Genomic DNA, 44,539 nt, shown 5'->3' with positions numbered 1-44,539 from the left:
CGCCGGGGCGCTTCGTCCGTGTCCACCGTTTTCGGGTCGCCCTTCTTCTGGGGTACGGCCACGGGCACGATTTCTTCCTTCAGCCGGCCGGCGTCTATGGCCTCTATGGCCAGCCGGTGGCTGCGCAGGGCCCATTCGTCCTGCTCTTCCCGGGAGATGCCGTATTCCCTGGCCACTTCCCCGCCGTGAATGGCCATGTGCCGGTTGTAGAAGGCGCACCAGAGGCCGTCGTGGACCATCAGGTCCACAAACCGGGTGTCGCCCATGCGCAGGCCCCAGCGGGCGTGCACAAAGTAGGGGGCGTTGCTCATGCTCTCCATGCCGCCGGCCACGATGATGTCGGCGTCGCCGGCCCGGATGATCTGGTCGCCCAGGGTTACCGCCCGCAGGCCGGAGGCGCAGACCTTGTTGATGGTTTCCGAGGGCACTTCCCAGGGCAGGCCCGCCAGCCGGGTGGCCTGGCGCGAGGGGATCTGCCCGCAGCCCCCCTGCAGCACCTGCCCCATGATCACGTTTTCCACCTGTTCCCCGTCAATACCCGCCCGCCGGAGGGCTTCCTTGATTACCACGCCTCCCAGCTGAACGGCGGTGAGGGGGGCCAGAGCCCCGCCCAGTTTACCAAAGGGTGTCCTGGCTGCACTGACAATTACTGTTTCCCGCACTGGATACGTCTCCTTTCCCCGCAGTTTGTGGTAAGCTTCAACGATGATCCCGGCAGTACCGGGGGAAGAGCATTTAACAGGGTTCACCTGGCCCGGAAAAGAATGTGACCCCGGCAGGAGGCAGGCGCAGCCGGCCGGGGCGGCCGGAACTCGCTGGAAGAGGCAGGCACTTACCCGGCACAAAGAGCAAAAGATATGCCAGAAGATTATAAAATTATCGCTAAAGTTAAAAACTTTGTTTTATTTGACTTTTCTATGGATTTTGACCGCGGGCTGCTCAACAAAAGTGTTTACACCGTAAGCAGGTGTCCCTTGACATGCCACTTTTTTCGACTGAGCAAGGCAAGGCCCCGGCGGGAAACCGGGGCCTTGACCAAAGCAAAAAAACCGGGATCTGTTTCCCGGTCTCAGATCGCAGACAAAGTGCTACGGGATATGCCCTGGTTTTAAATTCCTACTTTAGCAGGCGCCTGAGCATTACTTCCGCGGCCGCGTTTTCCAGGCTGTCGTCCAGGGGGGCAAGATCCGCGGGCAGGCCCCGGCGGGCGAGGGCCAGGGAAATTAGGTAATCCACCAGCCGCGGGTTCTTGGGCAGCAGGGGGCCGTGGAGGTAGGAACAGAACACGTTCCTGCAGCGGGCTCCCTCGGTGCCGTCTTCCCCGTTGTTGCCGCAGCCCACCAGCACCCGGCCCAGGGGGGAAACCTGCGGTCCCAGGAAGGTCCGCCCGGCGTGGTTTTCAAAACCCACCACCCGCACCGGCTCCCCCTCTATTTCTAGCTCGATGACCACGTTGCCGATCATCCTCTTCCGGCCGGCCTCCGTATAAAGGTCCAGGAGCCCCAGGCCGGGGATGACCCGGCCCTCCAGGGTCCGGTAGTACCTGCCCAGGAGCTGGTAGCCGCCGCAGATGGCCAGCACCACCAGCCCGTCTTCCACTGCCGCCTGCAGGAGATCCCGGCGTTTTTCCAGATCCCGGGCGATGAGGTTCTGCTCCCGGTCGGAACCCCCGCCCAGGAAGAGGAAATCCACTTCCCGGAAGTCCACCGGGTCGCCGGGGTTGACCGGCAGCACCTCCACCCCCAGGCCGCGCCACCGGCAGCGGCGGGCGAAGGCCATTACATTACCCCGGTCCCCGTAGAGATTCAGCAGCTCAGGATACAGATGGCAGACTTTCAACACGATTTTCCCTTCTGGCATAACCGCTCAAAATCCTTTCCACAGGCCATAAGGCCGTATAGGTGGCCAGGAGGCAGGCCGTTTTCCCCGGGCCGTTCAGGACGCGCTCCACGGCCCGGGACATTTCCTCCACCACAATTTTTTCCAGGGGCACCCCGGCGTATTTCAGCCTGACGGCCATTTCCGCCCCCCTCTGCCCGGTGCAGACCAGCAGGTTCACGTGCCGGTGCTCTTCCTCCAGGACTTCGAAATCCACGTCCCACAGCCAGGAGATGTCCCGGCCGTCGGCATCGTTGTCGTTGATGGCGATGAGCACATCCACCGGACCGGGGAGGGAAAGCAGCGTTCCCAGGCCCTCGTTGAACCCGGTGGGGTTTTTGACCAGGTTCAGGAGCACCGGCTTTTCCCGGTAGCGGAACCTCTCCATGCGCCCGGTGGCCGGCGTATAACCCGCCAGGGCGCGGGTGATCACCCGCGGCTCCACGCCCAGGACCAGGCCCGCCGTAAAGGCCGCCAGGCCGTTGTAGAGGTTGTACAGGCCGGGGACGGGAATAACCAGCTCGTAATCGCCGGCGGGCGAGCGCAGGCGGCAGGTGGTGCGGCGCTCTTCCGGGAGGACTTCCGTGCCCTCCACGCCGGCCGGGGGACGGGAAAAGCCGCAGCCGGGGCAGCGGTAATTACCCAGCTGACTGTATTGATAGTAGGCATAGGCCAGCTCCTGCCCGCAGCGGGGGCAGAAACGCCCCTCCCGGGCCGCGGAGGAAGAGGAGGTGACCCGCCGGTGTTCGCCCAGGCCGTAGTAAAGCACTTCCCCGCCGGCGGCTGCGGCCAGCGAGGCCACCAGGGGGTCGTCGGCGTTCAGCACCAGCCCGGTTCCCGGCAGCTTCTCCAGGGCCTCCCGGATGAGGGATACGGTGGTGTCCAGTTCCCCGTATCGGTCCAGCTGGTCCCGGAAAAAGTTGGTCACCACCACCAGATCCGGCCGCACCTGGCGGGTAACCCGGGGAAAGGTGGCCTCGTCCACCTCCAGCAGGGCGTAATCGCAGTCCACCCGCCCCCAAAGGGATGCCTTTCGTAAAAAGGCGGTGGTTATACCGGTGATCATGTTGGCGCCCTCGGCATTGACCACCACCCGGTAGCCGGCCTCCCCGGCAATGCGGGCCACCATATTGTTGGTGGTGGTCTTACCGTTGGTGCCGGTAACCATAACCACACCCCGGCGGGCCTGGCGGGCCAGGTGGGCCAGGATGCCGGGGCAGATCCTTAAGGCCACCATGCCGGGCAGGGAGGAGCCTCTACCCCGCCCCAGCAGGCGGACCAGCCACATGACTGCTCTGGCCACGAAGATAGCCGTGATTAAACGCAAGCGAAAAACCAAATTTCTCCCGCACCCCTTGTTGGTGTTCTCGCGCGGCTACAGGAAATAATACTCCACGCCGTCCCTTTTTTCCATTTTCACCCGGCCCTCCTCCACCAGCACGTCCAGGTGGGCCTGGACTTCCGACAGCCCCATGAAGATGTTGAAGCCCTTCAGGTGGGGATAGGTAACCCGGGAAAGCTCAAAGGCGGTGCACGGCCCGTGCTCCCGCAGCAGGCCCACCAGGGCGTCGCAGCGGGCCCGGTGGTGCTCCTGCACTTCCGCCACCAGCTTCCGGTAATCATCGATGACTTCCCCGTGTCCCGGCCAGACCAGCTCTATATCCATGGCCAGCAGCCTCTCCAGCCCTTCCAGGTAATGGCGCAGGCTGGGGTTGCGGCGCCGGGGGTGAAGGGGGTCAGGTTCCAGGAAGGGGTTGGGCGTGATGTGGGGCAGCAGAAAATCACCGGCAATCAGGTTTTTGCCCGCCGGGTCGTAAAAGCAGAGGTGGCCCGTGGCGTGGCCCGGAAGGTGCAGTGCCTGCAGGCTGCCCCCTTCAAAGGGTATTTCCGTCCCCTCCACCGTAGGGACGACGCTCCCGGGGGGCACTGAAGGCGGGGGCAGCTTATCCCTGTCCTGCAGAATTTCTTCCAGGATTTCCGCCGGGACACCGGCTTCACGGACAAAAAGCATTCTTTCCTTTATAAAGTCGTGATTGCCGCTTAATTTTTTCAAATCATAGGGGTGGATATGTATTTTCGCCCCCGTCAGGGAGTGGATCCAGCTGGCCAGACCGCAGTGGTCGGTATGGAAGTGGGTCAGCAGGACCCGCTCAATGCGGTCCAGGGGAACCCCCAGGCGGTCCAGCTCTCCCTGCAGAACTTCCCTGGCCTCCCGGGTGTCGGGCCCCGGGTCCACCAGGGTACAGGGTTTTGCGGCAATGAGGTAGGCGTTGACCGGCCCCACCGGGTAAGGGGTGGGCACCGAAATTTTATGCAGCACCAGCAAAGCAACAACTCCCCTTCAGCAGAAAGCAGAAGTGTTCCCATGACTGTTGCCCGGTCTTTTGCACACACTCTACGGTTACCCAACCTCGCCAGGTCCAATTAAAAATTAAAAAACCCTGTTTAAATCCAGCTGCAGGCCGGGAAGTACCGCAGAAACAAAAGGTTTTTCATCGTGCCGGGCGTAAAGCTCCTTTTTTTCTCCTTCCAGGGTGAAGGTGCATATTTCTATAGTCTGGGCCACCGGGTGCACATACCAGACCTCCCGCACCCCGTGGTTCCGGTAAAGCTCTTTTTTAACGGTTTGATCTATGGCCGCGGTGGAAGGCGATAGAACCTCAATCACCAGATCGGGCCCGCCTCTTATATTGGCCTCCCCGATGATGTACCGGCGCTCCTGGCTGATAAAAATAATATCCGGCTGGACCACATCCTCCTCCGTTAAGTAAACGTCAATGGGAGAGCGCAAAATGACTCCCATTTTTTTCTCTCGAACGTGCCGGTTCAGAATATACCCCAGATTCTCCAAAACCATCTGGTGGATTACGCTGGGCGCCGGTACCATATAAAGCCTCCCCCCAATTAGTTCGTAACGCTTATCCTCGGGCAGCTGGAGGTACTCACGGTAAGTCATTTTTAATTCACCCAGGGACATCCCCTTCACCTCCGGAACCTCGGGAAAGAAAACATTTACAGTTTATTATACCACAGCCTGACCGGCCGGCCATAATGAATATAAAAGTGCCCCTCCGGAGGCGCTTCAGGTCTGGCGCCCCGCCAGGATTTTTCTCAGCAGGGCCGCGGCCTGCTCCACCGTATAGGGCACGGCTTCAAGCTGCAGTTCGGGCAGGGAGCGGAAGATCTGCGCCACCAGGGGGAAGCGCAGGTTGGCCCGGCGGATGATGTCCTCCCGGACCAGCAGCGACGGATCGCCCTGGGCCAGGGTGCGGCCATCCTTGATGATCACCACCAGGTCGGCCCAGGAGGCTGCCATGTCCACATCGTGGGTGGCCACCAGGATGGTCGTACCCCGCCGGTGCAGCCGGTCCAGGATCTCCAGCAGCGTATCCTTGCCCTGGGGGTCCAGGTAGGCCATGGGCTCGTCCAGGACGATAATTTCCGGCCCCATGGCCAGCACACCGGCAATGGCCACCCGCTTTTTCTGGCCGTAGCTGAGGTGGTAGGGCGGCCTGTCCCGGTACTCCTCCATCTGCACCGCCGCCAGGGCCTCGTCGACCCGCCGCTTTACCTCCGCGGGTGGCAGGCCCATATTTACCGGGCCGAAGGCCACGTCCTCCTCCACGGTGGAGGAAAAAACCTGGTCGTCGGGGTCCTGGAACACCAGGCCCACCCGGCTTTTAATTTCCCTGGCCGTGCGGGCGTTCACCTCCTGCCCCATAACCCGCACCTTTCCCCGCTGGGGCAGGTAGATCCCGTTCAAATGCATTAAAAGGGTGGACTTCCCGGCCCCGTTGGGCCCCATCAGGGCCACCCGGCAGCCCCGGGGTAGGGAAAACGAAAGGCCCGCAAGGGCCCTGGTACCATCCCGGTAAGTATAGTACAGGTCCTCAACCTCTATGACAGAATCCATAACCCTTATCACTCCCGGGTTTTTAGAATATGTTAAACCTAATTTGCAAACATTTGCAAACCGGGCAGGGTTTACTGCACTAAAAAGACCCCTTACCCGTGCCCCCCTTTTTGGGGACCTGCGGCAGGGGTTTCCGCTCCTTCATTCCCTTTTCTCTACTTCCATGACAATAGCCAGGTTATTGTCCCCGGGTCGAAAAAGTGCAGTCCCAGCGCCACCAGCAGGATGAACGCTCCCCAGGCCAGATCCAGGCCCCCGGGTGGGGGAAGGGCTTTCCTGTGGACCCGGCCGGTGTAACCCCGGGCCAGCATGGCGTGGTATATGCGCTCCCCCCGCTCCCAGGAGCGCACAAAGAGGACACCCACCGTCTGCCCCAGGGTGCGGAAGGTGTGCCGGTGGAAAAGGTGTTTCCCCGGTACAAAGCCCCGGGCCGCCCGGGCCGTGTTCATCCGCCGCAGCTCATCGGCCACCACGAAAATATAGCGGATGGTAAACTCGATCATCTGGATGAAAACCGCCGGTACCCGGAAAAAGGACAGCGCTTCCAGCACCTGCCGCAGGCCGGTGGTAGCCAGCAGAAAGTTCACCGCCAGGAAGGCCGCCACGACCCGCAGGGAGAGCACCAGGGCGTGCTGCCAGCCCTCCCGGGTGGCGGTTATGGCCAGCGCTCCCCATTCCCAGCGCCAGACGGGCTCACCGGGTGTAATAAACGGAAAGAGGAGAATCATGGTACCGGCAAAGGGCAGCAGCCACAGCAGGCGGCCGGCCAGCCAGCGCAGGGGCAGCCGCGCTGCCGCCGTAAGCGCCAGCAGAAAAACCACCGCCAGCACCAGTCCCGCCCGGGATGCAAGCGAGGCCGACAGGGTCACAAAGCCCGTCACCGCCAGCACCTTGACCCGGGGGTCCACCCTGTGCAGGAACGAACCGGGGCACCCGCCGGTCCGGAGAAAATCATCCATCAACCGGGTCATGGGAAACACTTCCTTAAAAAAAGGCCATGGGGTAACAAGCCTGCTTTTCCCGCACAGGCTGCTGCCTCCATGGCCTCTTTCTTTCCTTGATATTTAATTCTTCAAAAATAATAAGCTATCAAACCGGGATCTCCATGATCCGCTTTAAGCAGATTATACCACCGGCAACCTGTTAATTCAAGTGTCCCTTTCCGGACGGCCCCTTCCCGGCGCTGCCCTTCGGCCGGATCACAAGCCGGACCAGGAGATACATGGCCGCAAACACCAGCAGCGTGCCCACCAGGCCGGCCAGGGAAGTGGCCAGGCCGCCGCTGGCCACGCCGGGGAAAACGTAGTCGGGCATCAGGGCGTGAATCAGTTCCTTCCCTTCAGCCAGGTGCAGGAAGCCCTTATCTTCAGCCACCCGCTCCAGCCCGTCCGGGCTGGGAGAGGCGAAGGGAGAAAGAAAGGCAGCCACGGCCAGGGCGACCAGAAGACCCCACAGCAGGTTCTTTTTGTTCATAATCCCTCACCCCCCGCAACGCTTTTCTGTTCGGGCTGCTCCAGCCCCCACAGGCGGGAAACAAAGGAAACCACCACCACGGTAATCAGGCCTTCCCCGATGCCGATCAGGGCATGCCACCCCAGCATGGCCGGCAGAACTATTTTCAGGGGCACTGTGCCCGAGAAGGCAATTTCCAGGCTGGCCGCCAGCGCCGCAGCCATTACCGACATCCAGGAGGCCAGGAAGATGGCCGCCGTGCGGCCGGCACTGCTTCTGAACAGGTTGCTCACCAGGCGGCAGGTGCCGTATGCCACCCATGGGGCAATCACCGCCATATTCAGCACGTTGGCCCCCAGGGCGGTCAGGCCCCCGTCATAGAAGAAAAGCATCTGAATGATCAGCACCGTGGTTAAGATCAGGCCCGCGCTCCAGGGCCCCAGGAGGATCGCCGCCAGGGCGCCCCCCAGCAGGTGCCCGGAGGTACCGCCGGCCACCGGAAAGTTAACCATCTGCGCGGCAAAGATAAAGGCCGCCATCACGCCCAGGGCAGGAACCTGCCGGTCTTCCAGCACCTTTCTGGTTTTCGCAACCGCCGCGGCCACGGCCCCGGCGCTGAGGACGCCGGCCCCCACCCAGATCCTGGTATCAAGAAAGCCATCGGGAATATGCACTTCAAACCGCCTCCCCCAAAGAAATAAAAATGACCACGCGGGTATTCCCCTCCCGGGACCTCCGTGGTCACCATTAAAACTGTATTACATTTTAATTATGTTAATTATGGCCGGCCTTCCGGGTGCCTCCATGGCACCCTTTGCAAATACCACCTTGAAATCACAATATTCTGCAGACGGGATAAAAATCCTGCCCGCCGGGTAAAACTTTTTGTTTTTTTTACCGGTTTAATTCCGACCCTTTTTTCTCCTCCGCGCCGGTCCGGGCGCCAAAATACTTTGCCGGCAGGAAAACGTGCTCCAGCAGGATGCAGAGCAGCATGCCGGTCAAAAACCCGTTGCCCAGGAGGTACCGGGCCAGGGCCGGCATACCGGCCAGCGCCCCGGCCGGCAGCATCATGGCCCCCGTGCCAAAAAGCAGGGTGATGCCGATAATATAGAGGTCGCGGTTATCCAGCTGCAGGCGGAGGTAATCCCGCAGGCCGAACCCGACCATCTGGCAGAAGGAAACCAGCAGGACCGAGTAGCCCACGGGAACGGGGATGGAGGACAGGAAGGCCCCCACGGGGGGAAGCAGCCCCAGAACGACCATGCCCAGGGCAAACAGGATAAAGGGCATCCGGGAGGCCACCCGGGTCATGCCCACCAGGGCAGCCCCGGCGGAGAAGGGCACGAACCCCACCGTGGCCCCCACCCCGGCCATGATGTCGGCCACCCCGGTCAGGGCCACGCCCCGGTTGTAGGCCTGCCGGGGCACCTTCTGCCCGATGGTTCTTTCCATGGCCAGGATGCTGGCCACCAGGTTGCTTAAGACCAGCAAACCGGTCATCACCGAGGTGAGCACAATGCCCGCATCGAAGGTGGGCGTACCCCAGGCAAAAAGCCGGGGCAGGGCGAAAACGCCGGAAACCGACCAGGGCACGCCGGGAGCCAGGCCCATGGGCAGGGCCAGCAACCAGCCCACCGCGATGCCGATGAGCACGGCTATGCTGCGGGTAAAGGGACGCCCTTTGAGGCTGGTCCAGAGGACCACCGCCACCACGATTACGGAGAGCAGGGCCGCCCGGAGGCTGGCCCCGCCTCCCTCCTCGCCCACGCCCAGCATCCCCCGGACAAAGGTGCCGCTGAGCTGCAGGCCCAGGAGCACCAGCACCGAACCCGTTACCGCCGGGGTGAACAGGCTCAGGGCGCTGCCCACCAGCCGGCCGGAACCCACCAGCACCAGCACCACCCCGGCCACCAGCACCCCCAGCTCCAGGTCGGTGCGCAGGACCGCCAGCGGCTTGCCCAGCCCGGGCGCCAGGGCGGCCAGGGTGATAAATACACCCCACCACATGCCCGAAGGCCCTTCCATGATGGGCAGCCCGTGGCCGAAGAGCACCTGCAGCAGGGAAGCCAGGCCGGTAAAGAAGAGGGTGCGCTGGGCCAGTCCGGCAATGCCCGCCTGGTCCAGCCCCAGGGCCTGACCCACCACCAGGGGCACCACCGCCGAGTTGGCCAGGGTGAACACCAGCCACTGCAGGGCGTAAACCACGGCCCGCCTGGCCGGGGGATTTTCATGCAGGTCGTACAATAATTTTTGTTCTGCCCGGTTGGACATTATTTCGAACGCCTCCTGAACCAGAACTCAAGCCATTTCCAGGCGCACCCGGCTGCCCGGGCCGCCGGGGCGGGCCGGCTCGACCAGCAGGCGGCGGGGCAGGCGGCTCTTTAACTGGGGCAGGTGGCTGATGAGCCCGATGGCCACCCGCTCCAGGGGCAGGCGCTCCAGGGTATCCATCACCGCCTCCAGGTACCGCTCGTCCAGGGAACCGAAACCCTCGTCCAGGAAGAAGAATTCCAGGGGAACCCGGCCCCGCCGCTGGATCTGATCCGAAAGGGCCAGGGCCAGGGCCAGGGAGACCAGGAAGGTTTCCCCCCCGGAAAGGGTGGAAACGGGCCGTTTCAGGCCGCCGTTACCCTCGTCCCGGAGGATAAATCCTCCCTGACCGTCCAGTTCCAGGGCGTAGCGGTAGCCGGTAAGCCGGCCCAGCCGCTCGGTGGCCAGTTCCGCCAGGTTTTCCAGCCGCCGGCGGGCCAGGAATTCCACCAGCGCCCTGCCCCGCAGGAGCCCCTCCAGTTCCCGCAGAAGTTCGGCACGCCCGGCCAGCTGCTGCCGCTCTTCTTCCAGGGCGGCCCACCGCTGCCGGTTTTCCTCCAGGCGCTGCAGGTGCTGTCCCGCCGCCCCTTCCTGCTGCTGGGCCAGGCCCAGGGCTTCTTCCGCCGCCTTTAATTCTTCCTGAAGCCGCAGCCAGTCATCTTCCTCCAGATACCTGCCCCCCAGGCGGGCCTCCACTTCCCGCAGTTCCTGCAGCAGCAGCTGCTCCTCCCGGCGGTGCTTGTTCACCCGGGCCGCCAGCTCCTCCCGCTCCTGCGGGTCCAGCAGGGCATCTTTAGCCCCGGCGGGGCTGGCGAAATGGTTTTCCCGGGCCGAGTGTTCCAGGTGCCGGCGCAGGCCCGCCAGCCTTTCCTGCAGGGCCGCACAGGCCCGTTCTTCCCCCTCCAGCTCCAGCCGGCACTGCTGGAAATCCCCGGCCGCTCTGCGGTTGTCCTCTTCGGCCCGGGCCACCGCATCCTGCAAAGAGGAAAGCTGTTCCCGCACCTGCCCCAGGGCCTCTTCCACCCGCAGCCCGCCGGTGAGCTGGTGCAGCTCCGCCCGGAGCTGCCCGATCTGTTCCGCCCTGCCCGATAAGGCGGCTTCCAGGGCACCCTTTTCCACCACCAGGTCCCGCAGGCCGTCCTTTAGCTGCTGCAGCCGCCCGGACAGGTCTTTCAGTTCCGCTTCCAGCCCGGCAATTTGAAGCTGGCCGCGCCGGAGTTCCTGCTGCCTCTGCTTTAAAGCTTCCCAGTGCGCCGGGACCTGGCCCGGTTCCTGCAGGCCCAGTTCCTGCAGGTGGAGGCGCAGCTGTGCCACCAGCTCCCGCCGCCCGGCCTCCTTTTCTTCCCGCCGCCGGTGGAGGTCCCGGATCTGCCGTGCCAGCCCTTCCCGGGCGGATTGCAGGCGGGCCAGGGCCGGCCGCCGCTCATCCAGGCGGCGGCGCACTTCTTCCACCCGGTCCCGGGCTTCCTGCAGGCGCTGCTGCCAGCGGCGCCAGCCCTGCTGCTGCTCCCGGTACTCCCGCTCGGCGTCCTGCAGGAGGGCGGGGAGGTCCTGCAGCGGCACCTGCCGCCAGGGAGCCGGCAGCCCCTCCCGCAGGCGCCCGCCCTCTTCTTTAACCCGCTCCTTTTCCCCGGCCAGCTGCTCCTCCCGGCGCTTCAACGCCGCTATTTCCGCGTCCAGCTGGACGAGCCTTTTTTCCCCCTCCTGCCACTTTTCCCGCCGCCGCGCCTGTTCCTCTTCCGCCGCCCGCACCGCTTCCTCCAGCGGGGCCAGGGCCACCCCCGCCGGGCGGGCGGGCGCGGGGTGGTGCGGGGAACCGCAGACCGGGCAGGGCTGCCCCGCCGCCAGCGTCCGGGCCAGGGCGGCAGCCATGTGCCGGCGCCGGGCTTCCTCGAGCTCTCTCCGGGCCCGCTCCAGAGCCCCTGACGCCTCCACCAGGGCCTCCTGCAGGGCGGCCACCTCCCGCTGCCGGGCTTCCCGCCGTCGTTCAAGTTCTTCCACCTGTTCCCGGACCTGCCGGCATTCCCCCTGCAGCTCAGCGTAGCGCCCGGCCAGGTCCAGCAGAGCCCGGATCCGGAACCTGCAGTCCTGAATGCCGGCCGCCCGTTCCTCCAGGTATCCTTCCGGCACGGGCGGGCTCCCCTGGAGGCGCTCCAGCTCCTGCCGGTCCTGCGCCAGCTCCCCTTCCAGCCCGGCCACCTCCCGGGCCAGTTCCGCCTCCTGCTGCTGCAGGGCGTCCAGCTGGCGGGCCGCCGCGCCCGCCTCACCTTCAAGCTCCTTCGCTTCCCGCTCCAGCTGCGAGAGCCGGCCGTACAGTTCCAGGGCGCACCGGGCCTGCTCCACCTCCTCCGGCGCCACCTGCAGCTCCTCCTGCCGCCGGCAGAGCCCCGCCAGGCGCCGCTCCCCTTCTTGCTGACGGGAAGAAAGCTCTGCCGCCTGCTTTTCCAGGAGCCGGATTTTCCGCTGCTTTTCTTCCAGTTCCTCCCGGTCCTTTTCCTGCCGGGAGAGCCAGCCGTCAAGCTCCTGCTCCTTTTCCCGGGCCTGCTCCAGCAAGGCCTGCCGCTTCATTAAAGCTGATCCTTCCGCCTCCCACCGCTGCCGCTGCCGGGCGGCCTCCTCCTCCGCCGCCCGGGCCGCCTCCTGCAGGCGGGAGAGCTTTTCCCCCAGGGCGCGCAGCCGCCCCCGGCGTTCCTCCAGGTCTTCCTCCAGGCGCCCGTACTCCTCCAGGAGGCCGCGCATGGTTTCGGCCCGGGCCGCCCGCTCCAGGAGTTCTTCCTCCCGGCGCACCTTGTCCTCCGCGGCCCGGAGCTCCTCCAGGCGGCGCTGCAGGTGAAGCCGCCGCTCCTGCGCCTGGCGGATTTCCCGGGCTTCCTCCAGGCGCCCGCGGGCCGCCTGCAGCTTCCGCTCCGCCTCCCGGCGTGCCGCCCGCTTTTCCTCCAGATCCCGGCGGGCGGCCTCCACGGCCCGGGGCGAGCAGTCCCCCAGGCCCCGCTGCTCCGCCTCCACCCGGTCCAGCGCCGCCCGCACCCCGGCCCCGGCATCGCTCACCCTTTTTTTCAGCTGCTCGCCAAACCGGTCCAGTTCAAAAATGCGTTCCAGCATCTGGTTCCGGTCGGCCGGCCGCAGGGCCAGGAATTCGGCGAAGCGGCCCTGGGGCAGGACCACCGCCCGGGTGAAGTCGTCCGCGGTTAGGCCCAGGAGCTTCTGCACCTCCATTTTCACCTGGTCGGCCCCGTCCGCCAGCACCCTCTCCCCATCCGGGTCAAGGCGCACCAGCCGGCACTCCCGGGTGTGGGCGCCGAAATCACCGCTCTTGCGCAGCAGCCGTTCCACCCGGTAGCGGCACCGCCCCTCCCCCCGGCCCACTTCAAAGGTGAAGGCCACCCGGGCCTGCTCGCTGTGCTGGTTGATGATCCCTTCCCGGCCCCGGCTGGCCCGCTTCACTTCCCCGAACAGGGCCAGGGTGATGGCATCCAGGATGGTGGACTTGCCGCTGCCGGTGGGCCCGAAGATGCCGAAAATTCCCCGCTCGCACAGGGTTTTAAAGTCCACCACCTCTTCCTGGCGGTAGCTGTGCAGCCCGGCCAGGCGCAGTTCAACGGGCCTCAACTTCCTCCCCCCTCTCCTGGGCTGCCGGTTCCAGCAGCTCCAGGAAAATACGCACCAGCTCATCGGGCGGGTCGCCGCCGCCCGCCTGCTGGCGGTAAAAAAGCCTGAACAGCTCATCCAGGGGCAGGGCATCCAGGTCCCCTGCCCCGGCTTCCTCCCCGTCCCGCTGCGGGAGGACCGTCCTGATGTCGATGATCCCCGGCCGTATTTCCCGCAGCCGCTCCACCTGCTCCCGGGTGAGGGGAGCTGCCGCGTGAACCTCCAGGTCAATCCAGGCCCGCTCGTCCCGCCCGGCCCGGCACCAGGCCAGCACTTCTTCGTACCCCCCGGTTGCCCGCCAGCGCACCAGGGGCCGGCCGGAACTCAGGGTAATTTCGCGGCAGTGCACCGGCCGGCCCGGCTGTGCTTCCACCAGGACAACGCCCTTGGCCTGGCCGGCCTCGGAGAAGCTGTAGGCCAGGGGTGAGCCGCTGTAGCGGCAGGGCACGGGTGCGCCGGGCACTTCCTGGGGCCGGTGCAGGTGCCCCAGGGCCACGTACTGCAGCTCCGCCGGCAGGGTTCCCGGGTCCACGCTGTAAGCCCCGCCCAGGGAGAGGGTGCGCTCCGAGTCGCTGATCTGCCCGCCGTACATGTACAGGTGGCTGACGGCCAGGTTCACCGCCTCCGGGCGGCAGTGGCCGGCCAGCTGCTTCAAAAAAGCCGCCACGCGCCGGGAATAGGCCGCCTGGTGTTCCGCTTCTTCCAGGGTGGGGGCGAGCAGCTCGCCCAGCCGGGCCTCGGAAGGATAGGGCAGGGCCAGGACTACCGCCGGCCAGGGCCAGCCCGGCCCCTGCAGCACCAGGAGGGAGGGGCCCGATGCCAGCAGCCCCGGCCCCGGCGGCAGCACGTCCCCCGGCCACCCCAGGATGTGCACGCCCTGGCGCACGGCCAGGGGAGCCGGGGCGGCCAGGCGCCCGGGCTGGTCGTGGTTGCCCGCGATGACCACCACCTGCCGCCCTTCCACCGCCAGCCGGGCCAGGGCCTCAAAGTAGAGCTCTTCGGCCCTGGCCGGAGGGTTTTCGGTATCGAAAACGTCCCCGGCCAGCAGAACCAGGTGCACCCCTTCTTCCCGGGCTATAAGGGCGATCTCTTCAATAAACTGCTCCTGCTCGTCCCAGCGCCGGTGGCCGCCCAGGGTCTTCCCCAGGTGCCAGTCAGAAGTATGTAATATGCGCAGGGTCCTGTCCAAATTCCATCCCCCCTTCATACCGCCACCGCCCGGTTCAGGGCGAAAAAGTAGAGGTATTTTTCCCGCACCGGCCGGGAGAGGATTTTTTCCGCCGCCCGGCCGTACAGGTCCAGCTGGATGCGGTAGCGCCGCACGGCCCCTTCCAGGCCCTCTTCCGCCAGCCGGTCAGTCTTATAGTCAATGACCACCAGCCCGCTATCTTCCACCAGCAGGCAGTCAATGACTCCCTGCAGGAGGATGCTTTCCCCCGCCGGCACTGCCGCGGACAATTCCGGGTAGAGCTCCGTTACTTCCAGGCCCAGGGTAAAGGGCACTTCCCGCCAGAGGCGCCCTTCCCTGGCCGCAGCCAGCACCCGCTTCCCCAGGGCGGTCCGCCAGAAGCGGGCAATTTCCGCCGGGCGGACCAGCTGCACCTCCTCGGGCCGCAGGATTTCCCGCTCCACCAGCCGCTCCAGGTGCCGGCGCACCGCCGCCTCGTCCGGGAAATCTTCCAGCTCCAGGCTCTGCATTACCAGGTGGACCACCCGGCCCCGCCCGGCCCCGGTAAACCTGTCCCCGGTGTAGAAGGCGGGCAGGTCGAAGCCGGGCGGCAGCTCCCTTTCCCTTTCCGCGGGCTCTTCCCCCGGCAACTCCAGGCCGGGCATTTCCCCGCCCGCCTGCTCCTCCAGCTCCTCCTGCCGGTGCCGCCACTCGGTAACCGTGATCTTGGAGGGCAGGCGGGCCAGCTCCCGGTGGGGGTTGCTCCAGAACAGGCGCCGGCCCAGCTCGTCGGGGCCCACCAGTTCCTCCCTGCCGCCCGGCCAGCTTTCCTCCTGCTGCCGGACCCAGCCGGCAGGCAGCGGTTCCAGCCGCTCCAGCAGGTGGAGCCAGGGAAAGCCCGCACCCTCCTGTTCCGGGCCGCTGGCCGTCCACAGTTCCCGGAGGGAGGCCGCCGGCCACAGGTGCACCTGCCAGCTCCCCGTCCCGGCCACCGCCGGTTCCTCGCCCGGGGAGAAGCCGGCCAGGGCCGGGTGGCTCCACAGGGCGGGGCCCAGCCAGTCCAGGGCGCACCTGGCCCCCGCCTGCAGGGAAACGCCCAGGGGGCCCTCCGGCGGCACCGCTGCCGCCTGGCTCTGCCACTGCCACACCCGCTTTTCCAGGTCGCGGACGGCGGCAACCACGATCAGGCGCTCCCGGGCCCGGGTCAGGGCCACATACAGAAGGCGCATTTCCTCGGCCAGGGCTTCCAGGTGCAGGCGCTGCCGGATTACCCGGTGCAGGACGGTGGGGTAGCGCATCCCCCGCTCCAGGTCCACCACCTCCGGCCCGCAGCCCAGCCGGCGGTGCAAGAGAAAGCCGCCGCCCAGATCCCGCAGGTTGAACCGGCGGCCCGGGCCGGCCACCACCACCACCGGGAACTCCAGGCCCTTGGCCCTGTGCACGCTCATAATCCGCACCACATCTTCATTTTCCCCCAGGGAACGGGCGGCATCCATATCCCCGCCCTTTTCCCGGATCTGTTCTATAAAGCGCAGGAAGCGGAAGAGGCCCCGGTAGATGGTTCCCTCGAAGAGGCGGGCCCGGTCCACCAGCGCCCGCAGGTTGGCCTGGCGGACCGCTCCCCCGGGCATGGCCCCCACCAGGTCGTAATAGCCGGTCTGGCGGTAAAGCTCCTCCAGCAGCTCGGCGGGCGGCAGCCGCCGGGCCAGCTCCCGCCAGCGCTCGAGTTTTTCCAGGAAACCCCTCAGCTTCCCCGCCAGCTCCGGATCCACCCCCGGCGGCTGCTGCGCGGTTCTTTCCACCGCGGTATGGAAATCGCCTTCCGGGCAGGCCAGGCGGATCTGCGCCAGCTGCGGGGCGGCCAGCCCCACCAGGGGGGAGCGGAGCACCGCCGCCAGGGGGATGTCCCGGCGGGGGTTGTCGATGATCTGCAGGAGGGAAAGCACCGTTTCCACCTCCGGGGAGTCGAAATACCCTCCGGAGCCGTCCGCGGTGGCCGGGATATCCAGGCGGCGGAATTCCTCCAGGAAGACCCCCACCCGGCCCTTCAGGGAGCGCATCAGCACCACCACATCCCGCCAGGTGACCGGCCGGTACTTTCCTTCCTGCCGGTCGAAAACACAGAACCCCTCCCGGTGCACCAGCCGGTGGATCCTTTCTGCCACCCAGCGGGCTTCCAGGCGGGTCAGGTCCAGGTCTTCCACCTCCGGCAGCCCGTTATCGCCGCCTCCCTCCCCCCCTTCCTCCCGGACCGCTTCCGGGGCGCGGAAATCCAGCAGGTGGAACTCCACCGGCCCGCCCGCCACCCCCGGCGCGTTCTCGGGAAAGACAGCGCCGGGGTAGAGGCGGGCCTCGTCGTCGTAATCCAGTTCCCCCACCCGCCGGGTCATCAACCGCTCAAAGATATAGTTCACCGTTTCCAGGATCTCGGGCCGGCTGCGGAAGTTGGTGCGCAGGGCCAGGCGCCAGCCCGGCCCCGGCTCCCGCCCCGGGCCGTAGGGGGTGAAACGGCGGTAGCGGTCCAGGAAGACGGCGGGGTCCGCCAGCCGGAAGCGGTAAATGCTCTGCTTGACGTCGCCCACCAGGAAGCGGTTGTCGCCCCGGGAAACCAGTTCCAGGATGGCCTCCTGGACGCCGTTGATGTCCTGGTACTCGTCCACCAGCACCCCGGCGAAGTGCTCCCGGTACTCGCCGGCCACAGGAGAAGGGAACAGCGGGGCCCGGGGATCCGCCGGTGCTTCTTCGCCCCAGGGGGAGCCCTCGCCGTTTTGCGCCAGGATGGCCAGGGCCCAGTGCTCCAGATCGGCAAAATCGGCCACGGCCCGCTCCAGCTTGGCCCGCCGGTAGGCCTCATCAAAACGCAGGGCCAGGGCCACCAGTTCCCGGACCAGGGGAGCCGCCCGGCCCAGATCAGCAATCATTTCCTCCGGCGGGCGGGAGAAATATTCCTGCAGGAGGGCCCCCACCCGTTTTTTGACCTGCTCCCGCAGTTTTTTCACCCGTTCCTTAATTTCTTGCCTGGCTTCTCCCCTGGCCGTCCTGGGCAGGGCCGGCCAGGCCTGCCCCTCCTCAAAGGCCTGCCGGAGCCCGGAAAAGGGCCCCTGCACCTTTTCCAGCCAGCCCCGCACCCTGGCCAGGTCTTCTTCCAGCACCGCCGCGTACCGCTGCGGCCCGCCGGGGCCGGCGGCCAGACGCCGCGCCTCTTCCAGCTGGTCCAGCCAGTGTTCCATTTCCAGGCGGATCATTTCCCGCCATTCTCCCACCCAGGGCTGCTCTTCAAAGGGGCGCTTTTCCACCCCGGCCAGGGAAGCCGCCACCCAGTTCAGCCAGGCCCGGGGCCGGGGCAGGCTGCGGGCGAAGTCATACAGGCGCAGGACCACTTCCCCCAGCTCCCGGTCGTCGCCGTGGCGTCCCGCCAGGACCCGGGCCAGGTAAAGGAAGGGGGTCCCGGGCGGGGAATCCCGGTGCTCCTCGTAGCATTCCTCCAGGACCTCCTCCAGCACCTCCAGGCGCAGGAGGGAGGCCTCGTTTTCATCCATCACCCTGAAGCCCGGGTCCAGCCCCAGCAGGTAGAAGTGGCGCCGCACCACCTCGCCGCAGAAGGAGTGCAGGGTGCCGATGGAAGCCCGGGGAGCGAGGAAGAGCTGGCGCAAAACCAGGGGGTCCCCCGGGCGCTCCTGCAGGGACCGGTTCAGGGCCGCAATGACCCGCTGGCGCATCTCCCCCGCCGCCGCGTCGGTGAAGGTCACCACCAGCAGGCGGTCCAGGTCCACCGGGTTTTCCCGGTCCAGCAGGTGGCGGATGATCCGCTCCACCAGCACGGCCGTCTTCCCCGAGCCGGCGGCGGCCGAAACCAGCAGGTTTCCTCCCCGGAGGTTGATGGCCGCAAGCTGTTCACCGGTCCAGCGAATAGAGGTCAAGGTCCCCCACCTCCTCTTCCGCAGCCATTTTCCGCAGGCGCTCGCGCAGTTCCCCGCCCTCCACCGCCAGGTTCCGGTAGCGGTTTTCGGGCAGCCAGAGGTCGAAGCGGCAGACGGGCCGGTAGGAACAGGTGCCGCAGGCACTGCTGCCCCCCGCTTTCAGCGGGGCTATATCCACCCGGCCCTGGAGGATGCCGCCGGCAATTTTCCCCAGCAGCCCGCGCAGCACGTCCAGGAGGAGCCGGAATTCCCCGGGGGTGAAGACGGACGCCTCGTGGCGCCTGGTTATACTGCCCCCGCTGCCCAGCCCGGCGGGCACCAGCAGGGAGGTGGTCCCGGGGGTGAGGGCGTGGTCCAGGAGGGGGTACAGCTCCCTGCCCTGATCCACCAGCCAGCCGGACAGCCTGAAGGCCTTCAACCACTCCCGCTCCAGTTCCTCCGCCGACAGGCCCGGCCGGGAGAGGTTCAGGATGGGGCGCTGCACCTGGAAGTAGAAGGCCCCTGCCGGCAGCAGCTCCCGCCCGTACCGGCGGCAGAGGAGCTGAAAGTGCTCCAGGGCCACCCACAGGTAGACCAGGAGCTGGAGCTGCACCCCCGCCAGTACCCCGGGGAGGCTCAGCCTGCTGGAACCGGACTTGTAGTCGATCACCCGCAGGTACAGGGCTTCCGCGCCCCGCCCCAAATCCACCCGGTCAATGCGGCCGCCGAGGGTCAGGACAACCTCCCCGCCCAGTTCCAGCTCCAGGGGGGGCAGGACCAGCCGGGGCCAGAAGGGCAGGCTGCCTGCATCCGCCCCTGCGGGCGGAGGCACCTCCGTTCCCCGGAGGCCGAAATAAACTTCCAGGGCGGCGGGGCGGAAGCCGCTGCCCCGCATCTGCCGGGCCAGCGCCCGGGCGGAATCACTCACCCGCTCGAGAAGCCGGGCCTTCTGCTGGCGCAGGCGGGCGCTGGAAAGCAAAATGCGGTTCTGCAGGCGGCAGGCCAGCTCTTCCACTATTTCCGCGCAGATGCCGTATACCTTATCATCCCCCAACTCCTCCCAGGAGGGGCCTTCTCCCTGCACCCGCTCCACAAAAAGCCGCAGGGCCTCGTGGTAGAGCTGGCCCGTATCGGGCGGCTCCAGCCGGTAGACCGCCCTCTCCTTCAGGCCGAGGCCGTAATCCAGGAAGTGGGCAAAGGGACACTGCACGAACCGCTCCAGGCGGGAGACGCTGCTGGAAAGCCTGTACTTCCGCCCTTCCCGCCTGCCCCAGAGTTTCCGTCCCAGCTCCGCACCGAGCGGGGGTTCCACATTGCGCCCCGCCAGCCCGGCCGCGATCACGGCCATTTTCTCCCGCCATTCTTCCCTTGCCACCAGCAGGTTGTAGGTCCACCACCAGAGGGGGTGCACCGGCAGCCCCCACGACGCTTCCCGCCAGCGCAGGGCCAGGCGGGAGAGCAGCCCCGCCGGGTGCTCCACATACTCCAGGTCCTCCGCACCGCCCGGCGGCTCCACGGCCAGGAGACGGGGTTCCAGGCCCGGCAACAGCTCCCGCACCCGGCCGATAACCGGCGAGGGAGTGACGGCCCGCCCTTCCCCATCCCCCAGGGGATAGCTCAGGTACAGCCTGCCCCCCGTGCGGGTCAGCACCCGGTAAATCAGGAACTGCTCCTGGTGCAGCCGGTCGACGGTTGCCGCGGGCAGCTCCCGGCCCCGCTCCCGCAGCAGGGTGGAGAGCTGTTCCCGCTCCCGTTCGGTGAATACCCCGGTGGTGCGGAGCCTGGCGGGCAGGCTGCCCTCCGTGAGGCCGGCCAGGAAGAGGGCCCGCACTTCCCCGGGTGGCCGGGAGCGGTCCAGGCTGCCCACGGTTACCGCGTCCAGGGCCGGGGGGATCAGGGCCAGGCGCAGGGCTTCCAGGCCCGCATCCAGCACGCCGGACAGCTCCGCCAGGTCGAGCTCCACGTCCCCCAGCACTTCCACCAGCTCACCCAGCAGGCCGCTTACCAGCCGCCACACCTGGCGGTGCTCCCGGGCCAGGTCCGGGCTCCCGGCCTCCCGGGCGGCCCGGCTCCATTCGTCCAGCTTCCAGGGCACCTCCAGTTCCAGGCACAGCTCCAGCAGGATCCGGGCCCACTGCCGGCCGGGAAGGCGGGCCCCACGCCCCCCGGCCTCTTCCCGTATCTTCAGCTGGGCGGCCCGCAGCTCTTGAATTGCCCGCCGGCGCAGGCCATCGATCTCCTCCAGTTCCGGGGGCGGGACCTCACCATGCTCCTCATCCCCGGTCCAGGTCCGGCCGGGCCGGTAATTCCAGGGGTCGGGGCTATACCAGCGGCTGCCCCGGATACCGGCCGCCAGGACGTAATTCTCCAGGCGGTCCACCTCTCCCGCGCTCAAGCGGGCCAGCCCCGTCTTCAAAAAGCGGAACACGGGCTCATAGGCCCATTTTTTCTGCCACACTTCCAGGGCCGAGCGCAGCAGCTCCACCAGGGGGTGATGCATTACCGGCTGCTGGTGATCGATGAAAAAGGGTATTTCATAATCCGCCAGCATCCTGCGGAAAAGGGGGAAATAGACGTCCACATCCCGCACCGCCACCATAATCTCCCGGGGGCGCAGTCCTTCTTCCCGCAGCAGGCGCCGGATGGCCCGGGCTATTCCCTCCACCTCGGCCCGGGGGTTCACCCCGGCCATCAGGGAGATGTTCTGCAGGCTCCCTCTGTAGGGAACGGCGGGATGGTGGAAAAAGTAGCGCTCCAGGTGGGCCAGCTCCGGCGCTCCCGCCAGGCGCCAGCTGTCACCGGGTTCCAGATGCTCCTCCCGCACCGCCAGGCCCGCCTCTTCCGCCAGGCGCCGGAGGCGCTCCCGGACCTGCCAGGGCCTGACAAAGGGGTCGTGCTCCGGCGGGCAGCCCGCAGCGGCCGGGTCCAGGCACAGGGTGACGGTTATTTCCCGCGCCCGGCCGGACAGCCCCTGCAACACCGCGTATTCCTGCGGGGTGAAGGAGGCAAAGCCGTCCACCCACACCCGGCAATCCTTTAAAAAGCCGGCCTCCGGCAGGCGCCGGGCCAGGAGGTCCAGGTAATCATCGGGGTCGGTAAATATGCCTGCCAGCTCTCCCTCCAGCCGGCGGTAAACCAGGCACAGGTCTTCCAGCTTCTGCTCCAGCTGGCCCCCGCTGCCGGGCACCAGCCCTTCCAGGTCATCCGGGGCAACCCGGTGCATCTTTAACTCACCAACCAGTTCGGATAAAGAAGCAAGAAAGCCCGGCCGGCCGGCCAGGGAGCCCATCAGCTTCAGGTTTTCCCTTTCTTCCAGCAGGATTTTTTTAAGCAGCATCCGCCGCCCCAGTTCGCTGACCGGCAGGCGGGCCGCACCGCCCGCTTCCCGCAGCACCCGGTAGGCCAGGCGGCGGAAGCTGTAAACGTGGGCCCGCAGGCTCCCCCCCTGCCCGGCCAGTTCCCGCTCCATGGTAAAGGTGGCCTGGTCCGGGACAATTAAAAGCAGCGGGGGGCCCAGGGGGTTCCTTGCCAGCTCCGCCCGGATTTCCTGCAGGCAGCGCCGGGTTTTTCCCGTGCCTGCCCGCCCGATTAAAAGACGCAGGTGCATCCAGCATCACTTCCGGTAAATGACTGTGTGCTCTTATCCAATTCTACCCGAAAAAAGAATCCCTGGCAATTTATACAGCCCGTTGCCGCCAGCCCGGCCTAAAGACAAAATAATTCCGAAAGTGCCCTGGTTTTAGTCGTCGCTCCCGGTCGTTTCGCTGGCCGGGCCTTAAGGCCTCAGCTCCGGTCTTCGGCGGGTACCGGCCACATTCACACCTCCTGTGTTCAGGTGGCCTCCGCGGACATCCTGTCCGTGGCCCCGCCTCATCCCGTCGCCTCGGCCTGGCCCGGCAGCGCTCACTCCAGGTCGCTCCTCCTTTAAAACCAGGGCACTTAAAACTTAGCTGCCGGGCCTTTTCCCGCACCCCTGCGGATGGCCGGGAAGCAGGCCGGCCGCGTTATTTTGTCATTACCGGCGCCGCAAAAAATTTTCTACCGGTCCTTAACTTGTGCTTGATTTCACGCACTAGGTGTGCTATGATGGTGGTGACAAAAGTAACCTGATTTGTCAGCGGGTTTTAATCCTTCTTCCATTCTGTGCACCAAACGGGATCAAGTCCATGGAACGCAGGAGCCAGGAGTCGTTTTCCAGCCTCCTATTTTTTAATCCGGCTATAGTGTAATCCTTCACAAATAATTGTGTCTTATATCACATAACCCATTATCGCCGGCAAAGGGCATTATCTATCCACCTCCCGAGAATTTTATCTCCCGGTATAACTGATTGACGAGAAAATATCCTGGTTTAAACCTCTCTTCCCGGGGGTTTTTGTACCCGGAAGTACATAAGTTCACAATAGATTATAAAGGAAATTTTCCACCCGGCAATTTAGCTGAAAAGGGGGTGGCCGTGGAGCTCAACCAGTTTTGACAGCCCTGGAACAAGATGACGGGGATGATTCCCCGCAGCAGCGCTCCACCTGGCCCTGCAGGCCAGGCAGGGGTTCTTTAACCTGAGGAGGGGTTATCATGGCCAAAACCTTAGAAGATGTTGCCAGGCGCACCGGCTCCCAGCCCGCCGCCAGACCTGCAGGAGTCCCCGGCCCGCTGGAGCTGCATAAGGAACTCAAGGTGAATTACAGGCGCATCGCCTTTATCTCCCTGGGCCTGGCGCTGTTTTTCCTCTTTTACTTCTTACCTCCGCTGCCGGTAGCCGTGGACCCGGCGGGCAAGGAATTCGCCCTTTCCAGGCAGGGCCAGATGGCCATCGGGCTGTTCCTTCTGGCCGGCATCTGGTGGGTGTTCGAGGTCATCCCCATTGGGGCCACCGCCCTGGCCATCGGCATCTTTCAGGCCCTGTTCGGCATCCGGCCGGCCGACGTTGCCTTCCGGGACTTTATGGATCCCTCGGTCTTATTCATCCTCGGTTCTTTGATGGTGGGCCTGGCCTTTACCAAAGCTGGCCTGACCAAACGGCTGGCCTTTAAGATGCTGCAAATTACCGGTGAAAATACAAAAATGATCCTGCTGGGAGTTTTCGTGGTCACCGTTACCCTGACCCTTTTCATGGCCCATACGGCCGTAGCCGCCACCATGTTCCCCATCTTAATGGCCATCCTGGGCCTTTACGGCACCAGGGAAGGAGAAACCAGCCGGTTCGGCAAGGCCCTGTTCATCGGCATGGCCTTCACCGCCGGGGCGGGCAGCGCCATTACCCTGCTGGGCGCCGCCCGGGGCATCGTGGCCCTGGGGTTCTACAAAGAAATTACGGGTCAGGAAATCAGCTTCGCCCGTTACACCGAGGTAATGGCCCTTTATGGCATCGCCATGATGTTTTTAATCTGGCTGCTGATGCTCATCTGGTTCCGTCCGGAGAAGGACCGCATTGCCGGCTTAAAGGAAAAGGTGAAGGAGCTTTCCGCCGGCATGGGCCCGCTGAGCAAGCAGGAAATCTTTGTGGGTGTAGCAGTGGCAGTAGTGGTGGCTCTCCTGGCCATGCAAAACTTCATCCCGGCCCTGAAGGGCCTGAATAAGAGCGCCATCATGCTCACCCTGGGCCTGTTGTTCTTCCTGACCCGGGTATTTACCGTGGAGGATCTGGAAAAGCGGATTCCCTGGAATATCGTGCTGCTTTTCGGCGGGGCCATGTCCATCGGCTTCTGCCTGTGGCAGACCGGAGCCGCCCAGTGGCTGGCGGTACACTGGCTGGGCATGTTTAAGGATGCACCCTGGTTGATCTTCGTCCTGGCCATCTTCTTCCTGGTGATGGTGATGACCAACTTCATCATGAACGTGGCCGCCATCGCCATCACCCTGCCCGTGGCCCTGATTATCGCCGGGTACCTGGGGGTCAACCCGGAACTGATACTGTGGACCTCCCTGGCCGCGGCGGCACTGCCCTTCTGCCTGCTGGTGGGAGCGGCCCCCAACGCCATCGCCTATGAATCCAAGCAGTTCACCGCCGGCGAGTTCTTCGTGGCCGGCATCCCGGCCAGCATTATCGCCCTGGCCCTGCTGGCCGTCTTCGCCCTGACCATCTGGCCGCTCCTGGGCGTGCCGGCGCTGCTAAAATAAAAGAAATCTGGTAATATATAATTAGTATTAGTGCGTCCTAGGGCCGGCCCCACAAATATCGGCCGGCCCTTTATCCTGAGAAGGAGGAAATACCGGAATGTTGCAGCAGGCCCCTGCAGTGAGCTGGAAACCCGGAGGTTTTCCCGTGGTAAGCGCCAGCGCCTTTGTTCATGAAATGGCCGTATTAATAGGCGAGGTAGTCATTGAAGAGGGTGCGGCCGTATTTCCCTGCGCCGTGCTCCGAGCTGATGAAGGATTTCCCATTATCATTGACGAATACAGCAACGTGCAGGACGGTGTGATCATCCATTGCCTCAAGGGGGGCAGCGTAACCGTAGGTAAAAGGTGCAGCCTGGCCCACGGGGCGATCATTCACGGACCGTGTGTCATCGGCGACAGCACCTTTGTGGGATTCCGGGCCACGGTTATGGGAAGCCGCCTGGGCCGGGGTTGTTTCGTCGGCCACGGGGCGCTGGTAAGCGGAGTGGAAATACCCGACGGCAAGTACATACCCGACCGGGCCGTGGTGAAAACGCCGGAACAGGTGGCCGGCCTGCCGGATGTCTCCCCGGAACAGGTATCTTTTGCTGCGGAGGTGCTGGCAGTCAACCGGGAGCTGTGTACTGCTTATCTAAATCTATTAAGGAGGGGTGAACTTTGTCCGAACAAACCCAGGTAATCCTGGCCACGGCCGTTTTCCTGCTCACCTACGCCGTCATAGTTTCCGAAAAAATCCACCGGACGGTAGTCGCCCTGGTGGGTGCGGCCATAATGGTCCTGACCGGGATTTTAAACGCTGAAGAAGCAACCCATGCCATTGACTTCAACACCATCGGCCTTCTGGTGGGGATGATGATCATTGTGGGCATCACCCGCCAGACGGGCGTGTTTGAGTATCTGGCCATCAAGGCGGCCCGCCAGGCCAGGGGCGAACCCCTGCGCATTATGGCTGCCCTCTCCCTGGTGACCGCGGTCACCTCGGCCCTCCTGGATAACGTGACCACGGTGCTGCTCATTGTTCCGGTTACTTTTGCCATTGCCAACCAGCTGCAGATCAGCCCCATTCCTTTCCTGATCGCGGAAATCATCGCCTCCAATATTGGCGGCACGGCCACGCTGATCGGCGACCCGCCCAACATTATGATCGGCAGCCAGACCGGCCTGGGATTCATGGATTTTGTGATCAACCTGACGCCGGTGGTTGCAGTTATCTATATCTTAACAATTTTCATGCTGCGCCTGATCTACCGCCGCCAGCTGGTGGCCCGCCCGGAACTCCAGGAAAAGATCCTGCACCTGAATGAAAAGGATGAAATCAAGGACCCCGTCCTGCTGAAAAAATGCCTGGTGGTGCTCGCCCTGACCATTGCGGGGTTTGTCCTGCACCAGTACCTGCACCTGGAGTCCAGCGTTATCGCCCTTTCCGGAGCCAGCCTGCTCCTGCTGCTCAACCGGAAGGACCCCGAGCACGCCCTGCAGGCGGTGGAATGGCCGGTAATCTTTTTCTTTGCCGGTCTCTTTGTGGTGGTGGGTGCGCTGGAGAAGGTAGGGGTTATTGAAGCGGTGGCCCGTTTCTGCCTGGAAGTCACCGGGGGAGAAATGGTGCCCGCGGCCATGCTCATCCTGTGGGTGTCCGCTATAGCTTCAGCCTTTGTTGATAATATTCCCTTCGTAGCCACCATGATCCCGCTGATCCAGGATATGGGCCGCCTGGGTGGGATAACGGACCTGAACCTGCTCTGGTGGAGCCTCTCCCTGGGGGCCTGCCTGGGAGGCAACGGCACCATCATCGGCGCTTCCGCCAACGTGGTGGTGGTGGGTATGGCCGAAAAAAGAGGTTACCCCATAACCTTCCTGGGCTATATGAAGGTGGCCTTCCCGCTCATGATCATGTCCATTGTGGTATCCACGGTTTACCTCCTCTACTGGCACTACGAACATGAACCGCTATCCCTGGTGGTAACCCTGGGAGCAGCAGCCATACTGGCCGTGATTACCACCCTTTTGAGCAACGTGCTCCTGCGGCGGGAAGACCGTTCGCCTGCCAGAACCCTGTCCAAGTACAAAGAAGCCTGAGGAACCATCAATAAAACACAACACCCGCCCGAAACGGCGGGTAATTTTTTGCTCCAGATCCTGTTTTCCTATTCCCCGGCCATAATCCTGCTCAGTTCTAAAAACAATTCTTTATCGCGAATCAAGCCCACCATCCGGCCATCTTCCACCACCGGCAGGATTTCAAAACCGCTATGGGCCAGGAGGAAGGCCGCCCGGCTCAGGGGATCCTGCGGCTTTAGCAACGCCGGGAAGGGGCGCATGACTTCCCGCACTTTTTTCCCGGCCATATCCTGAACACGGGTGCTGAACAGGCCGCTGTATGAAGGAGGTTCCCCGGAGGATAAGGGAATTGACCAGCCGGCATAGGATTCCCGCTGCGGGAGGGGCAAATGGGCCCCGGCCAGCAGGTGGTGGATTTTCAACAGGCCGGCGGGAATTCTGGCTTCCAGCACCACAAGGGGCGGGATGGCCCCGGCCCGTGACTGCAGGGCAACCCTCTTCATCAGGTTTACGGCCTCTTTTAAACTGCAGTCCGCAGAAATGGTGCGGCAGGCTTCCAGGGAAACCATCAGCTCCCCCACCGTTTTTTCCCGCTGATACGACCTGGCCAGGATATCACTGGCGGACTGAACCAGGGCAGGCATTGTTGCATTCCCCCTTGCCCTGCTGCTGGCAAATTTTCAGTTAATTACATTCTACCACCCTGCCGCCTGCCTGGCAATAGCCGGCCTGTATTGACCTGCCCGCAAAAACCCGCCGGCCAAAATGCGCTCCGAAAACTCCTGCCCCCGCATGGCCGGGGCCATTATCATAATTTTTCCGGTCCCGGCCGGCCGGCTGGTTAAACTCAATCTCACTGCCGGCATTAATGTTCTCAACCTTTACCTCCACCTGCCGGGCGCAGTCCTGCCGCCCCGCTGCTCCTTCTTCACCCCCCCCGGGCAGTTCCCGGTCCTTGCCCGGTGTCACCCGTTCAGCCGGGGGTGCCGGCTCCTGCACTGCCGCACCGCTTCTGTGGTCAACCCGGGAAGCCTTTCCCTGCGGCGGGGGAACCCTTTCCTGAACCCTGCTGCCTGCCGTATCTTTTACCGCACCGGGCAGGGAGCGGTTGTTTTCCACCGCTTTGGGTGCCGGCACCCACCCGCTGTAGCCGTGCTTACCCAGCACTTCTTTTATGGTTACACCTTTCTTCTGTTCCAGACTGGATATTTTTTCCTTTTTCAATTCCTCCAGGCCGATGTTCAGGCCTTTCTTTTTGCCCTCAACGTGGATCAGGTAACGGCCAGTGGACAGGCCAAGCTTACTGGCCTGCCGGCGCATTTCCGGGGCCGCGGTTTCCACCACCACTTCCGCCGGTACCCCCGCCGAGCTCAGGGACCTGACGATAACCTGGTAGATTTCCCTTGCTTGCGGCGCAGGTTCCCGCCCGTTTCCCGCAGCAATGGTGGTCAGGATAACATTGTTCCGGGCCGGCTGGAGATAACGGGATTGAACCGCCCGGTCCAGCAGAGAGTCAATGGCTTTTTCCACCGGCAGGCCCAGCACCGGGACCCGGGAGAGCAGGTCCTTACCCGCCGCATTCAACCCCCGCGCCTGGCACACGAGTTCCCGCCGGTCCAATGCCATCTCCACACTGGGGTTAATGTCCAGCGAGACAAAAGCCACCGCCTGGTTCAGCCAGCCGCGGTAGAAAAGTCCTGCCCCCAGAATCAGCAGCAGGCTTGCCGCTACCAGCAGTGACTGCCAGTAGACAGGGCGCCTGCGGAAACTGAAGCTAACCTCCTCACCCGGGCGCGCTCCACCGGCGGGAAGGGGGATTTCCCGGAACTGCGCGTCAGGAGTGAGTATAATACAGGATCTGGCTTTAACCTCCACGACAATGCCGGTAAGCACTTTTTCCAATTCACTTCATTCTCCTTTACCGCTGGCTTTAAGGTAATGGCAGAGGTATAAATATTCCTGGCAGTGATGCCATAAAAGGGCCATGGCAATTATATACTTGCGTCCCCGCTCCAGGGTTTTGCGGTGCACCCCGGTCAGCAGGGAGAGTTCTTTAATGGGCAGCTTTCCGGTCCTGACCAGCTGCTCGAACAGGGCACCGTCCCCGGCCAGGCGGCGGGAAACGTGCAATAAAACCTGCCGGGCATCACGATGCCTGGGTGCACAGCGTACCAGATCGGAAAAGGAGATCCCGAATTCAGCCAGCATCGCGGCATATTCCCGGATCTCTTCCTCCCTTTCCCGGGCCGCCTCGCGGTCCAGATACTCTCCCCAGGCCCGGGATGATTCCAGGGAAAATGCCGACATTTCTTCCAGCTCACTGTTCAGGGAGCCGGCCATGTGGGCGGATACCCTGTTCTCCTTGCGCAGGTAATCCGTAAGGCGACTTTTAATCAGGAGCCGGGCATAAGCCAGGAAAGGAACTTTCCGGTCTTCCTCATAACGGTCAATGGCTTCGTTAAAGGCCATAAAGGCAATGCTCAATTCGTCGTCATAACCCCATTCCAGGTGCCGGCGGCAAAGCCCGGCGGTAACCCGGGTGATAAAGGGGCGACACTCCGCCAGCAGCTGCTCCCGGGCCGTACCATCCCCCGCCCTGGCCAGGGCAAGGAGGTTTTCTATGTTCCCCACCGGCAGCACCATCCTTTTAGTACCTCATGCTCCACCCCCATCCTGCCCGGCTTCTACATAATAATAACTACGCAGGAAGCCGCCCGGTTTGAGGGAGCATGGGCGCAGGCAGTTTTTTCCTGCAGGAAGTCAATTTTTTCAACTATTTCCATTGCCGCGGGGAGAGGTTTTTTCCGGAGAACCCGCGCAGGCCCGGCACTCTTCGCACCTGCGCTCCTGAGCGGGATCGGCCAGGGCGACGTGCACCCGGCAGACATGGCAGTCGCTGGTACCCGGGCGACAGGGTTCGGTATGAATAAGCACCTGGGCTCCCGCCAGGTGCCGGCGGATGTCTTCCTCAATGGCGTCACAGAGCCGGTGCACCTGGGCAATGGGACGGTAGCCGGGAACCACCAGGTGGCAATCTATGTGCCGGTCCGGGCCGGCCCGGCGGGTGCGCAGGTCGTGAAACTGGACAAACTCCCCGGCATAGGATTCCAGAACCCGGCGGATCACCTGTTCTTCCTCGTCGGGAAGGCGGGCATCGACAATGCTGCCCCAGGAACCCCGCAGCAGATCGAAGGCCGCTTTAAAAATGAACAGGGAAACAACCAGGGCAATCAGTGGATCCAGTATATGCCACCCGGTTAACTGAATGGCCAGCATGGCCCCAAATACCCCTGCTGAAGTTAAGACATCGGTCCGCAGGTGCCAGGCATCTGCTTCCAGGGCCGGGGATCCGGTCCGCCTGGCCGTGCGCATCAGCAGGCTGGAAATAAGCAGGTTGACCACCGCCGAACATCCCATGACCGCCATCCCCAGGCCCAGGTGTTGCACTTCCCGGGCTCCCAGGAGCTTGGGAATGGCCTGCCACACTATTACTATCCCGGCAGCGACGATTAACAGCGCTTCAATAATGGCCGCCACATTCTCAAATTTACCGTGGCCGTAATTGTGCTCGGCATCAGCCGGGCGGGAGGACTGGCGAACAGAGGCATAGGCAATCAATGCTGCCAGCAGGTCCAGGCCCGAATGCAGGGCTTCGGAAATAACCGCCACCGAATTCATGGCCAGGCCCACACCCAGCTTCCCGGCGGTAAGCAGGGTATTGGAAGCAACGGAAAGCCTGGCGACCTTTATTTTCTCGTCCAAGCCCATCACCCCTTATAAAAAACAACCCCAGGCCACCAGCACCATAAGGACTGGTGGCCGCAGGCTGTCGACAAGACACTCCGCGCGTGCCCGGTCGTTTCGCTGGCCGGGCCAAAAGGCCCCGTCTCCGGTCTTCGGCGGGTACCGTTACTGGTAGTATAGCACAGGGACTGGTTTAAAAACAGCCGTGGACAATAAATTGATCCGCGGGAAATTGCTTTTAACCATAGGGGGAACCATCATCCCCTTCCCCCTTGCTGTGCTCGATGCCCACATCGATCCGCTCGGAAGGTGCGCTCTCGTCATCATAACCGCGCCGGTTTTCGTATATTACGCCGTCATCACCAATTTCATAGGGAATGTTTTCCACTTCCTCCACGTATCCCCGGTCTTCCTCGGCCAATTCGCCGGGGCCGTAATAAGCACCGGCCTGAGCCTGCTCGGCGTGTTCAAAATACCGTGCCACCTCCTGCCAGGAATCCTCCAGATCGTACATGACACCATCCAGGTCTTCTTCATAACTGGTCTGGTAGAGATCTTTAATAATTTCCTCCTCTATGGGACGGTAAGAGCTCACCGGGCGCTTTTCATCCCGCAGGCGGCAGCGGTAGCAAAGAGTGGTATAGGGAACGGCCTCCAGCCTTGCCGGGTCTATGGCCTCGCCGCAGATCTCGCAAAAGCCGTAGGTACCCTGCTCGAGCCTGGCCAGGGCTTCATCGATGGCGCGTATCTTGATCTTGGCATCTTCCCGCAGGGCAAAATCCTTGCTGCGCTCAAAAAGTTCCGTGCCGATATCTCCCGGGTTGTTATCGTAAAGAGACAGCTCCCCTATGGAATCGGACATGGATGTGGCCAGGCCGCCTTCGTTAATGCCCTTGATCAGCTCCATCTGCCTCTGTTTTTCTTCCTCCAGGCGGCGGCGCACTTCCGCCAGCTGTTCTTTATCCATCATCAATCCTCCTTTTACCGGTCGCCGGTCCGGTGATACGGTTAATACCCGCCCCGGGGCAACCGGCCTGCTCCGGTCAAAACACCGGGTATTTTTAAGGGGGAGTTCCCAGGCGGGTCTGGACTATAGCCACAATTTCCGCAATAAAACCACCGATCACCGGCAGGTTGAGCATCACCAGCCGCTGCAGAACAGCAATTAAAATTGCCCCCAGCAGGGCAAACCCCACGGCTATGCCCACGCCCCGGGCCAGGCCGGAAAGAAAATTAACGTAGAGCAGCCTGCCGGGCTGTTCCAGGAGTTCCACATATTCGGCCAGTTTCATTTTTTCCATGTTGATGGACAGCTCGGTGATCTTTTCCCGCAGGGCTTCCAGGATGCGCCTTTCATTTTCGTCCACCCGGGGTCATCCTCCCATAAATTATGGTTTGAACTGTGCACGGCTTAATTTTAATTTTCCCCGTGCGGTTAACCCTAAACAAAAAATTTTCATCCCGGCCGGCAATAAAAAAACGGCGGCATTTGCCACCGCTTCAGGCTATCGACAAAGATGGTAGCGGGGTAAACCAACCTAAGCCCTGGCCTCTTTTACCTTAGCCCGCTTTTCCATGAGCTTAAAGTCCACCCAGAGTGGGCCAGCATTGCAGATGGAGGAATAAGCTCCGCTGACCACACCGATGAGCAGGGCCAGGATAAAATTGCGGATGGTGCTGCCGCCCAGGAAGTAGAGGGCCACCAGGACAAAAACCACCGTGAGCACCGTGTTGATGGACCGGGTCAGAGTCTGCCACAGGCTGGCGTTAACAATATCCTCCAGACTTTCCCCTTTCTTGCGGTGCAGCATATTCTCCCGGACACGGTCGAAAATAACGATGGTATCGTTTATGGAATAACCGATAATGGTCAGGAGAGCGGCCACAAAGGCGCCGTCCACCTCAATCTGAAAGAGGGAGAAAACACCCGTAACCACCAGGGTATCGTGGATCAGCGCAATGACGGCCGCGATCCCCTGCTTGAATTCAAAGCGGATGCTGATGTAAATAATCATCAGCACCGACGCCACCAGCAGGGCCAGGAGAGCCTTGGTGGTCAGCTCCCGGCCAATGGTGGGTCCGATGGATTCATTGCGCAGCACAGTATACTTCCCCAGGCTGTTCAGGGCGGCCATCAGTTTATCCTGTTCCTCCTGGGTCAGGTGCCTGGTACGAATAAGGTAATCGGAGGTACCGCTTTTTTGAATGCCCCGGCTGAACTCCAGCCCCTGGGCGGATACCACCTGGCGCACCTTTTCCACCGGCACCGGGTTCTCAAAACGCACCTCCAGCAGGTTGCCGCCGGTGAATTCTATACCGAGATTCAATCCCTGAACCATCAGGGAGATCAGGCCGGGTATGATAACCAGCAGGGAAATGATATACCAGATTTTCCTGAGCCTGATGAAATGCATCCTTCAACACCCCCTATGCCCCGTATGCCCTGACATTTCTCACCAGGCCGCTTCCCGCCAGCAGGTGCAGCAGCCAGCGGGTGACGGTAATGGCGGTAAACATGCTGGCCACAATACCTATCCCCAGGGTGATGGCAAAACCCCGCACAGAACCCATGCCGAAGAAGTAGAGCACTACGGCGGCAATGAGGGTGGTGGCGTTGGCATCAAAGATGGCGGTAAATGCCCGCTTGAAGCCGGCATCAATGGCCGAACGCAGGCTCTTCCCCGCCCGCAGCTCTTCCTTCAGGCGCTCAAAGATGATCACGTTGGCATCCACGGCAATACCCAGGGACAACAGGAAGGCGGCAATACCCGGTAGGGTCATGGTCACATTCATGCCCACGTAAATGGCCAGCACAATTAAGGCATAGATCAGCAGGGCAAAGTCGGCCACCAGCCCGGGTACCCGGTAGTACATGATCATGAAGATCAGGATGGCCAGCACACCCACCAGCCCGGCATGCTTGGATTTCTGCAGCGAGTCCGCACCCAGGGCCGGGCCCACCGCCCGCTTCTCCACCACTTCCACCTTGACCGGCAGGGCACCGGAGCGGAGCAAAACGGCAATATTGTGGGCTTCCTCCAGGGACTCATAGCCGGTAATCTGGGCCTTGCCGTTGGGAATGGGTTCCTTGACCACGGGACTCTGTAAAACCTTCCCGTCCAAAATGATAGCAATGGGTTTGCCTACGTTAGCCGCCGTAGCATCGGCAAACTTTTTGGCCCCGGCGGCATTAAAAGTAAGGTCTACTTTTACCTGCCCCGAAGTGGGGTCCTTGGATTCCACGGCATCCTTCAAGTCGGCCCCGGTAACCACCGTTTTCCCATCCATGGTTTTAAATTCCAGGTAGGCCGTCTTCACCAGGTTGCGTACGGCCTCCTCGGGGTCAATCCTGCCCGCAATCTCCACAATCAACCGGTTCCGCCCCTGCTGCTGGATAACCGGCTCCGCCACGCCAAACTGGTCGACCCGGCGCTGGATTACAGCCATCAGCTGCTGCATCGATTCCTGGGTGACCTTCGCTTCGGGGGTGTCCTTAGCTTCCAGGACCACGTGCACCCCGCCCTGCAGGTCGAGGCCCAGGGTGACATCCTTGATCAGGGGCAGGTATTTCCCCAGGTAGGGGATGTTTTTAAAGGCCGGGGTTACGGCAGCCGCCGTAGCCAGGGCTACGAGAATTACCAATCCGGCGAGAATGAGTATTTTGTTCCACTTCAGCTTCATACCAAAACTCCTCTCCTGCTGCTCTAGAGCAATCGGGAACCATTAATAATCAGCTCGAAATTACAGTGCAGGAAATTGGCCGCCCGGCGGCACAGGGTCATCCGGGTCAGGAAGATCTCAAAATATTCCATGACCGGGCAGATGTTTATATCTATGGTCAGGTCCATGGTAATGGTGCGCTTGTCCCTGTCCACCGTGATAAAGGCGTGCTCCACGGCGTAATTTACCCGGTCGTGGATATCAAAGGTGGCGAAATCCTGGTTGCGCACCCGGGAACGGTGGACATCGGATTTATCGGCCACTATCAGGGCGGCCGCCACATTGTTGACCGGCTGTCCGTACTGCTCCTCGTGATTGGCAATGGCCGAAATCACCGTGGCCATCTCGTCGGGGTCCATGCCCATGCTGTTTAATATGGTAAAGGCCAGGACCGCCCCGGAAATACCATGGTCATTCCGGCTGACCACATTGCCAATATCGTGCATGTAGCCCGCAATAGCTGCCAGCTCGGCTTCCCTTTCGGGGTAGCCCAGCCGCTCCAGGATGCTGCGGGCCAGGCTGCTTACCAGGTTCAAATGCCGGTAACTGTGCTCGGTATAACCCAGCACACCCAGATATTCATTGCCCTTGCGAATGAAACTGTCCACCAGGGGATTCTTTTTGATGTCTTCCAGGGTAATCAAAGATTTTCCATCTCCTTAAACATAGAAGCCCTGAAAAAGCCCCGCCTGTTCCGGGAAAGCGGGGCAGGCTGGATTATCCATGGCCTGGTACATTTAACCAGTTTAGCCCCTACGGAGAAAAAGAGTAGGAATGACCTACTCTTCCGGGAAACCGGTTTATTTTTCCTCTTCTTCTTCCCGTGGTCTGACCTGGGCAACGGCATTTTTCAGGATTTCAATCCGCACATTGTCCGCCACCCGGACCACCAGGGAATCTTCCTTTATCTTTACTATGGTGCCATAGATGCCGCCTATGGTTATTATAGGGTCGTTTACCTTCAGGTTGCGGATCATTTCCATGTGCTTTTTCTGCCGCTGCTGCTGGGGACGAATGAGCAGGAAGTAAAGCAGGGCAAACAGGGCAACTATGTAGAGAATGGAAATAAGCTGCTGGTTCATTGATAACCTCCTTTCTCCTGAAGAGTTAATATTCGTGCCGGAAAGGCAATTCCCTTTCCGGGCGAAAGAAAAATTTAATTTTTATTCCAGCGGGCCAGGAATGCTTCCTTAAACTCAAGGAAACTTCCCTCCAGGATGGCCCGCCGGATATTTCTCATCAGTTCGAGAATAAAATGCAGGTTGTGCAGGGTGGTCAGGCGTATGCCCAGGACCTCGTTGGCTTTGAGAAGGTGGCGGATGTAGGCCCTGGTAAAGTGCCGGCAGGCATAGCAGCCGCACTCCGGATCCAGGGGACGGAAATCCCGGGCGTAGGCGGCATTGCGCACCACCAGCTTCCCGTCGCGGGTAAAGACAGTCCCGTTGCGGGCAATGCGGGTGGGCAAAACGCAGTCAAACATATCCACTCCCCGGGCCACGCCCTCCAGCAGGCAGTCGGGTGAACCCACACCCATCAAATAACGGGGCTTGTGAGGGGGCAGGAGGGGTACGGTATAATCCAGGACCTCGTACATAACCTCCTTGGGTTCGCCCACACTGAGCCCCCCGATACCATAGCCGGGAAAATCCAGGGCCAGCAAATCCTTCACGCTTTTTTCCCGCAGGTCCCGGTGCACCCCTCCCTGGATAATGCCAAACAGGGCCTGATCTTCCCGCCGGCTGGCCTCCCGGCAGCGCAGGGCCCAGCGGCTGGTCCTCTCCGTGGCTTCCCGGGCTTCCTCGTAGCTACAGGGGTAGGGGGCACACTGATCAAAGGCCATGGCAATGTCCGAACCCAGGGCCTCCTGCACGGCCACCGCCTTTTCCGGGCTGAAAAAGTGCTCGCTGCCGTCTATGTGGGAGCGGAACCAGACCCCGTTATCCTCGATGCGGCACAGGGAGGCCAGGCTGAAAACCTGAAAGCCGCCGCTGTCGGTGAGGATGGGACCGTTCCACCCCATAAAACGGTGCAGTCCTCCCGCCTCCCTGATCAGGTCGGCACCGGGGCGCAGGTACAGGTGGTAGGTATTGCTCAGGATCAATCTGGCCCCCAGTTCCTCCACCTCCCGGGGGGTCATGGTTTTTACCGTGGCCTGGGTGCCCACGGGCATAAATACCGGCGTTTCCACATCCCCCCGCAGGGTGTGCAGGACCCCGGCCCGGGCCATGGTACGATTATCTTCCTGGATGATGGAAAAACTGACTGTCACGCTTCCTCAACCTCTTCAATACCCAAACCGGAATAGGAAATATACCTGATTTTAAAACCAGCCTGTTTAGATAATCAACATTGCATCCCCGAAGCTGAAGAAACGGTAGCGCATTTCCACCGCCGTGCGGTAGGCGTGTAAAATCTTTTCCCGCCCGGCAAAGGCGCTGACCATCATCAACAGGGTCGACCGGGGCAGGTGAAAGTTGGTCACCAGGGCGTCCACCGCCTTAAAACGGTAACCCGGGTAAATGAAAATATCCGTCCACCCGGCTCCGGCCCGGACCTGCCCGTCCTCGCCGGCCACGGTTTCCAGGCAGCGGGTGGTGGTGGTACCCACGGCCACCACCCGCCCGCCGCGGGCCCGGGCTGCGTTTATGGTCCGGGCCGCCTCCTCAGTGACCTCGTAATACTCGGCATGCATGTGGTGCCTGGTAATGTCCTCAACCCTCACCGGACGGAAGGTACCCAGCCCCACGTGCAGCAGCACCCGGACCAGCTGTACACCCCTGGCTTCAATTTTGTCCAGCAACTCCCTGGTAAAATGCAGCCCGGCAGTGGGAGCCGCGGCGGACCCCTCCTGCCGGGCATAAACCGTCTGATAACGCTCGGGATCGTCCGGATACTTTTTTATATACGGGGGCAGGGGCATCCTGCCCAGCCGGGCCAGTACCTCCGCAAAGGGAAGCGCTGAGCTGAAGGATATGATCCGGCCGCCCGCCGCGGTCACGTCTTCAATCAACCCCTCCGCCAGTCCTTCTCCAAAGATCAGGCGCACACCCGGCTTCAGGCGCCGCCCCGGCCGCACCAGCGCTTCCCAGCGCCGTTCCTCCAGCGGCCTGAGAAGCAGAACTTCTACTTCCGCCCCTCCCTGCGCCCTGCGGCCCATCAACCGGGCCGGAATAACCCGCGTCTCGTTAATTACCAGTACATCGGGAGGCGAAAGGTATTCCACGATATCTTTAAACAGGCGGTGCTCCATACGGCCGTCCTGCCGGAACAGCACCATCAACCGGGATTCATCCCGGCGGGGGGCCGGATCCTGGGCGATGAGCTCGGGAGGTAACTCGTAGTCAAAGTCGCTTAACTGCAGGCCCAAAAGACCATCCCCCATTTTATTTACCATAATTGGAAACTATCTGTATGCCTGAATAATAGTATTTCAAGATTTCCTGGTAAGTATAACCCCGGGAGGCCATGCCCAGGGCCCCGTACTGGGACATGCCCAGCCCGTGGCCCCAGCCGTTGCCCACGAAGGTAACCCTCTCCAGGCGCGGCTGCTGCCCGTCCTGCCCGTCCCCGGCAGGCGGCAACATAACCTTTTCCATGGAGAAGCTGGCACTCTTCAAGCCCAGGGCGCGGCGCACTTCGTCGGCCTTTCCTTTAAGGGGGTCCCGGCCAATTTCAATGGTTATGGGCTGACCCTCCGGGTCCAGACCGCTTACCGCAAGGGCCTTCACCCGCTGCCCGGTGGAGGTACGCTCCAGCTCCACCAGGTCGTATATTTCGCTGAACCGGTATCCCGCCGCGGCCAGCTGCTCCTTGAGCTGATCGGCGGTACAGGTCTTGCTCCAGCCGTAGTGGGTGTTCTGCGGATTCTTATCGAAGGGATCCGGCCGGGCCCGCAGGTAATCCACCGGGCTTCTCCAGACGTCCTCGCTGTTTTCGGTGTACCCGCCGCTGGAGCTGTGGAAATAAGCACTGATGGGCCGGCCGCCGTACGTGGCCACAATTCCCCTGGTTTCATCCACCGCCCTGGTGGTGGCGGGATTTTCTACATCATAACCGCGGTATACCTGGCTTGACTGGGTGGCCAGCACGTCGAAACCCTGGCTGGCGTAGCCGCCCTTCTGGGCCAGGACGTAACTGCGGGCGGCCACCGCCTGGGCTTTCAAAGCCTCGGCGGGCCAGTAGGCGGGCATTTCCGCCGGTACCACCCCGTAAAGGTATTCTTCAACGGGTAACTGGTTAACTACCGTGATACCCGCGTTATCAAGACGGAACTCCATATCACCCCTGTAACGCCGGGCCTGCTCCCCCTGGTAGAGGGTAACCAGCCCCGTTCCCCGGGCGGGGGCAAGTTTTTTCACCTGCCCGCCGGCACCCAGCACGTGGACACCCGCCAGGTTATCGGGCAGGGCCTTCCTGCCGCCCGCCCCTTCCGCGTACAACCCGCTTTCCCGCTCCACCTGCAGGCCGGTACCGGAAAGGACGTCCACTTTTACTCCCCGGCCCACTACCTTAAGGGGTCCTTCAAAGCTGCCCATGAGCCGGCCATCCCTGTACAGTTCCAGCCCCTCCGGGGAGTGGCGCACTTCCCAGCGCTGGCCGGGCTCAATCCCGGAAACAACCCGGCCCGTATACTCATCAACCAGTTGATAATCCCCTGTAGCTGAAAAGGCCACCTGGCTGGCCTTCTGAACCAGGCCGACCCTCACCTCTTGTTCCACCTCTGCATCCCCCGCAGCCGACCAGGCGGGGTAACCCGGCAGGGCCAGCAACATCACCAGAAGAATAACCAGACCCAGTTTTTTTCTGAACACCAAACAATAACCTCCTGGATGTAAATTCTCCACCATCCAGGTAGGTTCGACATATCTTCCCACTTTCCTGCCATTTATGGAATTACCGGCGGAAAATCAGGTTTAAAATCAGTGTGAGCAGAAGGCTCAAAACAATGGAGGTCACGATGGGAAAGTAAAAGGTAAAGTTACCCTTCTGGATCAGGATATCTCCCGGGAGGCGGCCCAGGTGAAAAAGCCTTTCCGATAACATGAGCAGGCCGCCGATAACCACAAGGAAAACGCCCATGAGGGCGATCATCTTGCCCAGCCCGTACATCATTTCCCCTCACCTGTATCCTTTTTTTTCACGGGGCGGTAGTAACGCTCCTTTTCACTGTATATGCACCCGCAGTACTGCTGGCGATACATACCCAGTTCCTTGGAACGGGCCACCGCTTCTTTAAACCCCGGACGGAAATCCACGTAGTAAAAGGGCACGCCCGACTCCTCGCCCGCGTTCTCCCCTATTTCCCGGATCAGGTCGTGCTTTTGAAAGGGGCTGACCAGAAGGGTGGTGGTAAAGGCATCGAATCCACCCCGCCTGGCCACCCTGGCCGCCTGGCGCAGGCGGAAAGCATAGCAGAACTGGCAGCGCCGGGCTTCCCGGTGAACCACCATCTGCAGAAATTGCTCCAGGGGGTATTCATCGCTGAAAATTACGGGCAGATCCTGCTCCCGGGCGTATTTCTCCAGCGTTTCCCGGCGCCTCTGCCACTCGGTGTAGGGATGGATATTGGGATTGAAGAAGTACCCGTAGACCGTATGCCCCTCCCGGCGCAGGTAATCCAGAGGGTAAATGGTGCAGGGACCGCAGCAGATATGCATTAGAATTTTCACCGGACACCACCTTCTACCACAGGCTGATTTGAACGGGGTCCTGTTTCAAAGGCAGGCCGAGATGCCTGTAAGCCGCGGGTGTGGCCACCCGGCCCCGGGGCGTACGGGCCAGGAGCCCCATCTGCAGCAGGTAGGGCTCGAAAACGTCTTCCAGGGTGCCCGCTTCTTCACCCGCGGCCGCCGCCAGGGTCTCCAGGCCTACGGGCCCGCCGTTGAACTTCTCTATAATTATTTGCAGCAGGCGGCGGTCAGTATGATCCAGGCCCAGGGGATCAACTTCCAGGAACTGCAGCGCCCTGACGGCCACCGCCCGGGTAATCATGCCACCGGCACGTACCTGGGCATAATCCCGCACCCGCCTTAACAGGCGGTTGGCCACCCGCGGTGTCCCCCGGGAGCGCCGGGCAATTTCCACCGCCCCCTCCCTTTCCACAGGAATGCCCAGGATGCGGGCCGAACGGGAAATAATCTGGACCAGCTCATCAACACCGTAATACTCCAGCCGGCAGATCACGCCAAAGCGGTCCCGCAGGGGGGAGGTGAGCAACCCGGCCCGCGTGGTGGCGCCAATCAGGGTAAACCGGGGCAGATCCAGGCGCAGGGAACGGGCCCCCGGCCCTTTACCGATGACAATATCCAGGGCAAAGTCCTCCATGGCCGGGTAAAGGATCTCCTCCACCGGGCGGCTCAGGCGGTGAATCTCGTCAATGAACAACACATCACCCTGAGTGAGGTTGGTCAGGATGGCCGCCAGGTCGCCGGGACGTTCAACGGCCGGACCGGAAGTAATCCGGATCCCTACCCCCAGCTCGCTGGCGATGATGCCGGCAAGAGTGGTTTTACCCAGGCCGGGCGGGCCGAATAACAGGACGTGGTCCAGCACTTCCCCCCGCTCCCTGGCCGCGCTAATAAAAATGGACAGGCTCTCCTTTATTTTCTCCTGGCCGATAAAATCCTGCAGCCGCCGCGGCCGCAGGGTATGCTCGCCCTCTCCATCTTCCGGCCGAAAAGCGGCGGAAAGCAGCCTCTCTTCCAAGGAAAAACACCCCCCTTACCGGTCACGCATTTTTTTGCCGGCCCAGCCACTGCAGGGCCAACCGCAGCAAATCTTCCACAGAGCCGGGGGCAGCCTGCCGGCTGACCTGCCGTACAGCCCGGCGGGCCTCCACCTGGCTGTAACCCAGGGACACCAGGGCAGCGGCGGCTTCCTCCTCACCCCCCGGCGGCAAAGCCGTTTCGTCGCTACCACTCCCGGTGCCGGCTTCGAGCTCCAGGCCGGCCAGCTTGTCCTTCAACTCCAGAATAATCCGCCGGGCTGTTTTTTTACCTATCCCCGGAACGGCTGTAAGGATGTTTTCGTTTTCTTCCAGCACAGCCCGGCGCAGGGTGACGGGGCTTACCGCAGAAAGAATGGCCAGGGCCGCCCGGGGTCCCACCCCGGCCACATTCAGCAGGCTGCGAAAGGCTTCCAGCTCCATCCGGCTGGAAAAACCAAAAAGGGCCGGCCCATCTTCCCGCCAGACCAGGTGGGTGTATAACTGCACCGGCTGCCCCTTTGGCGGCAAAAGGCTTACCATGGATAGAGGTACCCGCACCAGGTACCCCACCCCATGAACATCCAGGATGATACCATCTTCCTGTACCTCCAGAAGATGGCCCTTAAGAAAAGCAATCATCCCCGGGTTTCCCCCCTTATCCTGGCTGCTGACTGGAGGTAATGGGCATGACAGATGGCCACCGCCAGGGCATCGGCCACATCATCGGGACGGGGGACTTCCGGCAGGCCCAGAAGAGCCCGCACCATGTACTGGACCTGCTCCTTGGCCGCCCGGCCGTAACCAACCACGGCCTGCTTGACCTGCAGGGGGGTATACTCGGCCACCGCCAGGCCAGCATTTACGGCCGCCAGGATAGCCACTCCCCTGGCCTGCCCCACAGCCAGGGCTGTGCGTACATTTTTTTGAAAAAAAAGTTCTTCCACGGCAAACTGCCGGGGCCGGTAGTGCCTGAGCACCATTTCCAGCTGCCGGTATAGATGCTGCAGCCGGGAAGGCATGGACATGGTGGGCTGTGTGGTGATGCAGTCGTAGGCCACCACCGACAGCCGGTTTCCTTCCAGATCGATGATGCCGTAACCGGTTATGGCTGTACCCGGATCAATGCCAATAACCCGCATAAAAACCTCTCCCTGATTAAAAGTTCCACAAGACCTGTCCGGGCTCCTGCCATAAATTAAAAATCAAGCCCGGGGATTGTCCCCGGACTCAGTCAGCTCATCCAGGTTCTCCAGCATGGCATTAACCGCCTGTTCGGAAGGAAACTCCAGTTCTGAACGCAGGATGGCCTGTGTTTCCGGATCCTGCCGTTTAAAATCACCCGCTTTATGCAATTTCAACTGCAAATCGGGGTGCAGAACCGTTACCGGTATGTTTCTTTCCACCCGGAGCAGTTTCTGATCGTAGCCGAGCGGCCCCTGGAATACGGCCAGGTAACCCTCGTGAATACCCAGGTGCCGGTAATTCCTGTGCTCCGGGCAAAAATCTTCAACCCGCTGCTTAAACACCAGGGTTCTGCCCCGCTCTTCCATGCTCCAGCCCTCCGCAGGCGGGTAACGCTTTGCCAGTTCCTCCCTGTCCAGCCCCAGGAGCTCCCGGGGAGCACGGCCCAAAAAGACGACCTGGGTGTCGCCGCAAAGGTACTCCCTTTCCTCCTGGACAAAAGTATCCCTCTGCACCGGCAGGAGGGACCGGTCGCCGGAATTACCAAAGACGGCCAGGCCGGGTTTTATGGAGGGTTCCCCCAGCATGTTCAGCCCCGCATATATGCCCAGGGCCACCCCCAGCATTACCAGCAGGCCGGCAAAGGCGTACAATAACCTTTTCAGCATGGTTCCGGACACTCCTTTATCCGACTAGCTTTTCACCTGTTATATTATTGCCACATTTTGCCGGAACCATACCCGTCAATTTAAAGGGGGCAGCGGCTTCCCACTGCCCCACGGGCAAAACTAAAGTTAATTCTCCAGCTCAAAATTAGCATATACTTCCTGCACGTCATCGTGATCTTCCAGGGCTTCTATTAAACGCATCATCTGCTCCGCTTCCTGACCGGTGAGCCTGACCGTACTCCGGGGCACCATGGTTACCTGCGCCTCGGCTATGGGAACACCTTTTTCCTCCAGAGCCTGCCGCACCCTGTCGAAATCCTCGGGAGCGGTAATGATCTCAAACTCATCCTCTTCAGTTTTCATATCTTCAGCGCCGGCTTCTAACGCGGCCAGCATCAATTCATCCTCATCCAGGCCGTCTTTTTCCACCACGATAACGCCTTTTTTAGTAAACATCCAGGAAACACAGCCCGCTTCACCCAGATTACCACCGTGGCGGGAGAACAGGTGCCGGATCTCCCCGGCGGTGCGGTTACGGTTATCGGTCATGATCTCCAGCATCACCGCTACCCCACCTGGCCCGTACCCTTCATAAACCAGCTCCTCGTAAGCAGTCCCGCCCAGTTCACCGGTCCCTTTCTGGATAGCCCGCTGAATATTTTCATTGGGTATGTTGGCTTCTTTAGCCCGCTGTATGGCTGCCTTCAACCTGGGGTTGGCCTCCGGATCACCGCCTCTCAGGCGGGCTGCCACGATAATTTCCCTGGAGAGGCGGGTAAACAGCTTGCCTCTCTGGGCATCTACTCTGGCCTTTTTCCTCTTGATGGTTGACCACTTGGAATGGCCGGCCATACCATACCCCCCTCTCTAATTCCCTTCCCGGAAATTTAATTAAAAAGGCGGTATAGCAGGTAGCTGTTTTTTATGGGCATTTTTCGTCGCCAGGGTTTTAACTACCTCCATTACCCGCTGGTCGGCTTTTCCGGTAAGAATGAATTCATCCAGTTCCCGGTACGAGATTCCCATCTCCGCCTCATCATTTTGCCCGGACCACAAGCCGGCAGACGGGGGTTTCTCAATAATCCGGCGCGGTATACCCAGGTGTTCCGCCAGCTCATAAACCTGCCGCTTGACAAGATTGCCAAGGGGCAGGAGATCGACCCCGCCATCACCATGTTTGGTGAAGTAACCGACGGTAAGCTCGCTGCGGTTACCCGTTCCGGCAACCAGGTATTTAAGCCGGGAAGCATAAAAATAAAGGGTAATCATCCGCAGCCTGGGCTTAATGTTGGCAATGGAAAGCTCCCTATCCTGCACATGCTTTTCATCGCCGGTCAGCAGGCGAACCATGATGGTAAAAGGTTCATCAAGCACAATTTCTTTAAACGGGATAGCAAAAGTTTCGGCCACCAGCCTGGCGTCCTCAGCATCCTGGGGATTGCTGTAGCAGGGCATGATTACACCCAGCACATCATCAGGACAGGCCTGCTTGCACAAGACTGCCGTAACGGCGGAATCTATGCCACCGCTCAAACCCACTACATAACCCCGGGCACCCCTCGCTGCGGCCTGCTCTTTAAGCCATTCAACCAACCTTTGCGCGAGCAGATGCACAATCTGACCCCCCTGTACTAAAGGTCCTGTTTTTTATCTTAACATGCTGGTATGGATAAGGCAATTGTCCAGGAGACCCGGCCGCCCGGCAAACGGGTGCCCTCAACATGAAATACCCCCGGCTGATGAACCGGGGGTTAAGAAAAGTTTTCCGGCAGCGACCTACTCTCCCGGGGGTAGGCCCCCAAGTACCATCGGCCCTGGAGGGCTTAACTTCCGTGTTCGGGATGGGAACGGGTGTTTCCCCTCCGGTATAGCCACCGGAAAACCTGTATATTCCCTCAAAACTTCACAGTGAGAACCCGCAGGTATATGAGGTCAAGGCCTCGACCTATTAGTACCGGTCCGCTCAACCGGTTACCCGGCTTACACGCCCGGCCTATCTACCTGGTAGTCTTCCAGGGGTCTTACCCCGGCACCCGGTGAGCGCCGGGTGGGAAACCTTATCTTGAGGAG

38 protein-coding genes and 2 rRNA genes are annotated in these 44,539 nt (G+C 62.0%); 3 read left to right on the top strand and 37 right to left on the bottom strand.

Annotated elements, in window-relative coordinates; genetic code table 11:
• The 14 genes from BUB44_RS10025 to addB form a co-directional block, all read right to left on the bottom strand.
• Positions 1–662, bottom strand: a 662-nt coding sequence (locus BUB44_RS10025) for a thiolase family protein (RefSeq protein WP_278247943.1), incomplete at its 3' end; no start/stop codon positions are given.
• 454 nt (positions 663–1,116) lie between these two features.
• The gene (locus tag BUB44_RS10015; protein ID WP_073165846.1) at positions 1,117–1,842 is read right to left on the bottom strand and encodes a type 1 glutamine amidotransferase; all 726 of its coding nucleotides are present in this window, start codon (positions 1,840–1,842) and stop codon (positions 1,117–1,119) included.
• Positions 1,814–3,217, bottom strand: coding sequence for a Mur ligase family protein (locus tag BUB44_RS10010; RefSeq protein ID WP_242655946.1), 1,404 nt, complete (start codon positions 3,215–3,217; stop codon positions 1,814–1,816). Before BUB44_RS10010 ends, BUB44_RS10015 begins: the two co-directional genes overlap by 29 nt.
• Positions 3,218–3,253: 36 nt before the next feature.
• Positions 3,254–4,198: an MBL fold metallo-hydrolase gene (locus BUB44_RS10005; RefSeq protein WP_242655948.1), complete on the bottom strand. Its 945-nt coding sequence runs from the start codon at positions 4,196–4,198 to the stop codon at positions 3,254–3,256.
• A gap of 111 nt (positions 4,199–4,309) precedes the next feature.
• Positions 4,310–4,855 (bottom strand): Uma2 family endonuclease, encoded by a 546-nt coding sequence (locus BUB44_RS10000; protein ID WP_027357182.1) that lies wholly within the window; start codon positions 4,853–4,855, stop codon positions 4,310–4,312.
• A 105-nt stretch (positions 4,856–4,960) separates the two neighbouring features.
• Positions 4,961–5,791 carry an ATP-binding cassette domain-containing protein gene (locus tag BUB44_RS09995; protein ID WP_073165824.1) on the bottom strand — a complete coding sequence of 277 codons (831 nt, stop codon included), beginning with the start codon at positions 5,789–5,791 and terminating at the stop codon, positions 4,961–4,963.
• Between the two features lie 155 nt (positions 5,792–5,946).
• Positions 5,947–6,762, bottom strand: coding sequence for a cobalt ECF transporter T component CbiQ (gene cbiQ / locus BUB44_RS09990; protein WP_083543195.1), 816 nt, complete (start codon positions 6,760–6,762; stop codon positions 5,947–5,949).
• Between the two features lie 172 nt (positions 6,763–6,934).
• Positions 6,935–7,264, bottom strand: coding sequence for a PDGLE domain-containing protein (locus tag BUB44_RS09985; RefSeq protein WP_073165822.1), 330 nt, complete (start codon positions 7,262–7,264; stop codon positions 6,935–6,937).
• The gene (locus BUB44_RS09980) at positions 7,261–7,917 is read right to left on the bottom strand and encodes an energy-coupling factor ABC transporter permease (RefSeq protein WP_027357179.1); all 657 of its coding nucleotides are present in this window, start codon (positions 7,915–7,917) and stop codon (positions 7,261–7,263) included. The genes BUB44_RS09985 and BUB44_RS09980 overlap by 4 nt, the downstream gene beginning before the upstream one ends.
• 220 nt (positions 7,918–8,137) lie before the next feature.
• Entirely contained in the window at positions 8,138–9,517 is a 1,380-nt protein-coding gene (locus BUB44_RS09975) for a uracil-xanthine permease family protein (protein WP_027357178.1), read from the bottom strand.
• Between the two features lie 27 nt (positions 9,518–9,544).
• Positions 9,545–13,165, bottom strand: a complete 3,621-nt coding sequence (locus BUB44_RS09970; RefSeq protein ID WP_073165819.1) for an AAA family ATPase — start codon at positions 13,163–13,165, stop codon at positions 9,545–9,547.
• Positions 13,152–14,393 carry an exonuclease SbcCD subunit D gene (locus BUB44_RS09965; RefSeq protein ID WP_083543193.1) on the bottom strand — a complete coding sequence of 414 codons (1,242 nt, stop codon included), beginning with the start codon at positions 14,391–14,393 and terminating at the stop codon, positions 13,152–13,154. The genes BUB44_RS09970 and BUB44_RS09965 overlap by 14 nt, the downstream gene beginning before the upstream one ends.
• A gap of 14 nt (positions 14,394–14,407) precedes the next feature.
• Positions 14,408–18,292: a helicase-exonuclease AddAB subunit AddA gene (gene addA, locus BUB44_RS09960; protein ID WP_073165816.1), complete on the bottom strand. Its 3,885-nt coding sequence runs from the start codon at positions 18,290–18,292 to the stop codon at positions 14,408–14,410.
• Positions 18,267–21,878, bottom strand: a complete 3,612-nt coding sequence (gene addB, locus BUB44_RS09955) for a helicase-exonuclease AddAB subunit AddB (RefSeq protein ID WP_073165814.1) — start codon at positions 21,876–21,878, stop codon at positions 18,267–18,269. Before addB ends, addA begins: the two co-directional genes overlap by 26 nt.
• Before the next feature lie 968 nt (positions 21,879–22,846).
• Here addB and BUB44_RS09950 point away from each other — a divergent pair.
• The 3 genes from BUB44_RS09950 (at position 22,847) to BUB44_RS09940 (ending at position 26,467) form a co-directional block, all read left to right on the top strand.
• Positions 22,847–24,391: an SLC13 family permease gene (locus tag BUB44_RS09950; RefSeq protein ID WP_083543191.1), complete on the top strand. Its 1,545-nt coding sequence runs from the start codon at positions 22,847–22,849 to the stop codon at positions 24,389–24,391.
• Between the two features lie 118 nt (positions 24,392–24,509).
• Positions 24,510–25,070 (top strand): LbetaH domain-containing protein, encoded by a 561-nt coding sequence (locus BUB44_RS09945; protein WP_242655945.1) that lies wholly within the window; start codon positions 24,510–24,512, stop codon positions 25,068–25,070.
• Positions 25,049–26,467 (top strand): ArsB/NhaD family transporter, encoded by a 1,419-nt coding sequence (locus BUB44_RS09940; protein WP_073165809.1) that lies wholly within the window; start codon positions 25,049–25,051, stop codon positions 26,465–26,467. Before BUB44_RS09945 ends, BUB44_RS09940 begins: the two co-directional genes overlap by 22 nt.
• A gap of 68 nt (positions 26,468–26,535) precedes the next feature.
• Here BUB44_RS09940 and BUB44_RS09935 read toward each other — a convergent pair whose 3' ends face one another.
• The 23 genes from BUB44_RS09935 to BUB44_RS09825 all read right to left on the bottom strand — a co-directional run.
• On the bottom strand, positions 26,536–27,093 hold the full coding sequence (locus BUB44_RS09935) for a CBS domain-containing protein (RefSeq protein ID WP_073165806.1): 558 nt from the start codon (positions 27,091–27,093) through the stop codon (positions 26,536–26,538).
• A gap of 40 nt (positions 27,094–27,133) precedes the next feature.
• Complete coding sequence (locus tag BUB44_RS09930; protein WP_242655947.1) at positions 27,134–28,342, bottom strand: anti-sigma factor domain-containing protein; 1,209 nt, start codon at positions 28,340–28,342, stop codon at positions 27,134–27,136.
• Positions 28,343–28,357: 15 nt separating this feature from the next.
• Positions 28,358–29,080, bottom strand: coding sequence for a sigma-70 family RNA polymerase sigma factor (locus tag BUB44_RS09925; protein ID WP_027357168.1), 723 nt, complete (start codon positions 29,078–29,080; stop codon positions 28,358–28,360).
• A gap of 138 nt (positions 29,081–29,218) precedes the next feature.
• Entirely contained in the window at positions 29,219–30,211 is a 993-nt protein-coding gene (locus BUB44_RS09920) for a cation diffusion facilitator family transporter (RefSeq protein ID WP_073165797.1), read from the bottom strand.
• Positions 30,212–30,431: 220 nt separating this feature from the next.
• On the bottom strand, positions 30,432–31,160 hold the full coding sequence (locus BUB44_RS09915; protein WP_027357167.1) for a TraR/DksA C4-type zinc finger protein: 729 nt from the start codon (positions 31,158–31,160) through the stop codon (positions 30,432–30,434).
• A 94-nt stretch (positions 31,161–31,254) separates the two neighbouring features.
• Positions 31,255–31,560, bottom strand: coding sequence for a DUF5665 domain-containing protein (locus BUB44_RS09910; protein WP_027357166.1), 306 nt, complete (start codon positions 31,558–31,560; stop codon positions 31,255–31,257).
• Positions 31,561–31,731: 171 nt separating this feature from the next.
• Complete coding sequence (secF, locus tag BUB44_RS09905) at positions 31,732–32,607, bottom strand: protein translocase subunit SecF (protein ID WP_073165793.1); 876 nt, start codon at positions 32,605–32,607, stop codon at positions 31,732–31,734.
• 13 nt (positions 32,608–32,620) lie between these two features.
• Positions 32,621–33,868 carry a protein translocase subunit SecD gene (gene secD, locus BUB44_RS09900; RefSeq protein WP_073165834.1) on the bottom strand — a complete coding sequence of 416 codons (1,248 nt, stop codon included), beginning with the start codon at positions 33,866–33,868 and terminating at the stop codon, positions 32,621–32,623.
• A gap of 29 nt (positions 33,869–33,897) precedes the next feature.
• The gene (locus BUB44_RS09895) at positions 33,898–34,557 is read right to left on the bottom strand and encodes an HD domain-containing protein (RefSeq protein WP_073165791.1); all 660 of its coding nucleotides are present in this window, start codon (positions 34,555–34,557) and stop codon (positions 33,898–33,900) included.
• Positions 34,558–34,713: 156 nt separating this feature from the next.
• Positions 34,714–34,995 (bottom strand): preprotein translocase subunit YajC, encoded by a 282-nt coding sequence (gene yajC, locus BUB44_RS09890; protein WP_027357162.1) that lies wholly within the window; start codon positions 34,993–34,995, stop codon positions 34,714–34,716.
• 74 nt (positions 34,996–35,069) lie between these two features.
• Positions 35,070–36,182, bottom strand: a complete 1,113-nt coding sequence (gene tgt, locus BUB44_RS09885) for a tRNA guanosine(34) transglycosylase Tgt (protein ID WP_073165789.1) — start codon at positions 36,180–36,182, stop codon at positions 35,070–35,072.
• Positions 36,183–36,248: 66 nt separating this feature from the next.
• The gene (gene queA / locus BUB44_RS09880) at positions 36,249–37,274 is read right to left on the bottom strand and encodes a tRNA preQ1(34) S-adenosylmethionine ribosyltransferase-isomerase QueA (protein WP_073165832.1); all 1,026 of its coding nucleotides are present in this window, start codon (positions 37,272–37,274) and stop codon (positions 36,249–36,251) included.
• Positions 37,275–37,296: 22 nt separating this feature from the next.
• The gene (locus BUB44_RS09875) at positions 37,297–38,724 is read right to left on the bottom strand and encodes a SpoIID/LytB domain-containing protein (RefSeq protein ID WP_157833009.1); all 1,428 of its coding nucleotides are present in this window, start codon (positions 38,722–38,724) and stop codon (positions 37,297–37,299) included.
• An 82-nt stretch (positions 38,725–38,806) separates the two neighbouring features.
• The gene (locus BUB44_RS09870) at positions 38,807–39,025 is read right to left on the bottom strand and encodes a DUF2905 domain-containing protein (protein ID WP_027357158.1); all 219 of its coding nucleotides are present in this window, start codon (positions 39,023–39,025) and stop codon (positions 38,807–38,809) included.
• Positions 39,022–39,582 (bottom strand): epoxyqueuosine reductase QueH, encoded by a 561-nt coding sequence (locus BUB44_RS09865; RefSeq protein ID WP_027357157.1) that lies wholly within the window; start codon positions 39,580–39,582, stop codon positions 39,022–39,024. Before BUB44_RS09865 ends, BUB44_RS09870 begins: the two co-directional genes overlap by 4 nt.
• A 13-nt stretch (positions 39,583–39,595) precedes the next feature.
• A complete protein-coding gene (gene ruvB / locus BUB44_RS09860) occupies positions 39,596–40,618 on the bottom strand; it encodes a Holliday junction branch migration DNA helicase RuvB (RefSeq protein ID WP_027357156.1) in 1,023 nt (340 codons plus the stop codon).
• A 22-nt stretch (positions 40,619–40,640) separates the two neighbouring features.
• Positions 40,641–41,258: a Holliday junction branch migration protein RuvA gene (gene ruvA / locus BUB44_RS09855; protein WP_027357155.1), complete on the bottom strand. Its 618-nt coding sequence runs from the start codon at positions 41,256–41,258 to the stop codon at positions 40,641–40,643.
• The gene (gene ruvC / locus BUB44_RS09850; RefSeq protein WP_027357154.1) at positions 41,255–41,758 is read right to left on the bottom strand and encodes a crossover junction endodeoxyribonuclease RuvC; all 504 of its coding nucleotides are present in this window, start codon (positions 41,756–41,758) and stop codon (positions 41,255–41,257) included. Before ruvC ends, ruvA begins: the two co-directional genes overlap by 4 nt.
• A gap of 63 nt (positions 41,759–41,821) precedes the next feature.
• A complete protein-coding gene (locus BUB44_RS09845) occupies positions 41,822–42,469 on the bottom strand; it encodes a hypothetical protein (protein ID WP_027357153.1) in 648 nt (215 codons plus the stop codon).
• Positions 42,470–42,595: 126 nt separating this feature from the next.
• Positions 42,596–43,321, bottom strand: coding sequence for a YebC/PmpR family DNA-binding transcriptional regulator (locus BUB44_RS09840; protein WP_073165785.1), 726 nt, complete (start codon positions 43,319–43,321; stop codon positions 42,596–42,598).
• A gap of 39 nt (positions 43,322–43,360) precedes the next feature.
• Positions 43,361–44,086 (bottom strand): NAD(+) synthase, encoded by a 726-nt coding sequence (gene nadE / locus BUB44_RS09835; RefSeq protein WP_073165782.1) that lies wholly within the window; start codon positions 44,084–44,086, stop codon positions 43,361–43,363.
• A 146-nt stretch (positions 44,087–44,232) separates the two neighbouring features.
• A 5S ribosomal RNA gene (gene rrf / locus BUB44_RS09830) occupies positions 44,233–44,348 on the bottom strand.
• A gap of 49 nt (positions 44,349–44,397) precedes the next feature.
• Positions 44,398–44,539 (bottom strand): 23S ribosomal RNA (locus tag BUB44_RS09825); the annotation flags it as partial.

Source organism: Desulfofundulus australicus DSM 11792, from assembly GCF_900129285.1.
Lineage (GTDB): Bacteria > Bacillota > Desulfotomaculia > Desulfotomaculales > Desulfovirgulaceae > Desulfofundulus > Desulfofundulus australicus.
Note: the sequence above shows the minus strand (reverse complement) of the source record. Positions and strands in the feature narration are given on the sequence as shown.

What these genes read in the sequence shown, in the direction of transcription:
- BUB44_RS09840 (WP_073165785.1), bottom strand. Translation starts at nt 43,321, where the DNA reads ATGGCCGGCCATTCCAAGTGGTCAACCATCAAGAGGAAAAAGGCCAGA.
- BUB44_RS09915 (WP_027357167.1), bottom strand. Translation starts at nt 31,160, where the DNA reads ATGGATAAAGAACAGCTGGCGGAAGTGCGCCGCCGCCTGGAGGAAGAA.
- BUB44_RS09950 (WP_083543191.1), top strand. Translation starts at nt 22,847, where the DNA reads ATGGCCAAAACCTTAGAAGATGTTGCCAGGCGCACCGGCTCCCAGCCC.
- BUB44_RS09845 (WP_027357153.1), bottom strand. Translation starts at nt 42,469, where the DNA reads ATGCTGAAAAGGTTATTGTACGCCTTTGCCGGCCTGCTGGTAATGCTG.
- ruvA (WP_027357155.1), bottom strand. Translation starts at nt 41,258, where the DNA reads ATGATTGCTTTTCTTAAGGGCCATCTTCTGGAGGTACAGGAAGATGGT.
- BUB44_RS09870 (WP_027357158.1), bottom strand. Translation starts at nt 39,025, where the DNA reads ATGATGTACGGGCTGGGCAAGATGATCGCCCTCATGGGCGTTTTCCTT.
- BUB44_RS09985 (WP_073165822.1), bottom strand. Translation starts at nt 7,264, where the DNA reads ATGAACAAAAAGAACCTGCTGTGGGGTCTTCTGGTCGCCCTGGCCGTG.
- yajC (WP_027357162.1), bottom strand. Translation starts at nt 34,995, where the DNA reads ATGAACCAGCAGCTTATTTCCATTCTCTACATAGTTGCCCTGTTTGCC.
- addB (WP_073165814.1), bottom strand. Translation starts at nt 21,878, where the DNA reads ATGCACCTGCGTCTTTTAATCGGGCGGGCAGGCACGGGAAAAACCCGG.
- secF (WP_073165793.1), bottom strand. Translation starts at nt 32,607, where the DNA reads ATGCATTTCATCAGGCTCAGGAAAATCTGGTATATCATTTCCCTGCTG.
- BUB44_RS10000 (WP_027357182.1), bottom strand. Translation starts at nt 4,855, where the DNA reads ATGTCCCTGGGTGAATTAAAAATGACTTACCGTGAGTACCTCCAGCTG.
- ruvC (WP_027357154.1), bottom strand. Translation starts at nt 41,758, where the DNA reads ATGCGGGTTATTGGCATTGATCCGGGTACAGCCATAACCGGTTACGGC.
- cbiQ (WP_083543195.1), bottom strand. Translation starts at nt 6,762, where the DNA reads ATGACCCGGTTGATGGATGATTTTCTCCGGACCGGCGGGTGCCCCGGT.
- BUB44_RS09935 (WP_073165806.1), bottom strand. Translation starts at nt 27,093, where the DNA reads ATGCCTGCCCTGGTTCAGTCCGCCAGTGATATCCTGGCCAGGTCGTAT.
- BUB44_RS09975 (WP_027357178.1), bottom strand. Translation starts at nt 9,517, where the DNA reads ATGTCCAACCGGGCAGAACAAAAATTATTGTACGACCTGCATGAAAAT.
- BUB44_RS09995 (WP_073165824.1), bottom strand. Translation starts at nt 5,791, where the DNA reads ATGGATTCTGTCATAGAGGTTGAGGACCTGTACTATACTTACCGGGAT.